We start from the raw sequence: 46,580 nt of genomic DNA, 5'->3' as shown, positions 1-46,580 counted from the left end.
GGTGGTGCCGGCGAGCCGGGGCAGCAAGAAGAAGATCGCGAAGGTCACCGCGCTGATGACCAGCAACAGCGCGATCGCGCCCACGAGCCGGCGAACGATAAATGCGATCACGGTCAGCGGCGGTGGGGGGGCCCCCCGGGGGGCGGGGGGGCGCCCCCCCCCGGCCATGACCGTTTCTTGGGGATTTGTTTATCGCGGTGCGCGCGGGTACGAGATCGGCCTGTCCCTCAAAAGGCAGAAACGCGATAACCGATAACACCGATAACAAGGAGTGGGATGACATGAGCGGGCCGATCGCCCAGCAGACATCCGGCACCACCGCCTACCAGTCCGGCGGCCCCAGCGGCGGCGGCAACCGCGGCGGGGGACTCGCCGACGTCGTCGACCTGATCCTGGAGAAGGGACTGGTCATCGACCTGTACGCGCGGGTCGCGCTGGTCGGCATCGAGATCCTCACCGTGGACGTGCGGATCGTGGTCGCCTCCGTCGACACCTACCTGCGCTTCGCCGAGGCGTGCAACCGCCTCGACCTGTCCAACACCGGCACCGCCAAGGGCCTGCCGGAGATGGTCGGCGGCATCACCGAGTCCGGCGCCAACAAGAAGACCAAGGGCGCCCTGTCGGGCGCGCAGGAGAAGTTCAAGGAGACCTTCGGCTCCGGCGACGACGAGAAGGAAGAGAAGGACAAGCAGCCCTCGCGGCGCCGCTCCGCCCGCAAGGAGGACGACGAATGACCACCCCCCAGACCCCCGAAGGCGCCGCGCAGGACACCCGCGGAGCGGGGGGCGCCGCGACCGCCGCGCAGTACGTCTACGGCGTCACCCGCGCCGGCGCGCAGCTGCCCGCCGGGCTCACCGGCCTGGACGACCGCCCCGTCACCCTGGTCGCCCACGAACGCTGCGCCGCCGTCACCAGCGACCTGCCCGCCGACCGCCCCCTGGGCGCCCGCGCCGACCTGCTGGCCCACCAGAAGGTCCTGGAGGCGCTGCTGGAGACCGGCACCGTCATCCTGCCGTTCCGGTTCGGTGCCGCGCTCGCCGCGCCCGAGGCCGTGGAGAAGGAACTGCTGGCCGCCAACGCCGACCGCCTCACCCAGGTCCTGGACGGCCTGGACGGCCGCGTCGAGCTGCGCGTCAAGGGCACCTACGTCCAGGACGCCGTGCTGCGCGAGGTCGTGTCCGACGACCCCGAGATCGCCGAGCTCAACCAGCGGCTGCGCGAGGTCCCCGAGGACGCCGCCGACGCCGCCTACTACGAGCGCGTCCGCCTCGGCGAGATGATCGCCCAGTCGCTGGAACGGCGCCGCGAGCACGACGGGCAGGCCCTCCTGGAGGCCCTGGCACCGGCCGCCGAGGCCCTGGTCCGCAAGCCGCCCGCCCGCGAGGAGGACGTCGTGGACGCGGCGTTCCTGGTCGAGAACGACCGCCGCAGCGACTTCGAGCGCGCCGTCCAGGAACTCGCCGACACCCACGCCGACCGCATCACCGTCCGCCTCATCGGGCCGCTGCCGCCCTACGACTTCGTCCCGGAGGCCTGAGGTGGGCCTGTTCACCGGACTGGTGACCCTGCCGCTGGCGCCGGTGCGCGGCGTGGTGTGGCTCGCCGAGGTGCTGCAGGAACAGGCCGAGGCGCGGCTGTACGACCCGGGGCGCATCGCCGCCGAGATGCAGGACATCGCCGACGCGGTCGCCTCCGGGGAGATGAGCGAGGAGGAGGCCGCCGAACGCGAGGAGGAACTCGTCGAGCGCCTCACCGCCCACCGCCGCCAGGCCGGGGGAGGAGGCTGAGGACCCATGCTGTCGGCAGCCGAGGCCGCCAAGCGCGCCGTCCACCACGTCACCGAGATGACCGGCCGCACCGCCGAGAGCGTCGTCGGCGTCCACCGCACCGACGGCGGTGACGGGGAGGGCGGAGACGGATGGTGCGTGACCGTCGAGGTCGTCGAGACCCACCGCATTCCCGACTCCGCCGACATCCTCGCCGTGTACGAGGCCGAGGTCGACGGCGACGGCGAGCTGATGTCCTACCGCCGCGTCCGCCGCTACCCGCGCGGCCGCACGGGAAAGGACTGAGAGCGGCGTGAGCGAGACCTCCCGGACGGGGGACGGGAGCCCGGCCCGCGCGGCGGCGGGCGGGCCTCCCGCCGCCGCCCCGGCCGGCCCGCCGGAGCCCGCACCCGGCAAGGGCATCGTCATCGCCGGCGACATCAGGATCAGCCCGCTGGACATCGAACTGCTGGCCATCAGGCTGCGGCTGCTGTCGTCCCCGGGCGGCCGCCCCGGGAAGCTGAACGGCTGGTGGGAGCACGACCCGGCACTGTCCTCGCGGGCCCGCCAGAGCGAGGCCGTCTCGGCGTCCCCGTTCCCCGAGCAGGCGCTCCTGGAAGAGAACCGGCGACTACGCGACCGCGTCAACGCCCTCGGAAACCGGCACTGACGGCGACAACGGGGGCGGCGGCCGCGCCGCCCTTCGGCTCTGAAGACCGACCCCGCGCCCCAAGAGAGCGGGCGCGGGGTCTGGGCCGAACGGGCCGAAGGGCGCTACTTGGCGGGCGGGGTCGAGCGTGAGGTCTGCTGGATCGCCTCGGCGAGCTCCGCCTTGGTCATCCGCGACCGGCCCGGGATGTCCAGCTCCTGCGCCTTCCGGTACAGCTCCTGACGGCTCATCGACGCCTCCGTCACCGCACCGGTCTCGCCGGCCTTCTCCGCCTTCTCCGCCTTCTCCGCCTTCTTTGCCGCCTCGCGGCTTGCGGGCTCGGCGGGCGCGTCGGGCGCGGCCGGGTCGGGCACGGCCGCGGGCTTCGCGTTCTCCGCAACGGCCTCTTCTCGCGCGGTGCCGCTTTCCGGTACGGCCCCGTTCGCCGCGGCTCCGCCCGGTTGCGGGAGATCACGGGCCGGGCTGTCGGCCGCGGGCACGTCGGCGGGCACGTCGGCGGGCACGTCGGCGGGCACGTCGGCGGGCACGTCACGCGTGCCGTTCACGGAGTCCTTCTTCATGCCGCGCAGCGCGCTGCGGTCGCGTACCAGCGTGAACGCCACCTGGAACGCGCGGGGGCGGGACCCGTGCCGGCGGGCCGCCACGCCCGCCGCCCGCGTCCACGCGTCACGCGCGGCACGGCCCGGCCGTGCCAGCGCCGACGGCACCTTGCGCAGAGCCGCCATCGATACTCGCCCCTTTCCTGGGGGTTAGGGAATCTTGCTGCCGCCTTTACCCCGCGTGCCGCTTCCCATGCGCGCCGCGCCGATCACGCCCGGTCCGGCGTCGCGGGCCCGCCGCGGGAGCATTTCGCGGCGGGGGCGACTCTAGCCGACGCGGGGCGCTCCGGCTCGTTCTTGGTCATTCTGGTCCGCGTGGGGCGGCTCAGGCGGCCAGGAGTTCGGCGTCCCACAGGTCCCGGTACGGCCCGGGCCGGGCCAGCAGCTCGGCGTGGGTACCGCGCTGGGCCAGGCGGCCGCGGTCCAGCACCACCACCTCGTCGGCGGCGTCCAGGGCCGCGAGCCGGTGGGTGACCAGCAGCAGCGTCCCGCCGCCCGGCGCCGTCAGCAGCTCCCGGGTGAGGTCGTCGGCGGTACGGGTGTCCAGGGCCTCGGCGGGCTCGTCCAGCACCAGCACCGGCGGGTCGGCCAGCAGCGCCCGCGCCAGCAGCAGGCGTTGCCGCTGCCCGCCCGACAGGCCGTGGCCGCCCGCGCCGACCGGCGTGTCCCAGCCCTGCGGCAGCCCGGCGACGACCTCCAGCAGGCGGGCGCGGCGCGCGGCGGCCTCCAGCTGCGCGTCGGTGGCGCCGGGGCGGGCCAGGAGCAGGTTCGCGCGGACCGTGCCGGCGAACACGTGCGCGTCCTGCGCCAGCCCGCGCACCGCGGCCCGCACGGCGTCGGGGTCGCACGCCCGCGTGTCGTGCCCGCCCAGCAGCACCGTCCCGGACGCGGGCTCGGCCTCGCCGCACGCCGCGGCCAGCACCGTGCTCTTGCCCGCGCCGCTGGCGCCGACGATCGCCACCCGGCGGCCGCGTTCCACCAGCAGATCCAGGCCGTCCAGCGCGCGCACCTCGCCGCCGCCGGGAGCGGGGTAGGCGACGGTGACGCCCAGCAGCTGCACCGCCAGCGGGCCCGCCGGCAGCCGTGCCGGGACGCGCGGGCGGCGCGGCCCGGGGGAGTCCAGCACCGCCGTGACGCGCCGCGCCGCCGGAAGCGCCTCGCGGAGACGCTGCGCCGCGGCCACCAGCGGCAGCGCCGCCTCCACCGTCACCAGCGCGGTCAGCGCGGCCACCGCGACCGCGACACCGCCCGCGCCCGCTGCGATCGCCGTCCACGCCACCGCGGCCGCCGCCGCACCCTGCACCGCGTACCCGGCGCCCGCCGACAGCGCGGTGACGCGCGCCGCGGCCCGCTCGGCCCGCGCCAGCAGCCGCGACCGCTCCCGCGCGGCCCCGGCGAACCGGCCGGCCGCGCCGAACACCGCCAGGTCGTCCGCGCCCTCCAGCACGTCCAGCGCCGCCACCGCCAGGTCCCGCCTGCGTTCGGCGGCACGCGCCGCGGCCCGGCCGCCCGCCACCGCAGCGGCCGGCGCGAGCACCAGGACCACCACCGCGAGCGCGGCCGCCAGCACCGGCGCCGCGGCCGGGACAGCGGCCGCGCACACCGCCAGCCCCGCCGCGCCGCACACCGCGGCCGCCACCGCCGGCAGCAGGCACCGCAGCAGCAGGTCCTGGACGGCGTCGACGTCGGCGACCAGCCGCGTCAGCGCGTCCCCGTCCCGCAGCGCCCCCGGCCCCGCCGCCGTCGCGCGCCTGGAGGCAGGCGTACGGGCCAGCGCGTCGAACACCCGGCCGCGCAGCTCCGCCAGCGCCCGCAGTGCCACATCGTGCCCGGCCAGCCGCTCCACATAGCGCAGCCCGCCCTTGCCGACCGCGCACGCCCGCACCGCCACGATCGCCAGCCCCAGCGCCGCCACCGGCGGCTGCTGCGCCGCCCGCGCGATCAGCCACGCCGCCGCCGCGATCAGCCCCAGCCCGCACAGCTCCGCCGCGACCCCCGCCAGGCCCGCCGCCGCCAGCCGCACCCAGTACGGGCGCACCGCGCCCCACATGCCGCCCAGCCCGCGCACGCCACTCAGAGCGCCCGACCCGTCCGGGGTGACCGGAGTGTCCGGGCCCTCCGGTGCGCCCGGACCGTGCTCCGCCTGTGTCGCGCGCGTCGTCTGCGTCTTTTGCGTCGTCTGCACGGCCTGCTCGTCTCGTGTCCCGTTCACGCCGCCGTCCCCGTTGGTGTTTCCGGTGTTCCCGGTCCTGTTGCGGCCGGTCTCCGCGGCCCGGCGGCCTCACAGGAGTGCGCGGGCGGCATGTCCGGCCCCGGCGTGTACGGGGTGTGCGGGGTCGTGTCCGCTCGTGCCGCAGCCCTGGGGGTGTCGGCGGTGACGCGGCCGTCCTCCAGGTGCACCACCCGGTCGGCGAGGCGCAGCAGCGCCGGGCGGTGCGCCACCACCAGCGCCGTCCGGCCCTCCAGCAGCCGCGCCGCCGCCTCCACCAGCAGCCGCTCGCTGCGCAGGTCCAGCCGCGCGGTCGGCTCGTCCAGCAGCATCACCGGCGCCCCCGTCAGGTACGCGCGGGCGATCGCCAGGCGCTGCCGCTGCCCCGCCGACAGGCCCGCGCCGCGCTCGCCCAGCACCGTGCCGTACCCGCCGGGCAGCGCGGTCACGAACTCCTCGGCCTGCGCCGCCCGCGCCGCCTCCCGCACCCGTTCCATACCGGCCCCGGGGTCGCCCAGGCGGATGTTGCCGGCGACGGACGCCGCGAACAGGTGCGGCCGCTGCGGCACCCAGCCCAGCCTCGCCCGCCACGCCGCCGGGTCCAGCCCGGCCAGGTCCACGCCGTCCACCAGCACGCGTCCCGACTCCACCGGGCACAAACCCGCCAGCACCAGCAGCAGCGTCGACTTGCCCGCCCCCGACCGTCCCGTCACCGCCACCCGCTCACCGGGCGCCACCCGCAGCGACACCCCCTCCAGCGCGGGCCGCCGCGCGCCCGGGTACCGCACGGTGACGTCCTCCAGCACGATCTCCGGCGGCCCGCCGCCCGCCGCTGCCCCGGCCGCGGCACCGGCCGGGGAGGGCGAGGGGGAGGGGGCGGCGTCGATCACCGCGAACGCCCGCTCCGCCGCCGCCACCCCCTCGGCGCTTGCATGGAACCGCGACCCCAGCGCCCGCAGCGGCAGGTACACCTCCGGTGTCAGCACCAGCACCAGCAGCCCGGTCGCCAGGGCCAGCTCCCCGCCCAGCAGCCGCAACCCCACCGGCACCGCCACCAGCGCCACCGACAGCGCGCACACCAGCTCCAGCACCAGCGCCGACAGGAACGCCACCCGCAGCGCCGCCACCGTCGCGCGCCGGTGCCCGCCCGCCAGCTCCCGCACCACCCGCGACTGGTGCCCGGTACGGCCGAACGCCCGCAGCGTCCCCAGCCCCGCCAGCACGTCCCCGAAATGCCCGCCGAGCCGGTGCAGCAGCCCCCACTGCCGGCCCGTCAGCTCCGCCGTCCGCAACCCCACCAGGGCCCCGAACACCGGCACCAGCGGAACGGTCACCGCCACCACCAGCGCCGACGCCCAGTCCGCGGCCGCCAGCCGCGCCAGCACCAGCACCGGTACCACGCACGCCGCCAGCAGCTGCGGCACGTACCCGGTGTAGAACGGGCCGATCGCCTCCAGGCCCCGCGTCAGCAGCGTCACCCGCCCCGCCGCCGCGTCCTCCCCGCCATCACCTGAGCCTGCGCCTGCGCCGGCGGGGGCGGTCAGGAGCCGGGTGCGGAGCTCGTGCGCGGCGCGCGCGGCGGTACGGCCCGCGGTACGCTCCACCAGCCACGCCAGCACCGCGCGGGCCGCGACCACGCCCGCCAGGTACGGCAGCGGCCCCGCGTCCAGCCCCGCGACCGACCGGGCCAGCAGCTCGGCGGCCGCCACCAGCAGCACGCCCTGCGCCACCGCCGCCGCGGCCAGCGCGGCCAGCGTACGGCGCGGCACCAGCGCCAGAAGGCGCCGCTCGACGGCCTTCACACCCGCCCCTCCATCCTCACAGGCCCCACAGGTCCCTTAGGCCCGGCCGGCGCGAGCGCGCGGGCTCGCGGGCTCACAGGTACGAGGGCGAGTCCACGCGCCCCCGGAACGTCCACCACACCAGCGCCTGCGCCGCCAGCAGCAGCGGCAGCAGCACCGCCGTCATCACCGCCGTCACCGCCAGGCCCGTCCCCGGCGCCGCCGCCCCCTCCAGCGGCAGCCGCGCCCCGGCCGCCGCGACCACGCCCGCCAGCACCACCGCCGTCACCCCGTACCGTGCGGGAAACCGCCGCGCCCGCTCCAGAACCGCGCCGGTGCACCGCATCCGCGCGAACCCCGCGCCGTGCAGCGCGAACACGCCCGCCAGCGGCAGCCCCAGCACGCTGCCGGCGTTCAGGCCGCCCGCCGGGTCACCGGCCAGGACGGTGCCCAGCAGCGACGCCAGCACCAGCGCCAGCCCCCAGCTGCCCGCCACGATCGCCGCGTCGCAGCCGCCCCGCCACGCCGCCGCGTCCACGCGGCCCCGCAGCCACAGGCCCATGTCCCGCACCACCCACGCCACCAGCAGCACCGCGAACAGCGGGAACAGGCCCGCCAGCAGATCGTGCTCCAGCCCCGGGAACGCGCCCGCCATCACCCCGGCGACCGCCACCAGCCACACCTCGTTGCCCAGGAAGAACGGCGCGAACGAGGCGATCACCACCCGCCGCTCGGCCGGCCCGCGCCCCAGCACCGGCAGCAGCATCCCCACCCCGAGGTCGGCGCCGGCCAGCACCACGTACCCGGCGGTGAACACCGCCAGCACCACCACCGCGAGCATCTCCATCACAGGGCTCCCGTCACCACATCACCGATTGCAGAAGGACTCACTCAGGACCCACCAAGGACCCACCGGCCATCACCGCCCCGCGCGCGGGGCGGGGGCGCGGCGCGGGCGTCAGTACGTGGGCACCGGCGCGGGCGCGGCCGCGTCCCGCTCCGCCGGCGGCGCGCCCAGCGCCGCCGCGTCCGGGCCGCGGCGCGCGAACCGCGCCAGCAGCCACGCGTTCACCGCGATCAGCACCGCGAACAGGACGGTGAACGCCGCGAACGACGCCGTCATCAGGCCCGGGGCCACGTCCGACACCGCGTCCTCGGTCTTCAGCACCCCGTACACCACCCACGGCTGCCGGCCGATCTCCCGGAAGATCCACCCCGACAGCATCGCCACGTAGGGCAGGGGCAGCGCCACGATCAGCACCACGTGGAAGATCCGGCCGCGTGCCAGCCACCGCCCGAACGGCAGCTTCACCAGCGCGAACGCCGCCAGCAGGAACATCAGCGCCCACGCCGCCGTCATCACCGCCTCGCCTGCCGACGCCAGCCCCGGCGGGGTGTAGTCGCCCGGCCCGAACCGCGCGGTGAACTCGGCCACCGCCGCCTTGCCCTCATCGGAGGCGGGGTGCTTGGTCGGCTGCAGGTAGGCGAACTGCATGCCGCCGAACACCACCACCGGGAACACCGACACCACCAGCGCGACCAGCCCGGTGCGGATCGACCGGCGGAAGAACTCCACCTCGGCGGTACGGCGCAGCAGGTGGTACGCGCTGACCGCCGCCATGAACAGCCCCGCCGTCAGCAGCCCCCCGAACAGCACGTGGAAGAACGCCAGCACCGCCGCCGGATTGGTCAGCAGCGCCCCCAGGTCGGTCAGGTGCGCGGTGCCGCCGCGCATCTCGTACCCGACGGGCCGCTGCATCCAGCCGTTGGCGACCAGGATGAAGTACGCCGACAGGTAGGCGGTAAACGCCACCACCCAGATCAGCGCCAGGTGCAGCCACCGGTTCAGCCGGTCCCACCCGAAGATCCACAGGCCGAGGAACGTGGACTCCACGAAGAACGCCGCGACCGTCTCCATCGCCAGCGGCGCCCCGAACACCCCGCCCGTCATCTCCGACATGCCCGACCAGTTCATGCCGAGCTGGAACTCCATCACCAGCCCGGTCACGATCCCCACCGCATAATTGATCACATACAGCTGGCCCCAGAACCGCGTCATCCGCGCGTGCACCGCGCTCCGCGACAGCGTCGCGCGCGTCTGCGTCAACGCCACCAGCGTCGCCAGCCCCAGCGTCAACGCCACGAACAGGAAGTGCGAGCCCGCCGTCAACGCGAACTGCACCCTCGCCAGCATCAGCGGGTCGTCCATCACTCACCCTCAGCCCTCGACCGTGAACCCCTCCGATCGTGGGCCCGCCGCCCCCGCCCGCGGATCGGGCGCGAGCATGCACCCGCCCTGCGCCTTTCGCGCAGCCCGCACCCCGCCCCTACATCCCGGGATGTAGCCGCCCGCCCCGCACCCGCCCCCGGCAGGCCCGCCACCCCCGTCCGGGCCCCGCGCCGCACGCGGAACGCCGCGCGGCCCCGCGCAACCGCATGCGACCCCGGATGTAGGCCGGTGCGTCCCCGCGCGAAGCCCCGTACCGGCGACGGAACCTCCCCGCCGTTCCCGCCGCGCAGGCCGACGCCGGACCGGCGCAGGGCCGCCGCCACCAGCGCCGACGCTCCGTCCGCGGCCGCCGACCGCACCAGCACCGGCACCGCGCACGCCGCCGGCGGCTGCGGTCAGGCGACCTCGCCGCGGCCACGATCACGACCGCGGCCGCGGCGGCGGCGGCGGGCCGAGCAGTACAGGACCGCCGTCATCACCACGTACGGGACGCCCGCCACCGCGAACAGCGCTCCGTGCCCCGCCCACAGCGACCCCGCCCCGTACCCCGCGAAGATCGCCACGGACAGGACCTCCGACCCCCACCCGGCCAGCGACGTCACCGTCGCGCGGGAACGGTCGCTGATCCGCTCCTGCAGGCGCGCGTCGGCCGCCGCCATCGCCCACTGCAGCACCCCGAACGCCGCCCCCACCAGCAGCAGCCCCTCCGCGCGCCCGGCCGCCGCTGCCAGCGCCCCCGCCACCATGCAGATCCCCGCCACCGCAGGCGCCGGCATCAGCCACCGCAGGCCGCGCCCGGCCATCCACCCGCCGGCGGCGTCGCCCGCGCTCACCATCAGCACCAGCAGCGGAACGGCAGCCGCCGCCACGCCCGTGGAGGCCGCCAGGTACGGCACGTACTCGTCCAGGGCAGTCACACCCATCAGCACCACCGACAGCGCCAGCGCGCCCCGCACGCCCGGAGCCCGGCGCACCTGCTCCCAGCCCTCGGAGACCACCCGCCGCAGCGACGGCTCCTCCTCTTCCTCCTCGACCTCAGTCTCGGGTTCGGGTTCGGGCTGGGCCTCGGTCCGCGCATCGCCGCCGGGGCCGTCGGCCACGGGGGAGGGGGAAGGCGAGGGAGCGGAGGAAGTCCGGGGCCGGGTGCCGCGGGACTCCGGCAGCGTCCACGACACCGCCGAGCACAGCAGGCACGCCGCCACACTCGCCGCACCCAGCGCCGCGTACCCGCCCGCCCCCATCACCGGCGCGGCCACCGCGGTCGCCACCAGCACCGCCGTGGTCCCCATCGCCTCCGCACGACCCACCAGCCGCGCGTACGACGCCTTCGCGCCCAGCCGCCGCAGCTCCTCGTACACCAGCGCCTCCCACGTTCCCGAACGCAGGGAGGACCCCAGGCCCCACAACACGAAACCCGCGGCGAACACCGGATAGGACGGGAACAGCGTCCACAGCGCGAAACCGGCCGCCGTCAGCAGCGGACCCAGCGTGAGCAGCCACCGCCGCGAGAACACGTCCGCCCACACGCCCGACGGCACCTCGAACACCACGGCCGTGACCGACCAGATCACGAACAGGGAGGAGACCTGCGCAGGCGACAGCCCCGAGTCGGCGAACAGCAGCGCGTACACCGGGTACAGCGGCACGAGGTCTTCGAGGAACGCCGAGGCGTACAGCCTGCGCGCGAGCCCCGACTCGGAAACGGAAGGAGCGGACGAGAATCAATGTCGCCAGGTCATGCTCCGGAAGCTACCACAGCACACCGCCGCGACCTGACACCATTTCCCCCGGGAGCCGGGCAGAACACCGCGAAAGGGGGCCGGGGATGGGCGTCGACTGGGTCCGGATGCGGCCACGCCCCGGCACCGACCCCGCGGAACTGGCGCGCGCCGTACGGGCCGAGGCCGCCGAGTTCGCCGCGTCCGGGCACTGGTTCGCCGAGGAGTTCGACCACCTGCCCGCCGCCCGGCACCCCGCGAGCCTCCGGGCCACCTGGGGAACGGGGGAGGGGGAGGTGCCGCCCCGGGTCTCCGCGCTGGTCGAGGCCGACGCCCGCCCCGGCGCCACCCACCGCCTGATCTCCCTGGCCCTCACCCCGCTCCTGCCCGCCGAATGGCGCTTCGCCGCCCACCGCACCCACCTGCCCGACGATCTGCCCGCCCTGGCGGCCGCCTGGCGCACCCACATCGACCAGGTCCGCGCCGGCGCCCACCGCACCCACCTGCGCGCCTGGCACGCCTACAGCACCGCCCGCCGCCTGGCCGCCGAATGGGACGCCCTGCGCGCGCTGGCGCTGGCCGCCCGCGAACGCGGCAACGCCTGGGCCCGCCGCCCCGAACTCATCGACATCCGCGAACGCATCCTCGCCCACCCCGTCCCGCCGGTCCCGCCCGCGCCCACCTGGAACGCCCCACCCGGCTCACCCGCACCCGGCCCAAGCGGCGCGATACCGCCGGGCACGGACGACCCGCCCATCGGGACCACCGAGGCCGCCGAGGCGGCCGGGCTCGCCCGCGAATGGAACCGCCGCGTGCCGGCCGCCCAGAAGGTGCACGTGCCCGCGCCGCGCCCGTTCGGCGCCCACCTCGCCGCCGCGCTCCAGGACCCCGGCCTCGCCGACACCCTCGACTGGGTGACCCGCTCCGCCGACGAGGGCTTCGGACTCCTGCTCGACTGGTAGGGAAACGGCAGGGAACGCGAGCGGCGGGGGAGAGGGGCGTCTGCTCACCGGGAGCGATCCCGCCCCGCCACAAAACGATCATTGCCGGTGTCCTGGACCAGGGCTACTGGCCCGACGGCCCCTACACCACCCGCTCCGACGAAGCCATGATCCACGCCATCGTCACGATGAAAACGAAGGATGGGGCCAGTTCGACGCCGCCGACATCACCGCCGCCGACATCACCGCCCTCGACCCCACCCGCACCGTCGGCCACGCCAGCGGTCGGCACGACCAGCGCGCCGGCACCTGCGTAGCCTCCACGTCTATTTCCGCCGCTTCCGCGTCCCGCGCCGCCCGACCCACGTGTCCTGGTCCTGTCGGAGTACGGCGGTTACAACACCGCGTCAACGGCCGCACCTTCAACGACAAGGACGTCGGCTGCCAGCGCCTCGCCACCCCCTGCGCCTGGGGCCGCCGCCTGCACGCCCAGCAGATCATCTCCGCCGTGCCGGGCGGCCTCAGCGCCACCGTCTACACCCAGCCGTCCGACGTCGAGGACGAACGCAACGGCCTGCTCACCTGCGACCGCGAGATCCTGAAACTGCCCGCCGGACTCGTCCGCGCCTCAACGACCCGCCTCCGCCGCCTGGACGCCCCGCCCGCCGGCCCTTACCAGCGCTGACGTGCCTCCTCCGCCCACCCCACCAAGCCGTCCACCGGGACCCACATCCCGTCATCGGCCCGCACCCGCCCCCCGAAATACCCGAAACACTGGTGCGTCTCCGACCCCACCACCAGCAACTCCGTCCGCGACACCTTCTCGTGGAACGGCCGGAACTCCACCTCCACCCGCGGCCCCCGCATCCGCCACGGCCGCATCCAGTCCGACCGGTCGTAGGACCACTCCACCTCATCACCGATCTTGTGCAGCCGACCGTCCACGAACAGCCCGTTCTCCGTCATCCCCGTACCATCGGTCCACTTGCCGCCCAGCTGCAGCGCCACCCCGCCGCCACTGCCGGCCGCCCAGTTCCACCTCATCCGGTACGGCCACTTCCCGCGCCCGTGATCCAGCACAGCGAACGCCTCCGGCCCGCCCTCGCCGCCGGACCCGCGCTCGCGCCCGCCGACCTCGTACACCCCCGACGGCAGCCGCAACCGGCCCCGCACCGGCCGCCCCACGTCCTTCACCGTGTACTGGAACCGCCGCGGCCCCCACGGCACCACAACCCCCAGCGACTCCCGCCCCGCCGGCGCCGCCACCACCAGATCCACATCGATCCCCGGCGCAACCGCGCGCAGCCGCGTCCCCTCCGGACCCTCCCGCGTCCCGACCGCCACACCGCCGCCCCGCGCCTCGGCCGTCCCCACCCCGCTGCGATCGGGCATCACCGCACCCCGCCCAAGCGGCACCACAGCGTCCCGGCCCCATTCCTCACCCGACTCGCGATCCAGCACGTACACACCGTGCACGCCCGCGTAGTCCAGCGACGAGGCCACCAGCCCCACCACATGACGCGGCGTCACCACACCCCAGTACTCCCACCGCTTCGCCCGCCCCCACCCGCGCAGGTTCGCCCGGTGCAGCGGCCGCCGCGTCCACCCCACCGCCGCCGGATTCAACCGCCCGTCCGGCAGGCACAGCTCCACGGGCTCGGTGATCTCACGCTCATGCGTCAACATCCCCCGAGCCTAATGATCACCGGGGGGAGCGGCCCCAGGACGAACCCGTCCCGCGGCCCCTGAACGCTGGGGGCGGCACGCGGGGGAGCGCACCACCCTCACCAGGTACGACCTCGCCACCCGCCCGCGCGAGCCGCCGTCCTCCCCGCGAGTCCCACCACACCACGGCGAACCTGACCCAAGCTCCAGAGTGATTACCGAGAGTGATGACAGGTGACCGTCATGTGACCCGGGGGAGATGTGGTCAACCCGCTCAGGCGCGAAGCCTCCAGCCGTCCGGGGGGGGCGAGGTGACCGGCGGATCAGAACGCCAGCTTGAAACCTTCGACGATGGAGGGCAGATCGGCGTCCACCCGGTGATCGCGGCCGGCTTGCCGCACAGCTCCAGCGTGACTTAGGTGCGCCGTCTGACGCTCACGCGCCAGCGGCCGTGACCATCTGGCGCGCTAGGAGCGGGCGGCGCCGGATCTCGCGGGTGCCGGCGTTCTGCCGCCAGGCCCGGGTGATGGACGCTGCGCGTCGACGCCGAGACGGAGTCGGCGGATCCCGCGAGGGCGGGGAGGGTGAGAATCCGGTCTACTTAACATAATGTACATTATCGACCATCTGCGGGAGATGCCAGAAGAGGGGCTCCGGGAGCCATATTCGCCCGTTCGGCGTCCGCCGTCGCGTGCCGTTCCGCTTGCCGCGGCGGAGCCGTTCCGGACGGGACGCGACGGCGCGTCCGGCGGGGTTCCGATCCCGGCGCGGCGAATTAGAACCTGTTATTGCCAAACGGGTGCGGTGCGCAGCAGGCTGGGCGCATGGACCTGATCGCGCTGGAAGAGATCCGCCGGCTCAAGGCCCGCTACCTGCGGTGCGTGGACCTCAAGCTCTGGGACGAGTTCGCCGACGTCTTCACCGAGGACGCCGTCGCCGAGTACGACACCCCCGTGCTCGGCAAGACGCTGCGCCTGGAAGGGCGCCAGGCCGTCGTCGACTACATGCGCGGCAACCTCGGCGCCGGGACGATCACCGCGCACCTCGTCGGCAGCTCCGAGATCGACGTCGACGGCGACACCGCCACCGGCACCTGGGCGCTGGAGGACACCGTCATCGTCGCCCAGTACCGCCTGCTCATCCGCGGCGCCGCCTACTACCGCGACGAGTACCGCCGCTGCGACGACGGGAAATGGCGCGTCTCGCGCACCGGGCACGAGCGCACCTACGAGTACACCGTGTCGCTGGACGACGTCCCCAGCCTCAAGTTCACCGCCGGCGTCCCGGCGCCCATTGACGCTACCTAGAACACGTTCTAACCTCCGAGTCCAGCACAGCGGCCCGACAGGAAACCAGGGAGCCCGGTGGCCACCGAAACCCACCCCGGCACGACCACCACCCGGTCGTTCGCCGACGCGATCGGCGAAGCCGAACACCTCATCCGCACCGCACCCCACCTCAAGACCGACCAGGACCTCGCCGAGGGCCTCGACTACCTCGCCGGCAGCATCAAGGCATCACTCCACATGGTCGGCGCCTACCAGCACGACCACCCCTTCTTCGCCTCCTCCACCGGCCCCTACACCAAACTCGGCCTCGACAACCCCGACACCCTCTACTTCCACGCCTACATCCGCGACGACGCCGAATACGTCGTCACCGGACGCCGCGGCACCACCGCCGACCTCAGCTTCCAGGTCATGAACGGCGACTACTCGCCCACCCAGTCACCCGACAGCCTCACCGCCTTCGACGACCGCGAACTCGACATCGCCCCCGACGGCACCTTCCGCCTCCGCTTCGGACCACCCCGCGACGACCCCGGCCCCGGCTACATCACCCTCCCCACCGGCGCCGCCATGCTCATCGTCCGCGAGGTCTACAGCGACTGGAGCAACCAGCGGCGCGGCGAGATCCGCATCCACCGCGCCGACACCCTCGGCACCTCACCGCCCCCCGTACCCGCCGACCGCATGGCCCGCCGCTACGACATCGCCGGCAAGATGCTCGTCTCCCGCATCCGCACCTTCCTCGCCTTCCCCGAATGGCACTACCTCCACCTGCCCGTCAACACCCTCACCGAGCCCCGCCCCACCCCCGGCGGCCTGGCCACCCAGTACTCCTCCGTCGGCCACTACGACCTCGACGACGACCAGGTCATGATCATCACCTGCCCCGCCGCCGCCCCCGCCGACGCCCCCTACCAGGGCTTCCAGCTCGGCAGCATGTGGTACATCTCCCTCGACTACATCAACCACCAGACCAGCCTCACCGCCGACCAGGCCCGCATCGACCCCGACGGCAACATCCGCTACATCGTCAGCGAACGCGACCCCGGCCTCGCCAACTGGATCGAACGCACCGGCCACCGCCGCGGCTACCTCCAGTTCCGCTGGCAGCGCCTGACCCGCGACCTCACCCCCGCCGACGGCCCCACCGCCGAGATCGTCCCCTTCGACGACCTCCCCAGCCGCCTCCCCTTCCACGACACCCAGCGCGTCACCCCCGAACAATGGAGCGAACGCATCGCCGCCCGCCAGACCGCCGTCGCCCGCCGGATGCTCGGATGACCCCCACCGGACCCGCACTCCTCACCGGCCGCGTCATCATCGTCTCCGGCGTCGGACCCGGCCTCGGCCGCTCCCTCGCCCTGCGCTGCGCCGCCGCCGGCGCCGACCTCGTCCTGGCCGCCCGCACCCAGACCCGCCTCGACGACGTCGCCAAGGAAGTCGAAGAACTCGGCCGCCGCGCCCTCACCGTCCCCACCGACATCACCGACGACACCGCCTGCGCCCGCCTGGCCGACACCGCCCTGGACACCTACGGACGCGTCGACGGCCTGGTCAACAACGCCTTCGCCATCCCCCCGCTCACCGACCTCACCAAGGTCGACCTGGACGCCGTACGCGCCGGATTCGAGACCAGCTCGCTGGCCGCCCTGCGCCTCACCCGCCTCTTGGTCCCCGCCCTCGCCGAACACCGCGGCTCCGTCGTCATGGTCAACTCCGCCGTACTGCGCCACTCCCGCCGCACCTACGGCGCCTACAAGATGGCCAAGGCCAGCCTCCTCGCCCTCGCCCAGAGCCTGGCCACCGAACTCGGCCCCCGCGGCGTCCGCGTCAACACCATCGCCCCCGGCTACATCTGGGCCGACAACCTCAAGTGGTACTTCGACCACCTCGCCAAGAAACGCGGCGTCACCGCCCAGCAGATCTACGACGAGACCGCCGAGACCACCGACCTGCGCAAACTCCCCGACCCCGACGAGATCGCCGACACCGTGGTCTTCATGCTCTCCCCGCTCGCCCGCGCCGTCACCGGCCAGTGCCTGGACGTCAACGCCGGCGAATGGCACCACTGACCCACCCCGCCGGCCACTCCACCGGCCGGCCCGCCGCGCACCGCCGCGGCCCGCGCGACCACCAGGAAGGACCCCACCGATGAACCCAGGCCGCGACAGCGTCGGGACCGTCCAGGACCTGCACGCCTCCGCCAGCAGGATCACCGGCCTGGACGACTTCGGCGCCGGCGCCGACCCCTACCTCGACGGCCTGGAGATCCTCCTGGACTCCTACGCCCGCGACGCCGGCCTGACCCCCCAGGGCAACAAGGCCCAGCGCTCGTTCCTGCGCGGCGCCCTGGCCGCCCGGCTCATGTCGCAGGCCGCCTGGGAGCGCCACCCCGAGCACGCCGCCGTGCCCGTCGAACGGCCCATCTTCGTCACCGGGCTGCCCCGCACCGGCACCACCGCGCTGCACCGGCTCCTGACCGCCGACCCCGCCCACCAGGGCCTGGAGGTGTGGCTGGCCGAGGTGCCGCAGCCGCGGCCGCCCCGCGAGACCTGGGACGCCGACCCCGTCTACCAGGCGATCGAGGCCGGCTACAAGCGCCACCACATCGACAACCCAGAGTTCATGGGCGTCCACTACATCTCGGCCGACATGGTCGAGGAGTGCTGGCAGCTGCTGCGCCAGTCGATGCGGTCGATCTCCTTCGAGTGCCTGGCGCACCTGCCGACGTACTCGGCGTGGCTGGCCGGGCAGGACTGGACGCCCGCGTACCGGCGGCACCGCCGCAACCTGCAGCTGATCGGCCTGAACGACCCCGGCAAGCGGTGGGTGCTGAAGAACCCCAGCCACCTGTTCGCGCTGGACGCGCTGCTGGAGGTGTACCCGGACGCGCTGATCGTCCAGACGCACCGGGCGCCGCGCACGGCGATGGCGTCGATGTGCAGCCTGGCCGCGCACGCCACGGCGGGCTGGTCGGAGGTGTTCACCGGCGAGACGATCGGCCGCGACCAGCTGGAGCTGTGGAGCGGCGGGCTCGAGCGGTTCCGTGCCGAGCGGGCGCGGCACGATCCGGCGCGGTTCTTCGACGTGGCCTACGACGATTTCGTGCGGGATCCGATCGCGACGGTGGCGGCGGTGTACGAGCATTTCGGGATCGCGTTCGGTGCCGAGGCGGAGTCGGCGATGCGGCGGCTGCGCGACGAGAGCGTGTCGGGTGCGGCGCGGCCGGCGCACCGGTACGCGCTGGAGGACTTCGGGTTGACGGCGGAGCAGGTGGACGAGCGGTTCGCCGGCTACGTCGAGAGTCTTTCCTGAGTGGGGTCCCCCGGGCTCGGGCGGTGGTGGTGGGTGCGCGCCGCTCGAGCCGTACCGGACAAAGTTCGCAAAAGATGCTAAACCCGACAGAAGCGGGATTCTGTCGGGTTTAGCGCGGGCGGGGGAGTCAGCGGTCGGCGGGGCTCTCCTGGATCACCCACTGGTTGCCGTCGGGGTCGCTGAAGTGCACGAAGCTGTTCCAGCGTCCCCCGGGACCGTCGGCCACCGCCCCGCTCTCGTCGTAGTGGTGGACCTTGCTCGCGTCCACACCGCCCTTCAGCAGCCGCTCCCGCGCCGCCTCGATGTCGGGCACCACCAGCTGCACTCCCCTCAGCGACCCCGGCTCCATCGTCACCACCGTCCCGATCACGATCGAGCAGCCCGACCCCGGCGGCGTCAGCTGCAGGATCCGCGCCTCCCCCCGCCGGGTGTCGTGGTCGACGGTGAAACCGACCTGCTCGGCGTAGAAATGCTTGGCCCTGTCGATGTCGGTGACCGGTACGGGCACCACTTCCAGCGTCCACTCCATGACGGCCGTCCTCTCTGTGAGCGCGCTCCCCCGTTTCGACCGTACGGCGGGCCGGAACTCATCGCCGCGCGGGCCCCGTTCTCCCCTCGGGTGCCGCGCCCGTGCCCGGGAGGCGTTCTGTCGGTGGCGCACGGTAACGTTCCGGCCCGTGCGTCCCACCGATGTCCAGCGCCTGACCGTCCAGGAGACCGCCGACCGCTACACCGAGATGGTGCGCGCGAAGTCGGCCACGGGCGCGCTGGCGCCCGGAACGGCCGAGGTGTACGCGCGGGACGTGCTGACGTTCGCGGAGCTGGCCGGGCCGGAGCTGGTGCTGGACGACCTGAGCGGCGCGGACGTCGACGAGGTGCTGCTGAGGTTCGCGCGCAAGCCCGACGGGCGCCGCCGGGCCCCCTCCCCCACGGGCGGTGGTGCGGCGGCGCGGCAGAGCGCGGCGTCGCAGGCGCGGTTCCGGCGGTCGCTGTCGGCGTTCTTCCGATACGCGGTGATCGCGGGCTGGGTGCAGCTGAACCCGATGGAGGCGGTGACGCTGCGGGCCAAGGAGCGGGGCGGGCTGGGGGCGCGGCGGCGGGCGCTGACGACCGAGCAGGCGGGCGGGCTGCTGGGGGCGGCGCGGTCGATGGCGGCGGCGCCGGCGGATGCGGGGCGGCGGTCGGATCAGCGTACGGAGTTGCGGGACGCGCTGGTGGTGCTGATGCTGGCGGCGGTGGGGCCGCGGGTGTCGGAGCTGACGCGGGCGGACGTGGAGCATTTCTATGTCAATGACGGCGTCCGGTACTGGCGGATCTTCGGTAAGGGGGGCCGGACGCGGGACGTTCCTCTCCCCCGGGCGGTGACGCGGGTGCTGGAGGTGTATCTGGCCGAGGGGCGGCCGTTGCTGGACCGGGGGCGCGAGCCGCAGGCGCTGCTGCTGTCGTGGCGGGGCCGGCGGCTGGCGCGGGGTGATGTGCAGGCGGTGATCGACCGGGTGCTGGCGCGGGTGGATCCGGATCATCGGCGTGGTGTGACGCCGCATGGGCTGCGGCACACGACGGCGACGCATCTGCTGGCGGCGGCGACGGACATGGACGCGGTGCGGCGGGTGCTGGGGCATTCGGATCTGTCGACGCTGGGGCGTTACCGCGATGAGCTGCCGGGTGAGCTGGAGGCGGCGATGCGGGTGCATCCGCTGCTGGGCGGGGACGGCGACTGAGGCGTGCGGGGCGGGTCCGGGTTCGGCCGCGTTCCGGGTTCCGGTGCGGGCGCGGCGGTGCCGGTGGATCCTGGCGCTATGGCGGCGGCCGCGGTGGCGAGGGGTGACTCGTGAGCGTGACCTATACCTTCGATGTCTATTCGAGTCTGGACGGTTACGGCTCTTATGGCGATGGTGGCGACTGGGGCGGTTACTGGGGCAAGCAGGGGCCCGAGTTCCTCGGCCGCCGCCTGGAGTTGTACGGCGAGGAGCAGCGGCTGGTGCTGGGGGCGGTCACGTTCCGGCGGTTCGTGGAGGCGCTGGGGCCGAGCGCCGAGGAGTCCCGGGTCGACGATCCGGTGAACGGCCGGCTGAGGGGCCTTCCGGCGACGGTGGTGTCGTCCACGCTGGAGGCGCCCCTCCCCTGGCCGGACGCGACCCTCGCCAAGGGTGACGCCGTGGACGTCGTCGCGCGGCTCAAGGAGGAGTCCGAGGTGCCGTTGCGCTCGCACGGCAGCCTGTCGATGAACCGGGCGCTGATGGCCGCGGGCCTGGTCGGCCGCGTCCAGGTGACGATCTTCCCGGTGATCACGGGGCGGACCGGGACGGAGCCGATCTTCCGGGGCGCGGCCGATTTCGACCTGGAGCTGCTCGAGCGGCGCACGCTCGACGGCCACACCCAGGAACTCATCTACCGTCCCACCCTGCACGGCTGAACCCGCCCGCGCCGCGATCGCCGGGGCGCCGTTCGCACCTGCTGCTCCGATGGCCCCTGCCGCCCGCCGCTCCCCCACCTCCGGGCTCCGCGCGGCGGCTGGCCGAGGCCGGTCGTCTGATGCGTGTGGACGGTGGCGCATTGGTGGGGCCGTCCGGCTCTGTTAGAGGCGCGGGAGGGTGAACGGGCGGGTGGGGATCGCGTCGAGGGCGGCGCGGGTCTGTTCGTCGAGGGTGATCGATCCCGCGGCGAGGTTCTCTTCCAGGTGGCGGGTGTCGGCGGTGCCCGCGATGAGCAGCGTCTGGGGTGAGTGGTGCAGCAGCCAGGCCAGGCCGATCTGCGCCGGGGTGCGTCCGAGGCGTTCGGCGGCGGTGAGTACGGCCGGCTCGTCGGTCACCTTGGCCGTTCCGGGTATCGCGCCGCCGAGCGGGAAGTAGGGCACCCAGGGGATCTGCTCGGTCTCGCACAGCCTGAGGACGTCCTCGTCGTCGCGGGCCACCAGGCTGTAGGCGTTCTGTACGCACACGATGCCCGCGGGCAGGGCGCGGCGCAGCACTGGCGCGGTGACGCTGCTCAGCCCGATCGCGCCGATCTTGCCCTCGGTGCGCAGGGTGATCAGTTCCGCGAGCTGGTCGTCGAGGTCGACCGCCTGCTCGACCTCCTCACCGACGCCCTGCGCCCCCGGCCGGACACGCGCACCGACGCGTGAGCCTCGCCGCCTGGATCGAGCCGGAGTGGTCTATTCGGTGATCCCGGCGTAGGCGATGACCTTCGTGGAGCGGAGCCGGACGGTGACCTCGCACTCCTGTGTCGACATGGTGGGGATGGCCGGCTCACCCGGTGCCGAACCGCGCCGGGTCGACCGGCCGGCGTGCCTTGGGGAGATTGGCGACCACCAGCCGGTAGGACTCGGTGACCAGCTCCCGCACCAGCTTCTTGTCGAGCGAATCCCCCGGAGCGAGCGTGATCCAATGCCGCTTGTTCATGTGGTAACCCGGGGTGATGTCCGTGTACGCCTCGCACAGGGCCTGGGCGTCGCCCGGACGCGACTTCACGATCACCACGGGCCGGCCGGGGACCTCGGTCAGCAGCATGAACCATTTGCCCGCGACGCGGGCCGCCTCCCAGCCGGGCTCGAAGGAGTAGAGCGTGGTCGCCGGCAACTCCTCAGCCCGCTGCAGCGCCGTGTCCTGCAGAGCCTTCCCGTCCATCGCGGCAACCTCCTCGGCGGTCGTCAGGCCGGGCGCGCGACGCGGCACGCGCCCACCGGTCCCGGCTCCGTCACCGAACGCTCAACGGCCATCTCCTGCCCTTCAGCGCCATACCCACCTGATGACGCATCCGCATGGGAAGCGGTCCCGCCTGCGCAGCCGGTGGATCCTGCGCCCAGAGCCGCCCCGCCGAAGCGGCCGGCCGGTGAGGCGGACGGGTGTCAGATCCAGCCGAGTTCGGTGGGTTCGGGGAAGCCCTGGTGCCAGATGCCGTAGGCGATGAGCATGAGCAGGGCGGGGGCGAAGGCGATGGCCAGGAGGCGGCCGAGGTGGCGGCGGGTGGTCCAGCCCCAGGCGGTGAACGCCGCCGACAGCAGGAGGGCGGGGACGGCGAACTGGCCTTCCAGGGCGTTGGTGGTGAAGGTGAGGCCGGTGAGCAGGGCGAGGACGGCCGGCCAGGGGCCGGTGGGCGCCGGGCGGGTGGCCAGGGCCGCGGCCAGGGCGACGAAGACCAGGGTGAGGCCGCCGTACCAGAGATAGTGGCCGGCGTACTCGTCCCACAGGTGCGCGATGTCGCTGGGGGCGACGTTGCCGACGGAGTTGGCGGCCAGGTGGATGCCGTGGCCTTCGACGTAGGTGATGGCGCCCGCGAGGTAGAGGGTCCAGGTGCGCGGGCCGGCCCGTCCGGCGCGCAGGGCCGCGGCGGCGGGCAGCAGGACGGCGTAGGAGGTGATCAGGTCGATCCAGTCGGCCCAGCGGGTCTCGCCGATGGAGCCGAGCCAGGCCAGGCCGACGCCGACGTGGTGGGTGAGGGCGTAGGCGATGGCGAGGGCGGCGAGCCAGGGCAGGTGGCGCGTGCCAGGGGCCGCTCCGGTGACACCGGCGGCGGTGGTGTCCGGGGCGGCGGGCCGGGGGGCCGCCGCCCCGGCCTGGTCGGGGCCGGTGGGGTCCTGGTCGGTACGGGCCATGTGGTCTCCTGTCGCGCCGGGCGGGAGTCCATCATGGCGGGCCGGAGGGTCAGCCGGGTAGCAGGGAGCGGCCCAGGTGGTAGGCCCGGGTGAGGTCGCGGCCGCGGTAGTCGACGGCGGCGATCCCGGCCAGGTGGTGGTCGGCGTTGACGGCGACGGTGTGGGTGAGGTGGCGGAACAGGGGGGCGTCGGACATCGAGTCGCCGTAGGCGACGCAGCGGGCGCGGGGCAGGCCGTGGCGGGCGCGGAGTTCCTCGGCGACGCGGACCTTGTCGTCGGGGGTGAGGATCCCGGCGGGGTCCAGGGGCGCGGTGAACGGCAGGGGCGGGAAGCGGGAGGCGATGACGTCGTCGAAGCCGAGGTCGAGGAGGTGCCGGGCGAAGAAGTCGGGTGACATGGTGATGACGGCGGAGTGCTCGCCGCGCGAGCGGATGTCGGCGCAGACGTCGGCGATGCCGTCCAGCCAGGGGCCGGCGGTGTAGGCGGCGGTGACGTCGGCGGTGGTGAGGTGGCCCCAGAGGTCGCGCAGGATGGCCGAGAAGCCGCGGGTGTCGAGTTCTCCCGCGGCGAAGCGGGCTTCGAGGGCCTGGAGTTCGGGGAGGGTGCCCAGCCGACGGGCGACCTCGAGGTTGGCGGTGCTGCCGGTGAGGAGGGTGCCGTCCATGTCGAAGATGTGCAGAGTTCCCACGGCCGGACAGTGTGGCGGACGGTACGGGCGGAACGCCACCGGTTTTCGCTGGTTACGGCGGCTTTCGGCGGTGTCGTGGTGCGGTGTCAGTCGTCGTCGGGCCACAGGGCGTAGGAGACGAGGATGACGGCCCAGATGGCCAGGGGCGCCAGCGGCCAGTAGAAGTCCCATTCGTTGTCGCGCAGGCAGTTGACGGCCCAGATGGTGGTCATGATGGCGGCGCCGCCGCTCCAGTAGCCCCATTCGTTGCGCCAGGTGCGGCGGTCGTGTTCCTTGCGGGCGGCGGCGGCCGCGGCGGCCTGCTTGGCCAGGGCGGCGCGGGAGACGGGCAGGTCGGCGGTGAGCTCGTGGAGGTCGGCGAGGGTGGTGGCGCCGACGGCCAGGGCGAGGCGGCGCTGGTGCTCGCGGGTGTCCAGGGCGCCTTCGGCCAGGGCGTCGCCGAGGCGCTCGATGGTGCTGTCGCGGTCGGCGTCGGCGGCGCGCAGGGACGCCTGGGCGGGGGCCGGCGGCGGAGCGGCGGGCCGGCCTGCGGCGGGCCGGGTGGTGGTGTGGTGGTGGCCGTGCGGGCCGGTGCCGGGATGCGGTCGCATGGTGTCTCCCCGTGGGTACGGTGCGCGGTCTCCAGCATGGGGCGCCGGGGGTGGCGGGATCGTCCTCCCGGATGACGAACCGGCCGTACATCGTTCGCAGGAGCGACCCGCGGCGGGTCTCCCCCTGACTGAAGTAGGGGGTGGTGGCAGACCTTCGCGCGATGTGCGGGGCGGCGGTCGTTTTCTAACGTCGTGGCATGGACGGAGTGCTGGATCTTGTGCACACGGCGGTGACGTCGCCGTGGTTCTACGTGGCGTTGTTCGCGGTGGCGGTGATCGACGGGTTCTTCCCGGTGGTGCCCAGCGAGAGCATGGTGATCACCGGCGGCGTGTACGCGGCGACGGGTGAGCCTGATCTGGCGCTGGTGGTGGTGCTGGCCGCGCTGGGGGCGTTCCTGGGCGATCACGTGTCGTACCTGCTGGGGCGGGGCTCGGGCGGGCGGTTGCTGGCGCGGGTGGCGCCGGGGACGCGGCGGCACGCGGCGCTGGAGTGGGCGCGCCGCACGATGGACGAGCGGGGCGGGCTGATCCTGGTGGTCGCGCGGTACGTGCCGGGCGGCCGGACGGCGGTGACGCTGACGATGGGCGCGGTCGGGTACCGGCTGCGGTCGTTCACGGGGTTCGCGGCGCTGGCGGCGGTGAGCTGGGCGGTGTACGGGGCGACGCTGGGGTTCGTGGGCGGCAAGGCGTTCGAGCACGACCCGATCAAGGGCGTGGCGCTGGGCATCGGGCTGGCGCTGGCGGTGACGGCCGTGGTGGAGGTGGTGCGTTACCTGCGCAAGCGTTCGGGCCGTGCCGCCGGAGCGCCTGATGCGGGCGGCGCGGACGGTGCTGACGGGGCGGCCGCGCGGGACGGGGAGCGCGGCGGCGAGGGGGCGGAAAAGGAGGGTGCGTCTGTGCCGATGTCCCGGCGCTGAGTGACGCCGGCGTGACATTCTCTACGCATTCGTGAACGTACAGTGAACAATGGCGGCCCGGCGTGGGATCTCATCCCATGTACGGGCCGCCGAGACCGTGAGGGAGAGCATGCAACCGCCAGGCTTCAGCGCCGACTGGTACCGCGCCGTGACCGAGTTCGCCCATTCGACGCCCTCATGGGTGCATCCGGTGGCCGAGATCGGGACCGACGCGGGGCTCCTGCTGTTCGCCGCGCTGTTCGTGGCGGGCTGGTGGCGGGCGCGTTCGGGGCAGGTGCGGGCGATGGGGCTGGCGCTGGCCGCGCCGGTGGCGGTGGTGGCCGCGTACCTGGTCAGCGAGGTGTCCAAGACCTTTATCGAGGAGGAGCGGCCGTGCCGGGCGGTGGCGGGGGCGATGAACATCGCCGAGTGCCCGGCGCCGGGTGACTGGTCGTTCCCCAGCAACCACGCCACGATCGCGGCGGCGTCGGCGGCGGCGATCGTGGTGGCGTGGCGGGCGATGGCGCCGCTGGTGCTGCCGCTGGCGGTCCTGATGGCGTTCTCGCGCGTGTTCGTCGGGGTGCACTACCCGCACGACGTCGCGGCCGGGTTCCTGGTGGGCGTGGTGGTCGCGCCGCTGGTGGCGCTGCTGGCGGCGCGGCTGAGCGCGCCGCTGGTGAGCGGGCTGCGGGAGGTGCCGTTCGGGGCGCTGCTGCTGGGCTCGCCCGCCGCCGTGCCCGGGCCGCGGCACCGGCCCGTCCACCTGCCGCCGGCCCCGGGCCCCGGGCATGCGCCCGCGGACGTGACGATGCCGGACGTGATGGGGGGCGTGCACTCCGCTCCCCCGCGCCGCTGAGGCCCGCCGGCGCCCGTTCCCGGCACGCGGCCCCGCGTCCCCCGGCATGATCCGGCGGGGTGCGGGGCCGCGGTCATGAGGCGGGGGTCAGGCCGGCCTCGTAGGCGACGATCGCGGCCTGGACGCGGTTGCGGACCTCCAGGCGGGTCAGGATCGCGCTGACGTAAGCCTTCACCGTCCCCTCGACGACGTGCAGGCGGCGCGCGATCTCGGCGTTGGACAGGCCCGCGCCCACCAGCGCCAGCACTTCCCGCTCCCGCGGGGTCAGCGCGGCGGTGCGGCGGCGCGCGTCGGCGCCGTGCGACATCCGGCCGCCCGACAGCTCGGTGATCACCCGGTGGGCGGCCTTCGGGGACAGGTAGGCCGCGCCGTCGGCGACCGCGCGGACACCCGCGATCAGCTCGTGGGGATCACCCGACTTCAGCAGGAAGCCGGCGGCGCCGCCGGAGAGGGCGCGGGCGATGTACTCGTCCTCGCCGAACGTGGTCAGCATGATCACCTGGGTGGCCGGGGCGGCCCGGCGGATCTCGGCGGCGGCCGCCAGCCCGTCCAGGCGCGGCATCCGGATGTCGAGCAGCGCCACGTCGGGGCGGTGGCCCAGCGCCAGCTCGACCGCCTCACGGCCGTCGCCGGCCTCCGCGACCACCTCGATCCCGGGGTCGGCGGCCAGGATCGCGCGTACCCCGGCACGGATCATCGCCTCGTCGTCGGCGAGCAGAACCCGGATCACCTGTGTCGCACTCCCTGTCTCCCTGTCGTTCCGTCTTCGTCGTGTCGTGTCTCGCCGGCCGGCCGGCGCCCGCAGGCGGTGCGGGTCAGGGCGTGCCGGTCCGGGGTTCGGTCTCGGTGGCGGCCGGCCGCGGTGGCAGCAGGACGTCCTTGCGGGCCAGGCGGTCGCCGTCGAAGCACAGCCGGTAGAGCCGTCCCATGGCCAGCACGTTGGCGTCGGTCCGGTAGTAGCGGCAGCTCAGGCCGGGCGGCTCGGGATGATCGGCGCGGCGGGCACCCGAGTCGATCACCTCCATGCGCGGCAGTACGGGGTCCATGGCCGCCAGGCTCGTCCCGGGCCGCAGCGCGGCGTAGTCGGACGGGCGCAGCACCGAGTTCATCGTGGCGTACACGTAGTACCCGACCATGATCGCGCCCAGTACGGCGCTGAGCCCGGCCGGGACCGCGACGGCCGTGGCCAGGCCGCGGCGGACCTGGCGGCGCTCGCGTTCCAGCCGCAGCGCCGACTCCGACGGCGGCTCCCCGTCCCCGGGCACCGGGCCGGTCGTGCCGCCGCCCGGTGCGGGCGCGGCCGGGAGCGCGGCGACGACGCGGAACCCGCCGCCGGGCGCGGACCCCGTGCGCAGCGTGCCGCCCGCCAGGCGGACCCGCTCGGCCAGCCCCGCCAGCCCGTACCCGCCGCCCGGCCGCTCCGCGCCCCGCGGGCCGCCTGCCGGGCCGCGGGCGGGGGCCGGGTCGCCGGCGAGCCGGTCGATCCACGGCGCCGCCGCGGTGGCGGCGGACGCGGTGGCGGTACGGGAACGGTGGCCGCCGCCCGCGCGGGCCGGCGCGGTCTCCGGTGCGGCGGTGGGCGCGGGCGGGGCGGCCTGGTTGGTGACCGCGATGGTGACGGTGTCGCCGTCCTGCTCCAGCCGTACCGTGACCGGGGCGCCGGGGGCGTGCTTGGCGGCGTTGGTGAGGGCCTCCTGCACGACCCGGTGCGCGGCCAGCGCCACCATCGGCGCCACGGGCGGTACCGGTGGGGTGGGCGGCGGCGCGTCCGGTGCGGAGGCGCTCTGCGAGGCGGCGCTTCGCGGGGTGGCGGGGACCAGGGCGGGGGCCGAGCCGGTGAGGCGTACGGGGATGCCGGACGCGGCGGCGCGCGCCACCAGGTCGGTGATGCTCTCGCGGGCCGGGCGGGTCGCGGCGGCGTCCAGACCATCGCCCAGGCCATCACCCAGACTGTCGCCCAGGCCGCCGTCCAGGCCCGGTTCCGGGGCCGCTCCCCCGCCGCGGCCGGTGCTCTCGCGCAGGATGCCGATGACCTCGCGCAGGTGGTCGGTGGCCTCGGCGGCGCCCGCGCGCAGCTCGGCGGCCGCGGCGCGGTGCCGTTCGGGCAGGTCGGGCGCGACCTGCAGCGCGCCGGCCCGGACCGCGATCAGGGCGAGCTCGTGGCCCAGGGAGTCGTGCATGTCCTGGGCGATGCGGGAGCGCTCGCGCAGCCGCTCGCGTTCGGCGACGATGCGGTGCTCGCGTTCCAGCTGCTCGGCACGCTGCCAGCCGGCGTGCAGGAGCTCGCGGTACTGGCGCCAGTAGCGGCCCACCAGCCAGGGCAGCACGCCCAGCAGCACCAGCCAGATCGTCAGCGGGAACCAGGTGGTGACGTCGATGCCGCGCGCCAGGTTGACGATCGTGCCGCCCACGAACGTGCCCGTGAAGATCCACAGGAGGGGGCGGGCGCGGGCCATCCGCAGCCCGGCCAGGTAGGCGACGACCGGCAGCGCGAACACGAAGTTGGCGTGGATCAGCAGTGCCACGATCACGGTCGCCAGCGGCGCCAGCGGCCACGCCCGGCCGACGGCGAAGGCGGCGCCGACCGCGGCCACGCCCGCCAGCTGGACCCACACCGACACGGCGGCGGTGCCCTGGGGCGTCATCCCGGCCACCACCGGGAACATCAGGACCGCCCACAGCAGCGCGTCCCCGACCGCGGCGCGGCGGGAGGGGCGGGCCGTCAGCGCCCGCAGGACGCGGCCCGGCGGGCCGGAGAGCTCGGGAAGGTCGGCGCCGTTCACGCTGGTCACAGTACAAGCCGGGCAGGCCCGCCGGTACTGACGAAAGTAGGGGTCGCCCGCCGCCCCGGCCCGGTGCGTGGCGGGACGGCCCGGGCCGCGACGGGACGCGGCTGAACTACGGTGGTGCCGTGAAAGCGATCCGTTGGCCACGGGGCCTGGCCGGTGACATCGTGCTGGCGGTCGCCGCGTTCGCGGTGACGGTGGTGTGGTCGGCGGGGTCGGCGCAGCCCGAGGACGCGCCGCTGTGGCCGGGCGGCGTCGCGCTGATCGCGATCGTGTCGGCGGCGCTGGCGCTGCGGCGCCGCCATCCGCCGGCGGTGCTGGCGATCGCGACGCTGGTCACCCCGTTCTACTACCCGCTGGGCTACCCGGACGGGCCGATCGCCTTCGTGTTCCTGGTGGCGCTGTTCACCGCGAGCGTGCGGTCGCGGCCGTGGGTGCCGCTGGCCGCCGTCATCGCGATCAACGCCGGGTTCGTGGCGGTCGGGGCGCTGCGCGGGGGCGAGCGCAGCTGGAACCCCAGCGCGTTCGTGGAGGCCGAGGACGTCGCCGGGCTCAGCGTGATGCTGCTGGCCACGATCGCCGCCGGGCAGTACATACGCAGCCGCCGCGCGCTGCTGGCCGACGCCGAGCGGCGCGCCGCCGAGGCCGAGCACGACCGCGAGCAGGAGGCGCGCCGCCGCGCCACCGAGGAGCGGCTGCGCATCGCCCGCGAGCTGCACGACGTGCTGGCCCACCAGATCTCGCTGATCAACGTGCAGGCGGGGGCGGCGCTGCACCGCCGCGACGACCCCGAGCGCGCCTACGCGTCACTGGAGGCGATCAAGCAGGCCAGCAAGGAGACGCTGCGGGAACTGCGCGGTGTGCTGGGGGTGCTGCGGCAGGTCGACGAGGAGGACGCCGGCGGGCCGGTGCCGGTGGAGCCGGCGCCGTCGCTGGCGCTGCTGGAGGGCCTGCTGGAACGCGCCCGCGCCGCCGGACTGCCCGTGCGGCGCGCCGGAGAGGTCACCGACGCGCGGCTGGGCGAGCTGCTGGCGCCGCCGGCCGCGCTGGCCGGGTACCGGATCGTCCAGGAGGCGCTCACCAACGCCGCCCGCCACTCCGGCGCCGCCGAGGTCACCGTCGCGGTACGGTTGCGCGGCGGCGCGGTGATCGTCCAGATCGACGACGACGGGCCGGGACCGGTGGACGCGGCGGCGCTGGAACGCGGCAACGGGCTGCGCGGCATGCGCGAGCGCGCGGCCGCGGCCGGTGGCGAGGTCTCCGCCGGGCCGGTGCCGGGCGGCGGGTTCCGGGTGCAGGCGCGCCTGCCCGCCGAGCCCGGCGCTGAGGCCGGCTCGGAGACGGGCTCGGAGACGGGCTCTGAGGCGGGGCCGGGCGAACGGGTACGGGAAGTAGAGGAGAACGCGTGATCCGGGTGGTGCTGGCCGATGACCAGACACTGGTGCGGGCCGGTTTCCGGTCCATCCTGGAGGGCGAGGACGACATCGAGATCGTCGCCGAGGCCGGCGACGGCGAGGCCGCGGTGCGGCTGGCCGCCGAGCTGCGCCCCGACGTGGTCCTGATGGACATCCGGATGCCCGTCCTGGACGGGCTGGAGGCGACCCGCCGGATCGTCACCGACCCGCGCCTGGACGGCGTCCGGGTGGTGATCCTGACGACGTTCGACCTCGACGACTACGTGTACGGCGCGATCAAGGCGGGCGCCAGCGGGTTCCTGGTCAAGGACACCGAGCCGACCGAGCTGATCCACGGGGTGCGGGTGGTGGCGCGCGGCGACGCGCTGCTGGCGCCGACGGTGACCCGCCGGCTGATCGCCGAGTTCGCCTCCCGCATCACCGCCCCGCCGCCGGCCGCCGAGCTCAACGCCCTCACCGACCGCGAGCGCGAGGTCCTGGAGCTGGTGGCCGCGGGGCTGTCCAACGAGGAGATCGCCGGGCGGCTGGTGCTGTCGCCGGCCACCGCCAAGACCCACGTCAGCCGGATCCTGGCCAAGCTCGGCGCCCGCGACCGCGCCCAGCTCGTGGTGCTGGCCTACGAGACCGGCATGATCCGCCCCGGCTGGCTGAGCTGACCCGCGAGCGCCGCAACCGGCCCGGCGCCGCCGGTGTTGACCGGGACGTGACGGTAACCGACCAGACGCTCCCCGCACCGGACACCGCCGCCGGCCCCGCTCCCGGCGCCCTCGCCGACGAGGACCCGGAGACCGGCCAGGACGGCGACGGCGACGGCGGCGACCCGGCCGCCGCCGCCGTGGTCGCCGCGCTGCGCGGCGACCTCGACGAGGGCTTCGCCGCCCTGTACGAGGCATACCGCGGCACGGTGTTCTCCACCGCGCTGCGCCTGAGCGGCCGCTGGGCCGAGGCCGAGGACCTGTCGGCCGAGGCGTTCCTGCGCGCCTACCGGGCCCTGTGCGGGTACGGCCCCGACCGCCTGGCCGCGCTGCGGCCGCGCGCGTGGCTGCTGACGATCCTGGCCAACCACTGGCGCAACACCCTGCGCACGGCCGCGCGGCGCCCGCGGCAGGGACCGCTGGAGGAGGCGCCCGATCCGCCCGACCCGGCCGAGGGCGTGGAGGCCGCCGCGGCCCGGCACGAGACCGGCCGCGAGCTGGCCGGCCTGCTGGCCGAGCTCAGCGCCGCCCAGCGCGCCGCGGTCGTCCTGCGGCACGTCGCCGACCTGCCCGTCGCGGAGATCGCCGAGGTCCTCGGCGTCCCCACGGGAACGGTCAAGTCGCACATCTCCCGCGGCCTGGCGCGGCTGCGCGCCCTCACCACCGACCACGACGCCCTACGCGCCACCGCGGCCGGCACCGGCCGCCGCGGCGTGCGCGCGGACTCCACGCAAGGGGGCACCCCATGAACACCAGTCACCACCGGCGCCCCGGCGACCCCGGCCCCGGCGGGCTGGAGGAGGCGCTGGCCGCGCTGGCCACCGACGCCCCGCCCGCCCTCCTGGACCGCGTCGCCGCCCGCCGCGTCCAGGTCCCCGGCCCGCTGGAGGACGTCCACGTGGCCTTCACCGACCACGGCGTGGCGTTCCTGCGCGCCGGCATGGACGAGCGCGCCTTCACCGCCGCGTTCCGGGAACGGTTCGCCCGCCCGCTGCTGCCCGCCGACCGGCCCCCGGCCGGGCTCGAGCCCGCCCTGCGCACCGGCCGCGCCGGCTCCCTGCGCCTGGACCTGCGCGGCCTCACCGACTTCGAGGCCGCCGTGCTGGCCGCCACCGCCACCATCCCCCGCGGCCAGACCCGCCCCTACGCCTGGGTCGCCCGCCAGGCCGGCAACCCCGGCGCCGTCCGCGCCGCCGGATCGGCCCTGGGCCGCAACCCGCTCCCGCTGCTGATCCCCTGCCACCGGGTCACCCGCTCCGACGGCGCCATCGGCCAGTACGTCTTCGGCGCCGGCGCCAAGGAACGCCTCCTGCGCGCGGAGGCGGTCGACCTGGACGCGCTGGCCGAGCTGGCCCGCCGCGGCGTCCACTACCTGGGCAGCGACACCACCGGCGTGTACTGCCACCCCACCTGCGCCGACGCGCGCCGCATCACCCCCGCCCACCGCAAGGGGTTCCGCAGCCCGGCCGCCGCCGAGGCCGCCGGCTACCGCCCCTGCCTGCACTGCCGCCCCGGCCTGGCCACCCCCGCCTGAACCCACCGCGGCGCCAGGCCAGGAAGCCCGGGGGCGGTGGCGGAGGCGCGCCCCCGGCCGGTCAGGCGGCCGGGACGTCGACGAAGCCGCTCGCGCCCCGGCGCGAGCGGGCGCGGCCCGCCGTGACACCGGCCACCCACGCCTCGAACCCGGCCAGCTCCGGCACCGCGACGGCCACGTCCGCCTGGACCGCCTCGCCGTAGCGGACGTCGGACGGCTGCCGGCCGGTGCCGTGCAGGTCGCCCAGGAAGCGGCCCGCCAGCGCGTGCTCCACCTCCACCGTCACCGTCACCACCGGCACCCGCTCCACCACCGCGGCGGCCTCCACCGCCTCGGCCACCGCCTGCCCGTAGGCGCGCACCAGCCCGCCCGCGCCCAGCTTCACCCCGCCGAAGTAGCGCGTCACCACCGCCGCCACGCAGGTCAGCCCGTTGCGGACCAGCACCTCCAGCATCGGCGCGCCCGCCGTGCCCGACGGCTCCCCGTCGTCGCTGCTCTTGGTGATCTCCCCCAGCTCCCCCACCACGTAGGCGGTGCAGTTGTGGGGGGCGTCGCGGTGCGCGCGGCGGTGCCGGGCGATGAACTCCACCGCCGCGGCCTCGTCGGCCACGCGCGCCAGCGTGCAGACGAACCGGGACCGGCGGATCTCCAGCTCGGAGGTGACCACTCCGCTGATCGTGCGCATGATGGCCCGAGTCTAGGCCGCCCGGATCGCCGCCCCGGATCGCCGGTCCGGGGTCACCCGCGCGGGTACGGCCAGGGATTGGCGCGGCACCCGTACAGCGACAGCGTCTGCTGCACCATCACCGGCGCCCGCCGCCCCGGCGCGGGGCAGCCGCGGTGCCCGCGCCCGAGCGCGTGCCCGACCTCGTGGTTGACCAGGTACTCGCGGTAGGCGGCCACGTCACCGCGGTAGGGGGCGGCGCCCTGGGCCCAGCGGCGCGCGTTGAGGACGGCGCGGCCGCGGGCGTGGCACGACACCTGCCCGCGGGTGTCCAGCGGCCGGCACATGCGGTCGGTCAGCGCCGGGCTCGACAGCGCCACACGGAACCGCACCGGCCCGCCGGCGACGCGCTGGAACCGCAGCCGCCCGCCGCGGCCCCAGCCGCGCGGGTCGTTGAGGACCCGGTGCACCTCGGCGGCGAACCGCTCCGGGGCGAACGGCAGCCCCCGCTCCACCTCCACCATGTACTGGACGACGAACCCGCGCCGCCGCGGCGGCGGGTCGGTGCCGGGAACGGCGGCGTAGCGGCCGGTGGCCGCGCGCGGCACCCGCACCGGCGGCGGCTGCCGGCGCCCGTTGACCACGGCCGGGTCCCGCGCGCCGGCACGCGGCCCGGCGGCGGTGCCGGCGGCCGAGGCGTCCGGCCGCGGGTGCGGGGCGGCGACCGTCCAGGCGACCAGGGCCGCCGATGCCGCCGCCAGGACCGCCCAGCCCGCCGCCGCCCACGCCCGCGCCCGCGGCCTGCGGCGCCGGTGGCGGCGCCGTGCGGGCGGCGCGGACCGGCGCGCGGGCCGCTCCTTGAGTTCCTGCATGTCGCCGCGCCGCGCTCAGCCGGCCGCGGCGCGGTCGCGTGGATCGTCCGCCTCGTGCATGGCCGCCCCCCTCGATGCGACGCACCCCGAAGATCACTCGCATCAGCCTCGCGCATCGTAACCAGAGCGTCGCACATGGTGACGGACGAGGATTCCGGGAGGGTCTCCCCTGGTTCCGGCATATGCGGCGGAACGGCGGGCGGGTGGACGCCGGAGAGGGGCGGGTCAGCCGGCGGAGCGTTCGCCGATCATCGGCAGCACGTCGGCGATCGACGGCAGCACGTGCGAGGGGCTGAACGGGAAGCGCCCCACCTCCTCCTTGCGGGTCACCCCGCTCAGCACCAGGATCGTCTCCAGCCCGGCCTCGACGCCGGCGACCACGTCGGTGTCCATCCGGTCGCCGATCATCGCGGTGGACTCGCTGTGCCCGCCGACCCGGTTCAGCGCGGTGCGCATCATCAGCGGGTTGGGCTTGCCGATGAAGTAGGGGTCCACGCCCGTCGCCTTGGTGATCATCGCGGCGACCGCGCCGCACGCCGGCAGCGACCCCTCGGTGGACGGGCCGATCGGGTCGGGGTTGGTGGCGATGAACCGGGCGCCCCGCTCGATGAGCCGGATGGCCCGGGTGATCTGGGAGAAGCTGTAGGTGCGGGTCTCGCCGAGCACCACGTAGTCGGGGTCGATGTCGGTCAGCACGTACCCGGCCTCGTGCAGCGCGGTGGTCAGCCCCGCCTCGCCGATCACGTACGCCGACCCCTCCGGGCGCTGGTCGGCCAGGAACTGCGCGGTCGCCAGCGCCGAGGTCCAGATCGCCTCCGCCGGGACCTCCAGGCCGATGGAGGCCAGCCGCGCCGCCAGGTCGCGGCGGGTGTAGATGGAGTTGTTGGTCAGGATCAGGAAGCGGGTGCCCGAGGCGGTCAGCCGGCGGATGAACTCGTCGGCGCCGGGGATCGGGCTCCCCTCGTGCACCAGGACCCCGTCCATGTCCGACAGCCAGTACTCGATCGGCTTGCGCTCCGTCATGCGTCCATTCTCGCAGCCCGCGGGCGCGTGCCGCGCACGGACCGTTGACCGGGCGGCGCGCCGGACCGTAGATTCGCCTCAATTCTAGAATTCTGTTCGGTGACGGAGGTAGTGCGTGAAGACCATCGCCGAGACGCGGGCGGCCATGACCGCCCCGGGGCAGCCGTTCGAGATGGACGAGATCGAGATCCGCGGCGTCGCCACCCGCGTCTGGAAGAACGCCCCCACCACCCTGCCCCAGATCCTGGAGCTGTCGCGCGCCCACGGCGACGCCGACTTCCTGGTCTACGAGGACGACCGCCTCACCTTCGCCGAGCACCACGCCCGCGCCGCCGCGTTCGCCCGCCGCCTCATCGACCGCTACGGCGTCGCCAAGGGCGACCGCGTCGCCATCGCCATGCGCAACTACCCCGAATGGTCGGTGGCCTTCTTCGGCGCCGCGCTCGCCGGCGCCGTCGCCGTCCCCCTCAACGCCTGGTGGACCGCCGCCGAACTGGAGTACGGCCTCACCGACAGCGGCGCCAAGGTCGTCGTCGCCGACGCCCAGCGCGCCGCGCGGCTGGCCGAGGCCCTGCCCCGCCTCGGCCTGCCCGCCGTCGTCGCCCGCCCCGACGGGCCGCTGCCGCCCGGCGCGCTCTCCTACCAGGAGTTCCTCGGCGACGTCGACCCCGCCACCGAGCCGCCCGCCGTGGACCTGGACCCCGAGGACGACGCCACCATCTTCTACACCTCCGGCACCACCGGCCGCCCCAAGGGCGCCCTGGGCACCCACCGCAACATCACCACCAACCCCGTCAGCCTCGCCTACGGGACGCTGTCGGCCGCCGTGCGCGCCGGCGGCGAGCTGACCGCCCTCATGGCGCCCCAGCGCCGCGTCACCCTGCTGTCGGTGCCGTTCTTCCACGCCACCGGCTGCCACTCGGTCCTGGTCTCCAGCGCGCTGCAGGGCGGCACCGTCGTGCTGATGTACAAGTGGGACGCCGAGCAGGCCCTGCGCCTCATCGAACGCGAGGGCGTCACCGGGTTCGGCGGCGTCCCCACCATGGCCTGGCAGGTGCTGACCTCGCCGAAGTTCGGCGACTACGACACCTCCAGCCTCACCGGCGTCAGCTTCGGCGGCGCGCCCGCCCCGCCCGCCCTGCTGGGCACCATCACCGAGCGGCTGCCCGCCCGCGCACCCGGCAACGGCTACGGCCTCACCGAGACCTCCTCGGTCACCACCTACAACGGCGGCGCCAACTACCTGGAACGCCCCGACAGCGTCGGCCCGCCCGTCGCCGTCTGCGACGTCAAGGTCGTCGACCCCGCCGGCGGCGGCGAGCTGCCCGCCGGCGAGGTCGGCGAGCTGCTCATCAAGGGGCCCAACGTCATCAAGGGCTACTGGAACAGGCCCGCCGACACCGAGCGCGCCTTCACCGCCGGCGGCTGGTTCCGCAGCGGCGACCTGGCCCGCCTGGACGGCGACGGCTTCGTCTACATCGTCGACCGCGCCAAGGACATGCTCATCCGCGGCGGCGAGAACATCTACTGCGCCGAGGTCGAGGCCGCCCTCTACGAGCACCCCGCCGTCGCCGACTGCGGCGTCATCGGCGTCCCCCACGACGTCCTGGGCGAGGAGGTCGGCGCCGTCGTGCTGCTGCGCCCCGGCACCGAGCTGACCGCCGAGGAACTGCGCGCGTTCCTGGCCGAGCGCATCGCCGCGTTCAAGGTCCCCGCACACGTCTGGTTCCGCGACAGCGAACTGCCCCGCAACCCCGGCGGCAAGCTCCTGAAGACCCAGCTGCGCGCCGAACTCATCGGCTGACCCCGCCCCCGGCCCCGGCCGCCGCACCCGCCGCCGGCCGGCCCCTTCGGGGGCGGCCGGCGGTAAAGTGGATCATGTGAGCGACGACATCCGCCCCGGCACCGCCATCCGCCAGATCGCCCCCGCCGAACTGGCCCCCGGCCCCGGCTACAGCCATGTGATCAGCGTCGACGCGCCCGGCCGGCTGGTCGTCGTCAGCGGCCAGGTCGCCCTGGACGCCGCCGGCACCCTGGTCGGCCCCGGCGACCTCGCCGCCCAGACCCGCCAGGTCTTCACCAACCTCGCCGCCGCGCTCACCGCCGCCGGCGCCGGCTGGGAGCACGTCATCAAGCTCGGCTACTACCTCGTCGACGCCCGCGACGTCGTCACCGTCCGCACCGTGCGCGACGAGTTCCTGCCCGCCGGCGTCACCCCCGCCAGCACCCTGGTCCAGGTCGCCGCGCTGTTCCGCGACGACCTGCTCATCGAGATCGAGGCCCTGGCCGCCGTACCCGCCTGACCCCGCCCGGCCCCCCGCCCGGCCGCGTTCCCGCCGCCCGGGAACGCCAGCCCCGGAACGCGAAAGGGCGCGGGGCCTGCCGCCCCGCGCCCTGACCGTCGTGCCCGTACCGGCGAACCGGGGGGCCGTACGAGCCGGTCAGACGTTGACGCCGAAGTCCGACGCGATGCCCGACAGGCCCGAGGCGTAGCCCTGGCCGACCGCGCGGAACTTCCACTCCGTCCCGTGCCGGTACAGCTCGCCGAAGACCATCGCGGTCTCGGTGGAGGCGTCCTCCGAGAGGTCATAGCGGGCGATCTCGGAGTTGTCGGCCTGGTTGACGATCCGGATGAAGGCGTTGCGGACCTGGCCGAAGCTCTGCTGGCGGTTGTCGGCGTCGTAGATCGACACCGGGAAGACGATCTTGGCTACCTCCGCCGGGACGGTCGCCAGGTTCACCTTCAGCTGCTCGTCGTCGCCCTCGCCCTCACCGGTGAGGTTGTCGCCGGTGTGCTCCACCGAGCCGTCGGGGCTCTTGAGGTTGTTGAAGAAGATGAAGTGCTTGTCCGACAGCACCTTGTTCTCCTGCGAGCACACCAGGGCGCTGGCGTCCAGGTCGAAGTCGCTGCCGGTCGTGGTCCGCACGTCCCAGCCCAGACCCACCACGACCGCGGTCAGCCCGGGAGCCTCCTTCGTCAGCGAGACGTTGCCGCCCTTGCTCAGACTGACTCCCACTGTGTCTACCTCCGTATCGACTCCGCACGGGCATCGGTCGCCCGTACGGTCTGTAACGAGAACGGTAGTCAACCGGCACCGGTTCCCACCGCCGCTTCCGCTACACGGCGCACCAAATCCGCCTCCGCACACCGTAGGGGACACTGCCCGCCCCGCGCTGCCCGCAGGCGCCACGATTCAGGGACCGTTCAGGGAGACCGGGCCCCGCGGCCCCGCCGCCTCACGGCCTCACAGCCCCGGGACGAACGACACCGGTGCGGCCACCTCCGCCGGCACCTCCAGCGCCGCCGCCAGCTCCGCCGCCCGCGGCGCCAGCTCCTCGCCCAGCCGCCCGCGCAGGTCCCACACCCGCTGCAGCGACCCCGGCTCCAGCACCCCCGCGTCCAGCAGCGTCCCGGCGCGCCGGTCCATCCAGCCCAGCGCGTGCAGGCCCAGCAGCGGCCGCAGCACCGCCGGCCCCGACCCGGCCGCCCGCGCGCACACCTCCAGCACCATCCGGTCCCCGCACGCCCGCGCCGTGCGGGCCGCCAGCGCCAGGTTGGCGTTCCAGGCCGCGAACGCGTCCGCGCCCGCCGCCAGCTCGGCCGCCACCCGCGCCGCCAGCCGCTCGCGCATCCGCGCCTCGCACTCCCCCGCCAGCCGCACCCACTCGCCCGGATCCAGCAGGTCACCGCCGCCCCGCGGCGCCGGTCCGGCACGCGGCGGGACGTACCGGTCCAGGTCGGCCATCGCCCGCGCCGTGTCGAACAGGATCAGCTCGTTGTCGCCGCCGGCGTTCATGTAGGCGTGCGCCAGGCCGCGGTAGCCGTTGAGGCGGTCGGTCGCGGTGAACCCCGGCGCGCCCGCGTGCACCCGGCACATCGACACCGTCTCCTGTGCCAGCTCGGTCGCCGCCGCCTTCAGCAGCGCCAGGTCCCGGTCCACCGCCGACCACGGCGCCCACGCCGTCTCCGGCCCGCCGCCCGGATCCGCGTCCGCGGCCGCGTCCGGGCCGTCGGCGCCGGTACGGGCCCGCTTCACCCGCCCCGCCACCGCCGTCAGCGCGTACGCCGTCGCCAGCGCGCCCAGCACCGCCTCCCGCTGGTTGCGGTAGTCGGTCAGCGGCCGCCGCGGCGCCAGCCGCCCCAGCGTGGAGCGGTCCGCCGAATGCGCCCACAGCAGGTGCGCCGAGGCCCGCGTGATCGCCGCCGACACCGACACCACCGCCCGCCACACCGCCGGCGCGATCCCCATCGACCGCGTCAGCCGCTGCGCCGGCCCGCCCGCCGGGTCGTGGAACGATCCGCCGGGACCCAGCCGCGCCCCGTCGCGCAGCCACGCCTCGTAGGGCACCCGCAGCCCGTCCAGCCGCACGGCCGCGTAGTCGACCTGCAGCCCGGTGGTGTCGGGCGCGGGGACGATCGTCACGCCCTCGGGCGGTGTCCCGTCCGGCCCGCGCAGCGGCACCACGAACACGAACACCCCCCGCTCGGCGCCGCCGTGCACCAGCGTGGCGTAGACGGCGGCGGTCTTGGGAACGGCGGGATGGGCGGTGCTGGTGGGGAACTTCACCGCCCGCGCGTCCGGCGTCTCCAGCACGAACCCGCCGGTCGCGGCGTCGAAGCGGGCGAGGGTGCGCGGCGACAGGTGGCTGTTGCTGCGGCCCACCTCGGTCATCAGCAGCGTCCCGAACGAGGCCATCGACTCCAGCGACTCGCGCTCGCGCCGCGGCCCCTCCTGCTCGGCGCCGAACCGCAGGATCGGGCCCAGCGCCAGGGTGTAGTGCAGCAGCATCACGTGGAACAGCGCCGGGTCGGCGATCGCGGCGCGCTCCAGCAGCGCGCACAGGGCGGGCGGATCGTTGAGCAGCTCGGCGGCCGGCGGCGCGGCACGCCCGGCCGCGCGCAGCCGCCGGTAGGTCAGCTCCTGCCGCTCGCGCGGCGCCAGCCCGTCGGGCTGGGCGAAGAACTCCCCCGGCACCGCCTCGTCCAGCAGCGCGTGCGTCTTGCCGCTGAGCCCGGGCCCGCGCACGAACGCGACCAGCTCCGGATCGGGACCGCGGAAGTCCGAGCGGGAGGAAGAGGAGCTGGCCGAGGCTGAACGAGGCGAGGGTGAGTGCGCGGAGGCGCTGTGCGAGGAGGCGGGATCGGGTGAGGCGGGATCGGGTGAGGACGGAGAGGAGGGAGTACGGGTGGTGCCCATCGCGACGCTCCTGTTCACGGATCGGGTACTGCTCACGCGCGGACTCGGGAGCGCGGGCGCTCCTCGCGCAGCGGCGCCAGCGTCGCCACGCCCGGCAGCGTCAGCCGCGCGCACTGGCACAGCGCATCCCCCGCGCCCGCCTCGGCGAACAGCGACGCGCCCGCGCGGTGCACGGCGCGCAGCGTGTCCGGCAGCCGCACCGGCCGCACGATGCAGTCGGCGAGCGCGCGGTGCAGGTCGTCGTCGTCGGTGTAGGCGCGTCCCCGTACCGGCGAGTGCACCGGGATCCGCATCGGGCGCCGCGGGTAGGCGCGGATCATCGCGTACCACTGGTCGTCGGCGCCGGCCATGGCCGGATGGTGCGACAGGTAGGGCACCGCGAGCCGCACCGCGCGCACGCCGGCGGCGCGGGCGGTGTCCAGGACCTGCTCCAGCGGCCCGCCGGGCCCGCTGACCACCGTGGCCGACGGGGCGTTCAGGCAAGCCACCACGACCTGCCCGGCGGTGCCGGCGCGGCCGATCAGCGCCTCGGCGCCGTCCTCGCCGGTCTCCAGCAACCCCAGCCCGCCGCCGGCGCCGCGGCGCGCCAGCACCTCCACCAGGCTGCGCGCCATCCGCGCGCCGTCGCTGACGCTGAACGCGCCCGCGCACACCAGTGCCGCGATCTCGCCGAAGCTCTGCCCGACGGCGAAGGCGGGCACGGTCCCGGTGGCGCGCATGGCCCGGTCGGCGGCCACCGAGGCGGTGTAGGCGGCCAGTTGCGCCACCCCCGGGACGCGGGCCGCCGCGCGGTAGCGGGCGGGGTCCTCCAGCAGGACGGCGCGCATGGACGGCCAGCGCGGCGAGCGCGGCAGGGCCTCGCGGACCGCGTCCAAGACGTCGTCGACCGCGCACGCGGCGGCGGGGCCGCGGGCGGCCAGCGCCCGCAGGTCGGGCGGGCCCGCCGCGCCGGTGCCGGGGAACAGGAACGCGCAGGCTTCGTCGGGCCTGCGCTCGTGGGGCCAGCCGGAAGAGAGGGCCACGCGGCTCTCCTTACCTCGAAGGGAGACTCTCTTTGCCGTACGGATAAAGCGCGCGCTGAACCACCTAGTCAGGCATAAACGGTGCGAAATTCAATTATCACTCAATGAATCGGCCTGACAACCGTCCGCACGGACACCGGCCGGTCACCCGGCCGGGACGGTCCCGGGAGCAGCGGAGACAACGGGAGTCACGGGAAACAGGAGGCGCCCCCCATGCCTGTCCGGCCGCAGCACCGCCGCGACCACCGGCACCCCGAGCAGCCGCCCGCCGATCACCGGCCCACCGACCACGTGGCTGCCGGTCGCGTGCCCGCCGATCACCGGGGCTGGGCGATCCGCGCCACCGGGTCGTACCTGCCCGGGCCGCCCATACCCAGCCGGGCCCTCTCATGCGAGCTGGGACTGGACCCCGGCTGGATCGAGCGCCGCACCGGCATCCGCAGCCGGCACGCCGCCGCCCCCGGGCAGGCCGCCTCCGACCTGGCGGCCGAGGCCGCCCGGCGCGCCCTGGACGCCGCCGGGCTCGGCCCCCGCGACATCGGGCTGATCGTGCTGGGCACCTCCACCCCCGACGAGCTCGGCCCCGCCACCGCCTGCCGCGTCCAGGCCCTGCTGGGCGCGAGCCGCGCCGCCGCGTTCGACATCGCCGCCGCCTGCACCGGCTTCGTGTACGGACTCCAGGCCGCCGTCGGCTGGCTGGCCACCCGCCGCGGGCCCACCCCGCACGCCCTGGTCATCGGCGTCGAGGTCTACTCGCGCTTCCTGGACCCGGGCGACCGCGCCACCCGCGCGCTGTTCGGCGACGGCGCCGCCGCCGCGGTGATCGGCCCCGCCCCCGCCCCGTACGGGATCGGCCCGCTGACCCTGGGCTCGGACGGCACCCGCGCCGGCGACGTGCTCATCCCGGCCGGCGGCAGCCGCCGCCCCACCGCCCCCGGCACCCTGGCCGACCGCGGGCACACCATCCGGATGGACGGCCGGGCCGTGCGCGACTTCATCACCGAGATCTTCCCCCGGCTGGTCGGCGAGGCCGCCGAGGAGGCCGGGGTCAAGCCCGCCGACCTGGACCTGGTCGTCCCCCACCAGCCCAACCCGCGGCTGGTGGCCTCGCTGGCCGCCGAGGCCGGCCTGGAGCCCGCACAGCTGGTCATCGCCGGCCACGACGCCGGCAACATCGGCGCCGCCAGCCTTCCCTACGCCCTCGACCGCGCCGTCCGCACCCGCGGCATCGCCACCGGCGAACTGGTCCTGCTGGCCGGGTTCGGCGCGGGCCTGACATGGGCGCACACGGTCGTCACCTGGCCACCGGGCTGACGGCCGCGGATTCCCGCACGGCGTCCTGACCCGGCGCGGCGGGTGCGGGACGGCGGCGGGGTCAGGCGCGGGAGGCGGCCAGGCGGAGGCCCAGGCCGATCATCGCCGCGCCCGTCATCCCGTCGATCGCGCGGCGGACCCGCTCGCGGGCGAACACCCGGCGCAGCGCGCCCACCACGTTCGCCACCACCGTGAACCAGGCCAGCGCCACCACCGCGGCGATCACCGACAGCACCAGCGTGTCGGTGACCGCCGGGTGCTCGCCCAGGAACTGCGGCATCAGCGCGACGAAGAACACCGCCGCCTTCGGGTTCAGAACGTTGCACAGCAGGCCCTGCCGCAGCGCCGTGCGCCGCGGCGCCGCCGGGCGCTCCCCGTCCCGCCCGTCCTGCCCGTCGGTGCCGCCGCCGCGGGCCGCCGCGCGCAGCGACCGGATCCCCAGGTACAGCAGGTACGCCGCGCCGACCACCTTCACCACCGTGAACGCCGCCGCCGAGGCCGCCAGCAGCGCCGCCACGCCCAGCGCCGCCGTCGCCGCCCACACCAGCACCCCGGCGGCCACCCCCAGCGCGGCCGCCGTGCCGCCGCCCCGGCCGCCCACCGCCGCGTGCCGCACCACGATCGCGAAGTCGGGGCCGGGCGACATCGCCCCCACCCACATCGTCACCGCGAACGCCACCATCTGCGCCGTCGTCACCGCTCTCACCCCGTCCCCTCGAAGCCGCCGACCAGGCTACCGGCCAGCAGCTCCACGGCCCGGTCCACGTCCCGCTCGGTGGTGTAGAGGTGGAACGCGCAGCGCAGCCGCCCGGCCCGCACCGACGCGGCCACCCCGCCGGCCCGCAGCCGCTCGGCCGTCCCCTCACGCACCGCCACCGACACGATCGCCGAATCCCCCGGCGGCAGCCCCAGCCCCGCCCGGAACCGCCGCGCCATCGCCACGTCGTGGGCGTGCACCGCCTCCACCCCCACCCGCGCCAGCAGCTCCAGCGCCGGGGCGTGGCCCGCCCAGCACTGCCAGGCCGGCGACAGGTCCAGCCGGCGCGCGCCGGCTGCCAGCCGCAGCGGCAGGCCGTACACCGACTCCCACGGCCGCTCCCCGGCGTACCAGCCCGCCGCGACCGCCGGCAGCTCCGCCAGCGCCTCGTCCGTCCCGGCCAGGAAGCAGGTGCCGCGCGGACCCAGCAGCCACTTGTAGCCGCCGCACACCAGCAGGTCGACCCGGCCGGCCGGCAGCGGCAGCCAGCCCGCGGCCTGCGTGGCGTCCAGCAGCACCCGGGCGCCGTGCGCGCGGGCGGCGGCGATCAGGTCGTCCATCGGCGCGATCCGCCCGTCGGCCGACTGCACCGCCGACACCGCCACCAGCGACACCTCAGGGCCGACCGCGCCGGCCATCTCCTCCAGCGGCACCGGCCGCACCGCGATTTCGGGACGGGCCAGGAACGGGAACAGCAGCGAGGTGAAGTCGCCGTCGGCCACCAGCACGGTCGCGCCCGCCGGCAGCGACGCCGCCACCAGCCCGACGAAGTACGACACCTGCGGCCCGATCGCGACCCGCTCCGGCGCGATCCCCGCCAGCGCCCCGAACGCCGCCCGCGACCGCGCCACCGCCTCGTCCATCGCCCGCGAGGCCATCAGCCCCGCCGCGCGGTCGCGCTCGGCCGCCAGCATCGCCTCGTGCGCCGTCCGCGGCGGCAGCCCGTAGGTGGCGGTGTCCAGGTAGGCCACCCGCGGCGTGAACTCCTCGCGCGCCCGCGCGATCGACATCTCGCCCATCGCCCGATCATGACCCATCCGGGCCGCGCGCCGTCGCGCGAGGTCGGCGCGGCCCATCCCAATGGCGCGGTCAGTCCGGCGACACATCCGTCCGGCAGCAGGGGCAGTCGGGCGGCTCGATCAGTCCGGCGGCGCAGTCAGACGGGCGGCGCAGTCAGACGGGCGGGTCGGCGGCGGCCGCGTAGCGGGCGGCGAGCGCGCGCAGATGATCGCGCAGCTCCGGCGGGTCCAGCACCGTGAACCCCACGCCGAGGCCGCCCAGGAAGCCCGCCAGCGCGTGCAGAGAATCGCCGCCGGTCTCCAGCTCGCACGTCCGCTCGTCCACCGCGCGCAGCAGGCCCGCCGCCGGGGTGAGCCGCTCGGCGACCGCCTCGGCGGAAGCCTCCAGGCGCACCCGCGCCGGGTAACGCCAGGCCCGCGAGCCGGCGCCCCGCACCACGTGCTCGCCCGCCCCGCCCTCGGGCGGCTCGCGCGGGACGAACCGCGGCCCGTTCGGCGTGCGCGGGCTGATCCGGTCGGCGCGGAAGGTCCGCCAGTCCGCCCGGTCGCAGTCCCAGGCCAGCAGGTACCAGCGGCGTCCGGTGTAGACCAGCCGGTGCGGCTCGGCGGTGCGCACGCTCGCGGTCCCGTCGTGGCCGCGGTAGTCGAACCGCAGCCGCTCGTGGTCGCGGACGGCGGCGGCGATCACCGTCAGCGCCGCCGCGTCCACCGCCGGGCCACCCGCGGCCACCGACACCGTCGCCGCGCTCACCGCGTCGGTGCGGTGCCGCAGCCGCGAGGGCAGCATCTGGCGCAGCTTGGCCAGCGCGCGCACCGAGGTCTCCTCGATCCCCGCGACGGTGCCGCCGGCGGCCGCGTGCAGGCTGACGGCCACCGCGACCGCCTCCTCGTCGTCCAGCAGCAGCGGCGGCAGCGTGCCGCCCGCCCCCAGGCGATAGCCGCCGGCCACGCCGGTGGTCGAGTGCACCTGGTAGCCCAGGATCCGCAGCCGCTCGACGTCGTTGCGGACGGTACGGGTCGTCACCTCCAGCCGCGCGGCCAGTTCGGCGCCCGACCAGGAGGGGCGCGCCTGCAGCAGCGACAGCAGCCGCAGCAGGCGGACCGAGGTCTCCAGCATGCCCTCATCCTGCCAGCATTGCGGAACCGCACGTTCCGCAAGGGGGCGTAGCTTCGGGGTATGACGAACACACCGGACCAGGTCCGCCCGTTCCGCATCGACGTCCCCCAGGCCGAGCTCGACGACCTGCGCGAGCGGCTCGCGCGCACCCGCTGGCCCGCGCAGCCGGCCGGCACCGGCTGGAGCCGCGGCGTCCCGGTCGACTACCTGCGCGAGCTCGCCGCGTACTGGCGCGACGGCTACGACTGGCGCAAGCACGAGGCCGCGCTCAACGACATCCCGCAGTTCACCACCGAGATCGACGGCCAGACCTTCCACTTCGCGCACGCCCGCGCCGCCGACCCCGGCGCGCTGCCGATCGTGCTGCTGCACGGCTGGCCCGGCTCGCCCGCCGACTTCATGAAGATCATCGGGCCGCTGTCGGAGCGCTTCCACGTCATCGCGCCGTCCCTGCCGGGCTTCGGGTTCTCCACGCCCCTCAGCGGCTCCGGCTGGGGCGTCAACCGGTCCGCCGCCGCGCTCATCGAGCTGATGGAGCGCCTCGGGTACGGCCGGTACGGCCTGCACGCCTTCGACGCCGGCAGCGGCGTGGCCAACACGATGCGGCTGCTGGCCCCCGGCCGGATCGCCGGGCTGCACCTGGCGCTGGCCGCCACCGACGACATGCTCGGCGTCCTGGCCCCCGACGGCACCATGAGCGTGCGGCCCGGCATCGCGGCCGGCCAGGAGGGCATGGGCAACTTCCAGATCCAGTCCACCCGCCCGCAGACCCTCGGGTACGGGCTGACCGACTCCCCCGTCGCCCAGCTCGCCTGGATCGTCGAGAAGTTCAAGGAGTGGACCGACCCGGCCGCCGAGCTCCCCGAGGACGCCGTCGACCGCGACCACCTGCTGACCAAGGTCACCCTGTACTGGCTCGGCTCCCTGGGCGCCTCGTCCGCGCACTTCACCTACGAGCTGCGGCGGGACATGGCCCGGCCGGTCGAGCCCGGCGAGGGGTCGCCGGGCGCGGTGCCGGTCGGCATCGCCGAGTTCTCCGCCGACCCCGCCGTCCGGCCGCTGGTCGACCCGCAGGGCGTGGCCGCGCACTGGTCCGGCTTCGAGCGCGGTGGCCACTTCCCCGCCATGGAGCAGCCCGCCCTGCTGGCCGGCGACCTGCGCGACTTCTTCACCGGCCGGCACTGACCGCCCGCCGGGACGGGGCGGGGCGGGTACGGCCGGGAACCGGCCCCTAGATCGTTGATGGGAAATTGTGTGCTGGTCAGTGGTCGTAGGCGGTGAGGGAGCGTTTGACGGGTGCGTCGATGAGCCAGTTGTGCCAGATGGCGGCGTTGAGCGCGAGGATGCGCTGGGCGAT

Annotated in this window: 47 protein-coding genes and 2 pseudogenes; 23 read left to right on the top strand and 26 right to left on the bottom strand. The window is 75.2% G+C overall.

Going from position 1 to position 46,580, the window contains the following annotated elements:
- Positions 1-168 (bottom strand): annotated as a pseudogene (locus ACA361_RS41385) (ABC transporter permease); the annotation flags it as partial.
- Between the two features lie 125 nt (positions 169-293).
- Between ACA361_RS41385 and gvpJ the strand changes: the two are divergent.
- The 5 genes from gvpJ to ACA361_RS41360 are packed head-to-tail and all read left to right on the top strand — an operon-like array spanning position 294 to position 2,436.
- Positions 294-734 carry a gas vesicle protein GvpJ gene (gene gvpJ / locus ACA361_RS41380; protein ID WP_375020631.1) on the top strand — a complete coding sequence of 147 codons (441 nt, stop codon included), beginning with the start codon at positions 294-296 and terminating at the stop codon, positions 732-734.
- Positions 731-1,537, top strand: a complete 807-nt coding sequence (locus ACA361_RS41375; RefSeq protein ID WP_375020630.1) for a GvpL/GvpF family gas vesicle protein — start codon at positions 731-733, stop codon at positions 1,535-1,537. Before gvpJ ends, ACA361_RS41375 begins: the two co-directional genes overlap by 4 nt.
- Position 1,538: 1 nt before the next feature.
- On the top strand, positions 1,539-1,787 hold the full coding sequence (locus ACA361_RS41370; protein WP_375020629.1) for a gas vesicle protein GvpG: 249 nt from the start codon (positions 1,539-1,541) through the stop codon (positions 1,785-1,787).
- A 6-nt stretch (positions 1,788-1,793) separates the two neighbouring features.
- Positions 1,794-2,072: a gas vesicle protein GvpO gene (gvpO, locus tag ACA361_RS41365; RefSeq protein ID WP_375020628.1), complete on the top strand. Its 279-nt coding sequence runs from the start codon at positions 1,794-1,796 to the stop codon at positions 2,070-2,072.
- Between the two features lie 7 nt (positions 2,073-2,079).
- A complete protein-coding gene (locus ACA361_RS41360; protein WP_375020627.1) occupies positions 2,080-2,436 on the top strand; it encodes a gas vesicle protein in 357 nt (118 codons plus the stop codon).
- A gap of 104 nt (positions 2,437-2,540) precedes the next feature.
- On the opposite strand, the gene ACA361_RS41355 is transcribed toward ACA361_RS41360, so the two are convergent.
- From ACA361_RS41355 to ACA361_RS41330, 6 genes are all read right to left on the bottom strand, one after another.
- The gene (locus ACA361_RS41355) at positions 2,541-3,161 is read right to left on the bottom strand and encodes a Rho termination factor N-terminal domain-containing protein (protein WP_375020626.1); all 621 of its coding nucleotides are present in this window, start codon (positions 3,159-3,161) and stop codon (positions 2,541-2,543) included.
- Positions 3,162-3,360: 199 nt separating this feature from the next.
- Positions 3,361-5,247: a thiol reductant ABC exporter subunit CydC gene (gene cydC / locus ACA361_RS41350; protein ID WP_375020625.1), complete on the bottom strand. Its 1,887-nt coding sequence runs from the start codon at positions 5,245-5,247 to the stop codon at positions 3,361-3,363.
- Positions 5,244-7,046 (bottom strand): thiol reductant ABC exporter subunit CydD, encoded by a 1,803-nt coding sequence (gene cydD, locus ACA361_RS41345; protein WP_375020624.1) that lies wholly within the window; start codon positions 7,044-7,046, stop codon positions 5,244-5,246. Before cydD ends, cydC begins: the two co-directional genes overlap by 4 nt.
- Before the next feature lie 73 nt (positions 7,047-7,119).
- Positions 7,120-7,872 carry a cytochrome d ubiquinol oxidase subunit II gene (locus ACA361_RS41340; protein WP_375020623.1) on the bottom strand — a complete coding sequence of 251 codons (753 nt, stop codon included), beginning with the start codon at positions 7,870-7,872 and terminating at the stop codon, positions 7,120-7,122.
- 111 nt (positions 7,873-7,983) lie between these two features.
- Positions 7,984-9,234: a cytochrome ubiquinol oxidase subunit I gene (locus tag ACA361_RS41335; protein WP_375020622.1), complete on the bottom strand. Its 1,251-nt coding sequence runs from the start codon at positions 9,232-9,234 to the stop codon at positions 7,984-7,986.
- A 416-nt stretch (positions 9,235-9,650) separates the two neighbouring features.
- Complete coding sequence (locus ACA361_RS41330) at positions 9,651-10,901, bottom strand: MFS transporter (RefSeq protein WP_375020621.1); 1,251 nt, start codon at positions 10,899-10,901, stop codon at positions 9,651-9,653.
- A gap of 179 nt (positions 10,902-11,080) precedes the next feature.
- Here ACA361_RS41330 and ACA361_RS41325 point away from each other — a divergent pair, with 179 nt between their 5' ends.
- A complete protein-coding gene (locus ACA361_RS41325; protein WP_375020620.1) occupies positions 11,081-11,935 on the top strand; it encodes a hypothetical protein in 855 nt (284 codons plus the stop codon).
- A gap of 121 nt (positions 11,936-12,056) precedes the next feature.
- Here the strand turns inward: ACA361_RS41325 and ACA361_RS41320 are convergent, their stop codons facing one another.
- The gene (locus ACA361_RS41320; RefSeq protein ID WP_375020619.1) at positions 12,057-12,191 is read right to left on the bottom strand and encodes a hypothetical protein; all 135 of its coding nucleotides are present in this window, start codon (positions 12,189-12,191) and stop codon (positions 12,057-12,059) included.
- A gap of 231 nt (positions 12,192-12,422) precedes the next feature.
- Here ACA361_RS41320 and ACA361_RS41315 point away from each other — a divergent pair, with 231 nt between their 5' ends.
- Positions 12,423-12,599 (top strand): hypothetical protein, encoded by a 177-nt coding sequence (locus ACA361_RS41315; protein ID WP_375020618.1) that lies wholly within the window; start codon positions 12,423-12,425, stop codon positions 12,597-12,599.
- Here the strand turns inward: ACA361_RS41315 and ACA361_RS41310 are convergent.
- Positions 12,587-13,600 carry a DUF2804 domain-containing protein gene (locus tag ACA361_RS41310; RefSeq protein ID WP_375020617.1) on the bottom strand — a complete coding sequence of 338 codons (1,014 nt, stop codon included), beginning with the start codon at positions 13,598-13,600 and terminating at the stop codon, positions 12,587-12,589. The two genes, ACA361_RS41315 and ACA361_RS41310, sit on opposite strands and share 13 nt — an antisense overlap.
- A gap of 803 nt (positions 13,601-14,403) precedes the next feature.
- Between ACA361_RS41310 and ACA361_RS41305 the strand changes: the two genes are divergently transcribed.
- From ACA361_RS41305 to ACA361_RS41290, 4 genes are all read left to right on the top strand, one after another.
- Positions 14,404-14,886, top strand: a complete 483-nt coding sequence (locus ACA361_RS41305; protein WP_375020616.1) for a nuclear transport factor 2 family protein — start codon at positions 14,404-14,406, stop codon at positions 14,884-14,886.
- Between the two features lie 57 nt (positions 14,887-14,943).
- Positions 14,944-16,149, top strand: a complete 1,206-nt coding sequence (locus ACA361_RS41300; RefSeq protein WP_375020615.1) for a hypothetical protein — start codon at positions 14,944-14,946, stop codon at positions 16,147-16,149.
- Entirely contained in the window at positions 16,146-16,940 is a 795-nt protein-coding gene (locus ACA361_RS41295; RefSeq protein ID WP_375020614.1) for an SDR family oxidoreductase, read from the top strand. The genes ACA361_RS41300 and ACA361_RS41295 overlap by 4 nt, the downstream gene beginning before the upstream one ends.
- 79 nt (positions 16,941-17,019) lie before the next feature.
- Positions 17,020-18,183, top strand: coding sequence for a sulfotransferase (locus ACA361_RS41290; RefSeq protein WP_375020613.1), 1,164 nt, complete (start codon positions 17,020-17,022; stop codon positions 18,181-18,183).
- A gap of 127 nt (positions 18,184-18,310) precedes the next feature.
- On the opposite strand, the gene ACA361_RS41285 is transcribed toward ACA361_RS41290, so the two are convergent.
- Positions 18,311-18,712, bottom strand: coding sequence for a VOC family protein (locus ACA361_RS41285; protein WP_375020612.1), 402 nt, complete (start codon positions 18,710-18,712; stop codon positions 18,311-18,313).
- Between the two features lie 148 nt (positions 18,713-18,860).
- Between ACA361_RS41285 and ACA361_RS41280 the strand changes: the two genes are divergently transcribed.
- A complete protein-coding gene (locus tag ACA361_RS41280; protein WP_375020611.1) occupies positions 18,861-19,904 on the top strand; it encodes a tyrosine-type recombinase/integrase in 1,044 nt (347 codons plus the stop codon).
- Between the two features lie 110 nt (positions 19,905-20,014).
- Positions 20,015-20,599, top strand: coding sequence for a dihydrofolate reductase family protein (locus ACA361_RS41275; RefSeq protein WP_375020610.1), 585 nt, complete (start codon positions 20,015-20,017; stop codon positions 20,597-20,599).
- A gap of 162 nt (positions 20,600-20,761) precedes the next feature.
- Here the strand turns inward: ACA361_RS41275 and ACA361_RS41270 are convergent.
- From ACA361_RS41270 to ACA361_RS41250, 5 genes and pseudogenes are all read right to left on the bottom strand, one after another.
- Positions 20,762-21,241, bottom strand: a pseudogene (locus ACA361_RS41270) (aldo/keto reductase); the annotation flags it as partial.
- Positions 21,242-21,431: 190 nt separating this feature from the next.
- Positions 21,432-21,809, bottom strand: a complete 378-nt coding sequence (locus tag ACA361_RS41265) for an MmcQ/YjbR family DNA-binding protein (RefSeq protein ID WP_375020609.1) — start codon at positions 21,807-21,809, stop codon at positions 21,432-21,434.
- A gap of 221 nt (positions 21,810-22,030) precedes the next feature.
- A complete protein-coding gene (locus ACA361_RS41260; protein WP_375020608.1) occupies positions 22,031-22,777 on the bottom strand; it encodes a hypothetical protein in 747 nt (248 codons plus the stop codon).
- Positions 22,778-22,826: 49 nt separating this feature from the next.
- Positions 22,827-23,465 (bottom strand): HAD family hydrolase, encoded by a 639-nt coding sequence (locus ACA361_RS41255; protein ID WP_375020607.1) that lies wholly within the window; start codon positions 23,463-23,465, stop codon positions 22,827-22,829.
- Between the two features lie 86 nt (positions 23,466-23,551).
- Complete coding sequence (locus ACA361_RS41250; protein ID WP_375020606.1) at positions 23,552-24,055, bottom strand: DUF1707 domain-containing protein; 504 nt, start codon at positions 24,053-24,055, stop codon at positions 23,552-23,554.
- A gap of 197 nt (positions 24,056-24,252) precedes the next feature.
- Between ACA361_RS41250 and ACA361_RS41245 the strand changes: the two genes are divergently transcribed.
- Positions 24,253-24,972, top strand: a complete 720-nt coding sequence (locus ACA361_RS41245) for a DedA family protein (protein WP_375020605.1) — start codon at positions 24,253-24,255, stop codon at positions 24,970-24,972.
- Positions 24,973-25,081: 109 nt separating this feature from the next.
- Complete coding sequence (locus ACA361_RS41240; protein ID WP_375020604.1) at positions 25,082-25,807, top strand: phosphatase PAP2 family protein; 726 nt, start codon at positions 25,082-25,084, stop codon at positions 25,805-25,807.
- A gap of 73 nt (positions 25,808-25,880) precedes the next feature.
- On the opposite strand, the gene ACA361_RS41235 is transcribed toward ACA361_RS41240, so the two are convergent.
- Both ACA361_RS41235 and ACA361_RS41230 read right to left on the bottom strand, forming a co-directional pair.
- Positions 25,881-26,537, bottom strand: coding sequence for a response regulator (locus ACA361_RS41235; protein ID WP_375020603.1), 657 nt, complete (start codon positions 26,535-26,537; stop codon positions 25,881-25,883).
- A gap of 85 nt (positions 26,538-26,622) precedes the next feature.
- Complete coding sequence (locus tag ACA361_RS41230) at positions 26,623-28,590, bottom strand: sensor histidine kinase (protein ID WP_375020602.1); 1,968 nt, start codon at positions 28,588-28,590, stop codon at positions 26,623-26,625.
- 128 nt (positions 28,591-28,718) lie between these two features.
- Between ACA361_RS41230 and ACA361_RS41225 the strand changes: the two genes are divergently transcribed.
- Genes ACA361_RS41225 through ACA361_RS41210 form a run of 4 tightly spaced genes read left to right on the top strand, consistent with a single transcriptional unit; the run spans position 28,719 to position 32,237 of the window.
- Complete coding sequence (locus ACA361_RS41225; protein WP_375020601.1) at positions 28,719-30,002, top strand: sensor histidine kinase; 1,284 nt, start codon at positions 28,719-28,721, stop codon at positions 30,000-30,002.
- Complete coding sequence (locus tag ACA361_RS41220) at positions 29,999-30,664, top strand: response regulator (protein ID WP_375020600.1); 666 nt, start codon at positions 29,999-30,001, stop codon at positions 30,662-30,664. The genes ACA361_RS41225 and ACA361_RS41220 overlap by 4 nt, the downstream gene beginning before the upstream one ends.
- A 47-nt stretch (positions 30,665-30,711) precedes the next feature.
- Complete coding sequence (locus ACA361_RS41215) at positions 30,712-31,452, top strand: RNA polymerase sigma factor (protein ID WP_375020599.1); 741 nt, start codon at positions 30,712-30,714, stop codon at positions 31,450-31,452.
- Positions 31,449-32,237: a methylated-DNA--[protein]-cysteine S-methyltransferase gene (locus tag ACA361_RS41210; protein ID WP_375020598.1), complete on the top strand. Its 789-nt coding sequence runs from the start codon at positions 31,449-31,451 to the stop codon at positions 32,235-32,237. Before ACA361_RS41215 ends, ACA361_RS41210 begins: the two co-directional genes overlap by 4 nt.
- A 61-nt stretch (positions 32,238-32,298) precedes the next feature.
- Here ACA361_RS41210 and ACA361_RS41205 read toward each other — a convergent pair whose 3' ends face one another.
- From ACA361_RS41205 to ACA361_RS41195, 3 genes are all read right to left on the bottom strand, one after another.
- Complete coding sequence (locus ACA361_RS41205) at positions 32,299-32,922, bottom strand: IMPACT family protein (RefSeq protein WP_375020597.1); 624 nt, start codon at positions 32,920-32,922, stop codon at positions 32,299-32,301.
- 53 nt (positions 32,923-32,975) lie between these two features.
- Entirely contained in the window at positions 32,976-33,773 is a 798-nt protein-coding gene (locus ACA361_RS41200; RefSeq protein ID WP_375020596.1) for a DUF3152 domain-containing protein, read from the bottom strand.
- Between the two features lie 225 nt (positions 33,774-33,998).
- The gene (locus tag ACA361_RS41195) at positions 33,999-34,796 is read right to left on the bottom strand and encodes an HAD-IIA family hydrolase (RefSeq protein WP_375020595.1); all 798 of its coding nucleotides are present in this window, start codon (positions 34,794-34,796) and stop codon (positions 33,999-34,001) included.
- A gap of 115 nt (positions 34,797-34,911) precedes the next feature.
- On the opposite strand from ACA361_RS41195, the gene ACA361_RS41190 reads away from it, so the two are divergent.
- Together ACA361_RS41190 and ACA361_RS41185 are read left to right on the top strand one after the other, a co-directional pair.
- Entirely contained in the window at positions 34,912-36,600 is a 1,689-nt protein-coding gene (locus tag ACA361_RS41190; RefSeq protein ID WP_375020594.1) for a class I adenylate-forming enzyme family protein, read from the top strand.
- A 76-nt stretch (positions 36,601-36,676) separates the two neighbouring features.
- Positions 36,677-37,099 carry a RidA family protein gene (locus ACA361_RS41185; protein ID WP_375020593.1) on the top strand — a complete coding sequence of 141 codons (423 nt, stop codon included), beginning with the start codon at positions 36,677-36,679 and terminating at the stop codon, positions 37,097-37,099.
- Positions 37,100-37,237: 138 nt separating this feature from the next.
- On the opposite strand, the gene ACA361_RS41180 is transcribed toward ACA361_RS41185, so the two are convergent.
- The 3 genes from ACA361_RS41180 to ACA361_RS41170 all read right to left on the bottom strand — a co-directional run bounded on the left by ACA361_RS41180 (position 37,238) and on the right by ACA361_RS41170 (position 41,016).
- Positions 37,238-37,813, bottom strand: a complete 576-nt coding sequence (locus ACA361_RS41180; RefSeq protein ID WP_375020592.1) for a TerD family protein — start codon at positions 37,811-37,813, stop codon at positions 37,238-37,240.
- 228 nt (positions 37,814-38,041) lie between these two features.
- A complete protein-coding gene (locus ACA361_RS41175; protein ID WP_375020591.1) occupies positions 38,042-39,823 on the bottom strand; it encodes an acyl-CoA dehydrogenase in 1,782 nt (593 codons plus the stop codon).
- A gap of 203 nt (positions 39,824-40,026) precedes the next feature.
- On the bottom strand, positions 40,027-41,016 hold the full coding sequence (locus tag ACA361_RS41170) for an ACP S-malonyltransferase (RefSeq protein ID WP_375020590.1): 990 nt from the start codon (positions 41,014-41,016) through the stop codon (positions 40,027-40,029).
- 213 nt (positions 41,017-41,229) lie between these two features.
- On the opposite strand from ACA361_RS41170, the gene ACA361_RS41165 reads away from it, so the two are divergent.
- Positions 41,230-42,330: a 3-oxoacyl-ACP synthase III family protein gene (locus ACA361_RS41165; RefSeq protein WP_375020589.1), complete on the top strand. Its 1,101-nt coding sequence runs from the start codon at positions 41,230-41,232 to the stop codon at positions 42,328-42,330.
- A 61-nt stretch (positions 42,331-42,391) separates the two neighbouring features.
- Here the strand turns inward: ACA361_RS41165 and ACA361_RS41160 are convergent, their stop codons facing one another.
- The 3 genes from ACA361_RS41160 to ACA361_RS41150 form a co-directional block, all read right to left on the bottom strand.
- Positions 42,392-43,027, bottom strand: a complete 636-nt coding sequence (locus ACA361_RS41160; RefSeq protein ID WP_375020588.1) for a LysE family translocator — start codon at positions 43,025-43,027, stop codon at positions 42,392-42,394.
- A gap of 5 nt (positions 43,028-43,032) precedes the next feature.
- Positions 43,033-44,106, bottom strand: a complete 1,074-nt coding sequence (locus ACA361_RS41155; protein ID WP_375020587.1) for an aminotransferase class V-fold PLP-dependent enzyme — start codon at positions 44,104-44,106, stop codon at positions 43,033-43,035.
- 154 nt (positions 44,107-44,260) lie between these two features.
- Complete coding sequence (locus ACA361_RS41150) at positions 44,261-45,223, bottom strand: helix-turn-helix transcriptional regulator (protein WP_375020586.1); 963 nt, start codon at positions 45,221-45,223, stop codon at positions 44,261-44,263.
- Between the two features lie 60 nt (positions 45,224-45,283).
- On the opposite strand from ACA361_RS41150, the gene ACA361_RS41145 reads away from it, so the two are divergent.
- On the top strand, positions 45,284-46,408 hold the full coding sequence (locus ACA361_RS41145; RefSeq protein ID WP_375020585.1) for an epoxide hydrolase family protein: 1,125 nt from the start codon (positions 45,284-45,286) through the stop codon (positions 46,406-46,408).
- Positions 46,409-46,580 lie beyond the last annotated feature (172 nt).

Source organism: Actinomadura sp. 21ATH (assembly GCF_041951345.1).
GTDB lineage: Bacteria > Actinomycetota > Actinomycetes > Streptosporangiales > Streptosporangiaceae > Spirillospora.
Note: the sequence above shows the minus strand (reverse complement) of the source record. Positions and strands in the feature narration are given on the sequence as shown.

Excerpts from the sequence above, each read along its gene's own strand:
- ACA361_RS41375 (WP_375020630.1), top strand. The coding sequence starts at position 731 with ATGACCACCCCCCAGACCCCCGAAGGCGCCGCGCAGGACACCCGCGGA.
- gvpO (WP_375020628.1), top strand. The coding sequence starts at position 1,794 with ATGCTGTCGGCAGCCGAGGCCGCCAAGCGCGCCGTCCACCACGTCACC.
- ACA361_RS41355 (WP_375020626.1), bottom strand. The coding sequence starts at position 3,161 with ATGGCGGCTCTGCGCAAGGTGCCGTCGGCGCTGGCACGGCCGGGCCGT.
- ACA361_RS41340 (WP_375020623.1), bottom strand. The coding sequence starts at position 7,872 with ATGGAGATGCTCGCGGTGGTGGTGCTGGCGGTGTTCACCGCCGGGTAC.
- ACA361_RS41335 (WP_375020622.1), bottom strand. The coding sequence starts at position 9,234 with ATGGACGACCCGCTGATGCTGGCGAGGGTGCAGTTCGCGTTGACGGCG.
- ACA361_RS41325 (WP_375020620.1), top strand. The coding sequence starts at position 11,081 with ATGGGCGTCGACTGGGTCCGGATGCGGCCACGCCCCGGCACCGACCCC.
- ACA361_RS41310 (WP_375020617.1), bottom strand. The coding sequence starts at position 13,600 with ATGTTGACGCATGAGCGTGAGATCACCGAGCCCGTGGAGCTGTGCCTG.
- ACA361_RS41305 (WP_375020616.1), top strand. The coding sequence starts at position 14,404 with ATGGACCTGATCGCGCTGGAAGAGATCCGCCGGCTCAAGGCCCGCTAC.
- ACA361_RS41295 (WP_375020614.1), top strand. The coding sequence starts at position 16,146 with ATGACCCCCACCGGACCCGCACTCCTCACCGGCCGCGTCATCATCGTC.
- ACA361_RS41290 (WP_375020613.1), top strand. The coding sequence starts at position 17,020 with ATGAACCCAGGCCGCGACAGCGTCGGGACCGTCCAGGACCTGCACGCC.
- ACA361_RS41285 (WP_375020612.1), bottom strand. The coding sequence starts at position 18,712 with ATGGAGTGGACGCTGGAAGTGGTGCCCGTACCGGTCACCGACATCGAC.
- ACA361_RS41265 (WP_375020609.1), bottom strand. The coding sequence starts at position 21,809 with ATGGACGGGAAGGCTCTGCAGGACACGGCGCTGCAGCGGGCTGAGGAG.
- ACA361_RS41260 (WP_375020608.1), bottom strand. The coding sequence starts at position 22,777 with ATGGCCCGTACCGACCAGGACCCCACCGGCCCCGACCAGGCCGGGGCG.
- ACA361_RS41250 (WP_375020606.1), bottom strand. The coding sequence starts at position 24,055 with ATGCGACCGCATCCCGGCACCGGCCCGCACGGCCACCACCACACCACC.
- ACA361_RS41245 (WP_375020605.1), top strand. The coding sequence starts at position 24,253 with ATGGACGGAGTGCTGGATCTTGTGCACACGGCGGTGACGTCGCCGTGG.
- ACA361_RS41240 (WP_375020604.1), top strand. The coding sequence starts at position 25,082 with ATGCAACCGCCAGGCTTCAGCGCCGACTGGTACCGCGCCGTGACCGAG.
- ACA361_RS41210 (WP_375020598.1), top strand. The coding sequence starts at position 31,449 with ATGAACACCAGTCACCACCGGCGCCCCGGCGACCCCGGCCCCGGCGGG.
- ACA361_RS41205 (WP_375020597.1), bottom strand. The coding sequence starts at position 32,922 with ATGCGCACGATCAGCGGAGTGGTCACCTCCGAGCTGGAGATCCGCCGG.
- ACA361_RS41200 (WP_375020596.1), bottom strand. The coding sequence starts at position 33,773 with ATGCAGGAACTCAAGGAGCGGCCCGCGCGCCGGTCCGCGCCGCCCGCA.
- ACA361_RS41195 (WP_375020595.1), bottom strand. The coding sequence starts at position 34,796 with ATGACGGAGCGCAAGCCGATCGAGTACTGGCTGTCGGACATGGACGGG.
- ACA361_RS41165 (WP_375020589.1), top strand. The coding sequence starts at position 41,230 with ATGCCTGTCCGGCCGCAGCACCGCCGCGACCACCGGCACCCCGAGCAG.
- ACA361_RS41155 (WP_375020587.1), bottom strand. The coding sequence starts at position 44,106 with ATGGGCGAGATGTCGATCGCGCGGGCGCGCGAGGAGTTCACGCCGCGG.
- ACA361_RS41150 (WP_375020586.1), bottom strand. The coding sequence starts at position 45,223 with ATGCTGGAGACCTCGGTCCGCCTGCTGCGGCTGCTGTCGCTGCTGCAG.
- ACA361_RS41145 (WP_375020585.1), top strand. The coding sequence starts at position 45,284 with ATGACGAACACACCGGACCAGGTCCGCCCGTTCCGCATCGACGTCCCC.